Genomic DNA, 57,107 nt, shown 5'->3' on the forward strand with positions numbered 1-57,107 from the left:
CCCGAATCTCCGGCGGTCATCGACTGGCAGGAGGCGGGCCCAAAATAGTCAATCGAGCAGCTCAAGCACTCAAGCAGGCTGCATCCAATGCTCGTAATGACAAGGGTTTCATTGGTGCATCGCACCGAGCCAGGCTGACTCGAATGGATACCAGCTGCGCCATCAAAGCCACTGCCCACCAGTTGGCACGACTGGTGTACAACCTGCTAACCAAGAAACAGGCTTATGTCGAAAAAGGTCTTGAGGAATTCGAAGCCAGGAGCCAAGACCGACAGGTCCGGGCTTTGCTTCGCAAAGCCCGGAAACTGGGGTACCAACTGGTGGCTGCCTGAGTGCTTAAAAAACAGTGGGTTGCATTTTGTTTGATGAGAGCGGGCTTGCCCGCGAAGAGGCCCGCACAGGCGATCCATTAATCTCAGGTATGGCTGATATCCCGATCCTTGGTCTCTGGCATGAAGAAGATCCCCAGTACCGCCGTCATCACGGCAATCACGATCGGGTACCACAAGCCGTAATAGATATCCCCGGTCGCCGCCACCATGGCAAACGCAACCGTCGGCAGGAAGCCGCCGAACCAGCCGTTGCCGATGTGGTAAGGCAGCGACATCGAGGTGTAGCGGATACGCGCCGGGAACAGTTCCACCAGCCAGGCGGCAATCGGGCCGTAGACCATGGTCACGTAGATCACCAGAAGGGTCAGCAGCAACAGCACCATCGGGTAGTGGATCTTCGCCGGGTCAGCCTTTTCCGGGTAGCCCGCCTCTTTCAATGCACCACTCAAGGTTGCAGTAAACGCCTCGCTCTGCACCTTGAAGTCCGCTGCGGCCATGCTGCTGCCTTCAAAGCTCGGCAGTACCCGCTCACCAATACGGATCTGCGCCACGCTGCCAGGTTCGGCCGCTTCGTTGGTGTAGGGAATGGCGCGCTTGGCCAGCAGGCTCTTGGCGATGTCGCAGGAACTGGTGAATCTGGCCTTGCCCACCGGGTCGAACTGGAACGCGCACTGGCCAGGGTCAGCCACCACCACCACCGGGTTCTGCTCCTGGGCAACGAACACGTCCGGGTTGCCGTATTCGGTCAGCGCCTTGAAGATCGGGAAATAAGTCAGCGCAGCGATAATGCAGCCGGCCATGATGATCTTCTTGCGGCCAATGCGGTCAGACAAGCTGCCGAAAAAGATGAAGAACGGCGTGCCGATCAGCAGCGAGCCGGCAATCAGCAGGTTGGCCGTCTGTGGCTCGATCTTGAGCATCTGCAACAGGAAGAACAGCGCATAGAATTGCCCGGTGTACCACACCACGGCCTGGCCAGCAGTGCCGCCCAGCAACGCCATGATCACCACCTTCAGGTTGTCCCAACGGGCGAACGACTCCGTCAGAGGTGCCTTGGAGGCTTTGCCTTCGGCCTTCATCTTCATGAACACCGGTGACTCGTTGAGCTGCATGCGGATGTACACCGAAATCGCCAGCAGCAGGATCGACAGCAGGAATGGCACCCGCCAGCCCCAGGCCTCGAAGGCCTCGGTCCCCATGGCCGTGCGGCACGCCATGATCACCAGCAGCGACAGAAACAGCCCCAAGGTGGCCGTGGTCTGGATCCAGGCGGTGAAAAAGCCGCGCCGCCCCTTCGGTGCATGCTCGGCCACGTAGGTGGCCGCGCCGCCGTACTCGCCACCCAGTGCCAGGCCCTGCAGCAGGCGCAGGGTGATCAGGATGATCGGCGCGGCCACACCGATCGCGGCGTAGCCAGGTAGCAGGCCGACGATGGCGGTGGACAGGCCCATGATCACGATGGTAATGAGGAAGGTGTACTTACGCCCGATCATGTCGCCCAGGCGGCCGAACACAATGGCACCGAATGGCCGTACGGCGAACCCGGCGGCAAAGGCGAGCAAGGCGAAGATGAACGAGGTGGTTTCATTGACCCCGGCAAAGAAGTGCTTGGCGATGATCGCCGCCAGGGAACCGTACAGGTAGAAGTCGTACCATTCGAACACCGTGCCCAGGGAAGAGGCGAAGATGACCTTGCGCTCCTCCCGGGTGATACCGCGTTGGGGCGCGCTACTGCCCGTGGATGTGCTGTCGAGAACCGCCATGGGTTGCCTCCGTCATGTCATCATGCAGGCCGGAGCACCTCACAACCACTTCACCGTCGCACCCAGGCCTTGGGGCTTGCTTTGGTTGCGCGAAGCACGACGAGGCGGGCCGCCTCGGATCGCAGCAAGGTAACTGAAGCATAATCGGGTTTGGCGGGATATCCACCCGCCTGGCCGCACGCCAGAGGGCAGCATGAACGACACGGCTACACCGGGCTGGCTAGGCGATATCTGGTTGGCTGACGATCACTGTCTGCTGCTGTCTACACTCGGCAGGACCGACCGTCACGTGCACTACGCGCATCAGGTGCTCATTGGCCTCGGTGCCGATGTCGAGGTGCGCGTGGGCGAGCAGATCTGCAGCGGCCCGCAGGTGCTGATTGCCTCGCAGCAACCCCATGCCATCCTCAGTCATGGCATACCGTGCCTTACCCTGTTCGCCGAGCCGCTGGCATTCGACCTGGCAGACCTTGCCTTGGCCTGCGAGCACTCGGGCAACCGTGCAGAACACTTGGCAGAAAGCCTTGGGCATTGGCCGCGCCGCCGGCTCGACCCGCGCCTGGAAAAAGCGCTTCAGCGCATCCGCGCGCTCGACGAGCAAGCCTTGCCGGCCCGGGAACTGGCCAGTACCGCGACGCTGTCGATCAGCCAGCTGGAGCGCCTGTTCAGCGGTTCACTGAAGCTGTCGGTGCGGCGGCTGGTGTTGTGGCAGCGCTTGCGTGTGGCTATGCAAAGGGCGCTGAGCGGCGCCAGCCTGACCGAAGCGGCATTGGCGGCAGGGTTTGCCGACTCGGCGCACTTCACCCGCAGCGTTCGCCGGCAGTTCGGCCTCAGCCCCCGGGCCGCCTTGCGCGGATTGCGTCTACGTACGGTCGGCTAGCGCCTGGCACAACCCCGCTGGCAACACCGCAGGGGCATGAGCATCGCCGTTCACCCACGGCTCGCGCAATTGCGCCAGGTAGGCCTGCGGATAGTCGGGCCGATCACCGATGCCCATGTCGTCGTCCGCAAGCGCATAGCCTGGCAGGTACAGGACCGTGCCAAGCAGCCGGTCCCAGAGCGGAAAGAACAGCGCGAAGTTGACGTCGCCAGTGCTGCCGTACTTCAGGTGATGCAGGCGATGCACCGGCGCCCAGGCGAACACATGGCGCAAGCCGCCAATGCGCATGTCCACGTTGCTGTGTTGCAGCAACAGCTGGATAGACACACTGAACGCCAGCAGCGATGCCACCTCGACGGGCAAGCCAAGCAGCAACAACGGCAAGGTGCCGCCCAGGGTTTCGAGCAACTGGTGTAGAGGGTGCTTCATCAGGCCGTTGAAACCGTACAGGCGCGTGACACTGTGGTGCACCGCATGCAGCCGCCACAGCAGCGGGCTGCGGTGGCTGGCGTAATGCACCAGGGTGATGCCCAGGTCGGCCAGCGCAATGGCTAGCAGCAACTGCAGGGCCAACGGCCAGTGATCAGGCCAAAGCCCCGTACCCGGGAGCCAGTTGGCAAGCAGCGGAATGGTCGCCACGCTACAGAGGGTCAGGCATTCATTGACCAGCGCATGGCAAAGGTCACGTCGCCCCTCGCCTTGTACCTGATTCCAGACAACCTTGTAGGGTATGAGCCGTTCGCAGATAAATGACAGCAACACGGCACTGGCCAGCAAGGGCAGTAGCCACAACGGCTGGGCTGCCAATGACAGTGCGGCGGCAATGAAGCCGAAGAAAAACAGTGGGGCATACAGGGTGCGCATTGGGCGACTCCAGTCAGTCAGGAGCCGCCAGTGTTGGGCCTTAGGCCAGGTGAGCGCTTGAAAGAACGGCGCATGCACTGCTGTGGGAGCGGGCGCGCCCGCGAAGAATTCGACTCGGTGCATGGCACCGGCTGCGCCGGTGTTCGCGGGCACGCCCGCTCCCACAGGGCCTCTGCAATTCAGATAGTCATGGGTTGTTCTGTGAGCACTCGCGTCAACTGAAGACCTTTACCTTAGGAACTGCATCACCTCTGCCAGTACCTGTGCAGCCTGCTCGCGATGCGGCACATGCCCACACCCGTGCAACAGACGCATTACCGCCGGCCCGCTGGCCAGCGCCACCAACCGTTCGGGGTGTGCTGGCGAGCCGAACTCGTCGTTATCGCCATGCAGGCTCAACAGTGGGCAGCGGACCTGCGCCAACACGGCATCCAGGTTCCACTCGGCAAAATCCTCAGCCAGCCAATTGTCCACCCAGGCGCGCAGTACCCATTCGGCCTTGCTGCCGTGGTAGCGCTCCAGCCGTTGCAGTTGCCCGGGCTCGGCAAACTGCAGATCGGCTGCACGAATGCCTTGAAGGGTGCGCGCTTCGACAAACGCTTGCGCCGACTCGGTAATCAGCCCCACGCACTGGCTGGCGAAGGCCGCCGCACAGGCCACGGCCATGCCACCGCCAACGCTGTGGCCGAAGACAATGAAATCGGTAATGCCAAAGTACTCGCGCAGCGCCGTGAACCCTTGCTGCGCCTCGTTCTCGACAAAGCCCAGGCGCAACCTTCCCGGGTGTGCGTCGGACCGGCCAAAGCCCAGGCGGTCGTAGGCAATTACCCGGTGCCCGGTGGCGCGGGCCAACTGCACCGGAAAGTCGCGCCACAACGCCACACAACCCAGCGAATCATGCAGCAGGACAATGGGCGCCCCCTGCACCTGCAGGGGTACCCACTCCTGAGCGAACAGCTTGCCTTGGGCGGTGTCGATCCAATGCTCACGGCTGTGCAGTTCGCTCATACCGCCTCCGCCACCGGCCCCTTCAACTCGACCTGGTTGCCATCCGGGTCGTAACAGTACAGGGACAGCCCCTCGCCTTCGGCACCATAACGCTTCTCTGCGGGCTCAACCTTTACCCCGGCGGCTTCCAGGTAGGCCGTCAATGCCGCCTCGTCGAACGGCTCGATACGCAGGCAGAAATGGTGCAGGTTGCGCCCTTCCACCCCCGGTGCCGCCCCGCCTGGCTGGCCCAGTGGGCCGTCCAGGGTCACCAGGTCGATCATCGCCGTGCCCGTGGCTAGGTGCACCATGCCCAGGTCGTCGCGCACGCGGCTGACAGCGCAGCCCAGCAGCTCGGTGTAGAAGGCAACACTGCGCGGCAGGTCGCTGACCCGCAGAACAAGATGGTCTATGTGCTTGATAGCGAACGGTCGCATGCCGGGCTCCTTGTGCCGTGTGCGCGAATACGTTCGCCACCATAGCCCAGCTTCGCCCGGCGTGACCAGAATCAGCTACTCGTTAACCAACCGTTGCAGCACGCGCCCTTCATGCCGCGTCAGGATGCGCAACAGTTGGTCGACCAGCGCCCGGTCTGGGGTATCCAGGTGGAAGTGGTGCCCGCCCGGGTGCCACGAAATCTTCGCCTGACCAGGCAAGGCGGCCTCGCGCCGGGTAAAGGCTTCGCCGGTGAATGCCCCCTGGCGACCAAACAGCAGGTACAACGGGCAGCTGATCTGGTTGAGCAGCTCGCAGGCTTCGCGCTCGGTCAGCGGCATCGGTTCAGGCAGCACCAGCCGCGGGTCGTGGCGCCAGCAGTAGCCATCGCCCAGTTGCAGCAGGTCGCGCAGCGCCAGCAGCCGTGCGGCACCTTCCGACAGCTCGGTGTCCAGGCGTTCGCGGCGTTGCGCCAGGGCGGTGTCCAGGTCGTCGAAGCGGCCGGGGTCTGGCTCGGCAAACCCCGGCAGCTGGCTGCGCTGCACCATGCGCTTGAGCCGGTAGGCCCGCGCCAGGTGCTGCACGCGGTCATCCTCGGCCACCGTGAACGGTGCCCCCATGCCGTCGAGGAAGGTCATGCTGGCAATGCCGCTGGTCATGGCCGCCAGCAGCGATGCCACCCCGGTGCCCATGCCATGGGCCAGCACATGGAACTGCGCCAGGCCCAGGCTGTCGGTCACCGCCAGCATGTCTTCAGCATGCTCCCACAGGTAATAGCCACTGTCGTGTCGGCGATGGTCAGAGCGGCCATGGCCGACCAGGTCGGGGGCTACCACGAAACAACCGTCCAGCATCGGTGCCAGGCGTTCGAACGAGGCCGCGTTGTCCAGCCAGCCATGCAAGGCCAATACGGGAATACCGTCTTCGGCGCCCCAGGTGCGGACCGCTATTTCAATACCATCAAGGTCTAGCAGGTGGTCTTTCGGACTGCACAGCGAACGCATTGCAATTCTCCTTGGCTGAAGCCTGCGCCATGGCCTGCCTCCACCCTCTCGCAGATCTCCCCCTGCTGCTGGCCCCTCACCGACCCGCGCATGCGCAAGACCGACCGCTACCAACAACTATCTACCGCACCACGGCGCCTTGATGAGCGTGGACTATCCCCTCTACGCAAGAGGTCATGACCATGACAACCCCCACGCCGCTGCATAAAAACCAGATAACCCGCGCACTGCCCAAATGGAGCAAGGCGCTTCACCCCGCACACACGCAAAAAGTGGTGCAAAGCCTGCGCAGGGACTATCTGGCTGAAGATGGCACCCCTTACACATGGTATGCCACTGCCGATGCGCCCGCGCGCGAGCAGTTGCGCAACGCCATCAAGGCGCGAAACAAATGCCTGGCGCAACTCAAGGCAGCACTTGCGGGCTTCAAGGACATCATCACATTCAGCACGCCTCTGCTAACCAAGCGGTTGAATGTGAATGTGCCTGTAGACAGGGCGCAGTATGTCTTTCAGCCCTTTGAAGCCGATGCCGATATCTGGACCGGCGTTCCTGACCTGGAAGTGCCTTTGTTCCCTGACCGGAAGGTGGATGTGCTGGCCTCCCGCCCCGTGGGCGAGCCGCAAGCACGTAGCTTGCTGGAGGCGGCCCTGCACAACTTCGAGGGCCTGGATGAAGTAGGCGCCTACAGCAGGCTCACCTGTGCAGCAGGCAGCGAAACCCCTTTGCCAGGGCTGACGATGGCGGACTTCGTCAAGCATTGTCGGGCACTGGACCTCGGCCAGCGCTATCAAGATCACCTGCTGGCAACCCATGAGGGCGCCAACCGCGCTGAAGTCCAGCGCCTGTCGATTCAAGCCAGCCGTGAAGCTTTGAGGGTGCAGGTACTGATCGCAAAGCTCAAAGGCCTGCTGAGCGACCGCGGGGGCAATGCGCTCATTCAGTTATGCGATGGCAAGCCCCAGCCCACCTATGATGAACAGCCGTTGCACTGCTGGAATTTCAGCCTGTTCGGTATCCCCATCCACGAGATCCTGTTCATCGGGCCCGACGAGCCTGGCCAGATAAACCCGTGCATTGTTTACATCCCTGAAGACAACGAGCACCCGGTCCGGGAATTTGCCTCACGCCAGGCAGCAGGCAAACACCTGCGTAGCCGCTTGCTGCAAAGCACATTCCGTCGTGCCTTGGTCCATTTCGCCTACAGGGACAGGCAAAAGGAACTGGCCGACAAGCTGGAGAGCGCGTTGTTCGAGAAGGACGATGCAGGCATACGCAAACCCCGGCACAAGCCGGTACTCCATTTCACCCCCTCGCCCATCCGCACCGATCCCTGGGCCACCTTGTACAACGCGCACCTTGCGCGCATGAAGGCCGACGCGAAAACCATTGCTGTCCCCACTGCCGACGTAGACGCCAAGGCCCGCAACGAGCGCCTGAAGCACTGGTTCGACATGGGCATGAATGTGCTCAACGTGGCCGCGTTCTTCGTGCCCGGGCTGAACACGGTCATGCTTGGCGTTTTCGCCTACGACCTGATGAGCTCTGTTTTCACCGGGTTCGAGGCCTGGGAAGAAGGTGATAGGCAGCAAGCGCTGGTGCAACTGGAATCATTGGCCATCAATGCTACGGTCATCGCCGGTTTTGCGGTAGGCACCAAGATCGTTCAGGCATCAGGCTTCGTCGATGCGCTGACCAGTGTGTGGCACGAAGATCAGGAAGTGCTCTGGCACCCCGACATGAAGCCGTATGCAAGTACAGCGGCTATCCCTGAGGGAATTCAACCCGATTCGCTCGGCCATGTGCACGTCGATGGGAAGACCTACCTGAAGCTGGATGGGACGCTATACGAAGTCTTTCAGGACGCTGAGCAACAATGGCGCGTGCGCCACCCCGATGATGCGCAGGCCTATGCGCCCCGCTTGTTGCATCATGGTGACGCTCGCTGGCAACTCGACCATGAACAACCGCTGGAATGGGACCACCAGCAACTCATGAGCCGCCTGGGCAACTACACCACTGGCCTGGACGAAAGCGAACTGGACTACGCCATGCGCAGTACCGGTACCGATGAAGGTGTATTGCGCCGAAACCAGGCAACAGGCTCACGCCCACCCGCCCTGTTGATCGACACCTTGCAACGCCTGCAACTCGACAACGAGGCTCGACAGATCATCGATTGCGTACGCCATGGGCTGCCGTTGGCAGCGTACAAGAACTTTGCCTTACCTGAACTGCTGCGCCTGCCGGGGTGGCCTGAGGGGACTGTACTCAAGGTTTACAAAGGGCCAGAACCCTGGGGCGAGTCTGTGCGCTACGGCCCGCCCCATTCGACGGGGCAGGTAGAAATCGAAGTCACCCGCACCGACCTGGACAATGGCCAACTGAGCCAGACCGTGTTGGCTCAAATGGATGAAGAGGCCGCGCTGCAACTGCTGGGTGACACGCCGCCCGAGCAGCGATCTTCTGCCTTGAACAACACGCTCGCGACACACCTGGAAGCGCATCGCGAGGCGTTGTTCAGCAGCCTGCAACAAAGCCGCCAGCCCGTCCTTCCCCCAGCCGCCCACCCCCTCGCCCGACAGTTTCCCGGCTTGCCGGACAGTGCGCTTGAAGCGTTACTGGCCAACATCAGCAACGCCGAACGGCTAAGCCTGACAAACGGACGGGTGCCGCTTCGCATTGCCGAAGAAGCCCGCCGTCTGCAAGCCCGTGCGCGGCTAGACCGCGCCATCCTCGGCATGTTCAGGCGCAGCCTGGCTAACGATGACAGCCAACGCCTGAAACAGGCCCTGCAAGCCGAGCACCCACAGGTTGACTCGGCCCAGTTGCTGCAACTTGCCCTTGCCGATCGCCAGCACTGCGCCTCACTGCTGGGCCAACAGCCTATCAAGCCGAGCTTCCGCTCACCCTTGCGCATGGCCAACGGCCAACTTGGCTACCCTTTGAGTGGTCGGGGCCTGCCCGCCGCGCGCCGCCTCCGGGCACTCTACCCCGAACTCAGCAGCCCGCAAATCAGTGCGCTGCAAGCTGATCTTGCCCAAGGGGGCGACCTGGGTATTGCCATCAGTCGGCTGGAAGCAGAACAGCGTACCCTCAGCCGTGACCTCAACCGCTGGGCCAACGCTTCAGCTTCGCTGGAAGAGCGCTTTGATCGCCAACAGTGCACCGAGCGACTGATGAGTGCTTCCCGGCGTGAAGGCGGCGCGCAGCGTGAGGCGCTCGTGCTGGACCGCATGCAACTGCCAGCGCTGCCAACGTTCACTGCTCGCATGCCGCATATCCGGCAACTCACGCTTGATGGGTTACAGCTGCGGCGCCTGGACAGCGGCTTGCTGTCAAACTTCCCCAACCTGGAAAACCTGGAAATCCTCGGCAACCCCGACATGGACGCCGAAACACTGTTCGAGGCGCTCAAGTCTGCGCCACGGCTACGCGAGCTGGGCCTGACAAGCAATGGCTTGACTGCCCTTACAGCCACTGCCCAACAAGCCATCGAGGCGATGCCCGGCCTGAGAATACTTGGCCTCAGCCGTAACCGCCTGCAACTCGATGACGCCAGCTTGAGTTTCCTTGCGCGCTTGCCACTGGATGCACTAGGCCTGGGCAATAATCAGATCACACTCGATGAAACCCTCGCTGCCCGTTTTCAGGACATGATTCACCCCATGGTACTGCATATGCCTGGCAACCCATTGCAGCTGCCGCCCGACCTGCGCTTCATGGCTCGCCTCACCCACCTGGACCTCGAGCGTTGCGAACTGCAGCAATGGCCCGACAGCTTGACCACCCTCATGAGCCAGCCCCAGTACCAACTGCGCTATGTCAACCTCTCCTCCAACCGCATTCGCACACTGCCAGACCTGCCAGGGGTGCTGCGTACCCCCTTCGCCCGTGACGTCGCCGCCCGCCTGCCTGAGCGCCGCTGGCTGTTCAACTACAACACGCTGGAAGCCCAGACACGCGCACGCCTGGGCAGCAGTGGCGTCAACGTATTCGAACACGCAGAGGACGTGCCGCAGTGGCAAGGCATTTTCCGTGGCGAAGCGAGCAGCGCCGAAGAGCAACTGTGGAGCGATTTGTTCGACCAAGGTGAAAATGCGGCGTTGCTGGGGGTACTGGAGCGCCTCGCCCAGTCGGCAGAAGCGCAGCGTGATGCCGAGGCCCTGAGGGAGCGTGTGTGGGCGCTGCTGGAAAACGCTGCCCAAGACACCGAACTGCGCGAGCGCCTGGCCACCGTGGCTGGCGACTTCCCCCCAACTTGCGGGGACGCGGGGGCCGACGCTTTCAGTGCATTGGAAATAGAAGTGCTGGCCCATGAAGCTGCAGGCCTAGCCGGCAATCGAGTGACCGAGCTACTGAACCTGTACCGCAGGTTGTATCGGCGTCATCAGGTAAACCAGCTGGCCGACCGCATCAGCGGGAAAAGGTCGTTGCGCAAGGCGGCACTACAGGATGATGTGTTCGATGCAGACTTACCGCCCTATGATGAACTTGATGATCCCTCTGCCTTTCCGGACAGCGATCTGGAAACGGGGCTGGTGGACGATATCGAGTTGCGCCTGGCCTTGCGCCAGTCCTTGTCCTCTGCACTGGATTACCCTGAGCCGAGCCGAGGTATGCTGTACCGGAGCACGGCCCGAATCAACCAGACGATCATCGACAGGGTAAAAGCGGCGGTTCTTGCTCTGGATACGGACGCCACCGTTCGGGAGCAATGGTTGACCCAGCAGCCGAGCTGGGTCGAGTACCTGAAACGTGAGCATGCAGCACAGTTCAGCCTGATCACCGACTTTTGGCGGCCAGGTCTGGACTATCTGTACTATTGCCTGGATGAAACCGCCGACCCAGTCACCTCCCTGGACAGTTCTGTTCTACGAGCGCTGGCCGGCGTCATGCCTGAAAGCCCATTGAATGCTCAAGGAGTGCTGCGTCGCGTCTCGATCAACGAGCAGCAGTACCGCCAAGGGGTGGACGTACTGACTGCCGAACAGCGACAGGTTGAAACCGGTCTGCTGACCAGCCTCACTCGCCAGGCGCAAACCATCGGCGGCTAAGCGGCTCTCACTGCCCGCGCAGGTCTTCGAAGAAGGCCTGCCGGCCATCCACCTGGCTGGACGCCCGCGGGGCCGCCGCCGCTTCGCCATTGGCGGCCTCCACATGCCAGTAGCAATGCTGCACGGCGCGGGTCACCGCCACGTAGGCCAGGCGCTGCACTTCTTCCTTCTGCGCCGTATCGAACGCCTGGGCATCACCGGCCCTGCCCAGCCCGGCCTGGCGGTACACCTGGTTCTTGTAGGGCGAGCTGGTCAGGTACTGGCAGTCACCCAACATGAACACCGCATCGGCCTGCAACCCCTTGGCACTGTGGTAGGTGAGCTGACGCAGTCGGCGCTGCTCGGCCGGCAATGCCGCCTCGGCGTGCAGCACGCTCTGCAGGTGCTCGTTCATCAAGGCCCTGTCGCTGCCCTTGCGGTACAGCATCATCACCGTCTCGCCCCGCTGGTAGTGCTCCATCAGCGTTTCGCCCAAGGCGGCTTCGTCACGGTCGAACACCTTGACCGGCGACCCCGGCAGTTCGGCTGCGGGGCCACTGGCCCGGGCTTTCTTGCCGGCAATCGCCGGCGTTCCCTTGACCAGGTGCTCGGCCGCGTCGATCACCTGCTGCTGGCAGCGGTAGTTGTCGACCAGCATCACCCGGGTGTTGGCCGGCGACGGGAAGGCCTTGGTGAACTCCATGAAGTACTTGGGTGAACTGCCACGCCAGCCGTAGATCGACTGCCAGTCGTCCCCCACGCACAGCAGCGACGAATGCTGCGCGTGGCGCCCGGTGTGCATGGCCGGGCCGCGTCGGCGGATTTCGGCCAGGCAGGCACGCAGCCAGCTGACAATCTGCGGCGACACGTCCTGGAACTCGTCGATCATCAGGTGCGCCAGTGGCCGCAGCAGCGGGTCGGGCAGCAGGTAGAGGTTTTCCGGGTTGTTCTCGCCAAACAAGGCGAACATGCGGTTGTAGCTCATCACCGGTGGCGACTGGTCCAGCAAGTGCGCTTCCAGGGCTTTCCAGTACAGGGCCAGGGCCTCGAAGAACAAGGCATCGCTGTCGCCGGACGGGAAACTCATCGCCGCCACCGCGTTATTTACGTCCAGGCCAAGGTTCTCGATGAAATTGGCCGCGCCGACAAAGGCATCCAGCAACGGCGCCGGGGCCAGCTCACCCTTGACCTTGTACTCGAACCCCGGGCCAGCCACGGCATCACCCGCCAACGAGGCCGCCAGGCGCCGGGCCATGGCGTAGTTGTCCAGCCAGATCAGCGGCCGGTCGCAGAAGGCCTGCAACAAGGTGCGCTTGACCGCCCACTCGGCACGCACTGCCAGCTTGGCGCCGGGGCGCTGATACTGGGCACTTTCTGCGGGGTCGAAGCCCAGCACCACCCAAGGCCCCTGGCCTTCCAGCCGGCCATGCACATGGAAGCGGCTGCCACGGATGTCGACGGTTTCGCGGCAGGGTTCGATGCCCTTGATCGGCCAGGCACCAGCGGCGAACCACAGGTCCTCGATCACATCGCACAGCTCTTCGTCGCGCTGGGCCGCCAGCTGCGTTACCTGTGCGCGCTTCTGCACATCGGGGTTGTTCGGGTCCAGTGGTTTCAGTTGCAACGCTTCGCTGCGCAGCAGGCCGACCAGTTCGGCAAAACGCGGGCTCTCGCCCAGCAAGCTGCTGTAGCACTGGTTCAGTTGCTGGCGCTGGGCATCGTTAAGGCGCAGGTCGAACGGGTTGCTGTCGGCCTCGGCCTCATGCCCGGCGGGCATCTCGTTGCCCAGCGTCTCGAAGGCGCGCACCTGGTCGAAGCCCGGCAGGCTGCGCACCAGCGGCAGGATGCGCGAATGGAAGGTACGCACCAGTTCGCGGGCCTGGACCGGTTGCAGGTTGATCTGCCACAGGGCGAACACTTGAAGCAGGCGCTTGATGAAGTCCTTGCGCGACTCGCGGGTGAAGGTGACCACTGTCATCGCATCCAGCTCGTAGCCCAGGTAATGGCGCAGCAGCAAAATGCGCAGCACCAGCGACGTGGACTTGCCGGCACCGGCACCGGCCACCACGCAGGTGGACGGGGTGTCGCTGAAAATCAGCTTCCACTGTGCGGCACTGGGCTGGGCCTCGGCGGGCACACGTTGGGCGACATCGGCCTTGAAGCGCTTTTTCAGCTCGGCCGTCAACGGCAGGCGCCAGTCGTCGAACAGGTTATCGTCCCGGCCCGGCACGCCAGCAGTGTCTGGGCGGGAGTCGCGGATCACCAGCACCTGGCGCCCGGCCTCGTAGCCTTCCATCCGTCCACGCTCAAACCCTTCACGCTCAGCATCGGCATGACCACTGCGCTGGCCCTCGGCGTGACCCAGAAACCATGAGTCGCGGTGCTGAGCCTGCAGGCGGGTCAGGCCACGCCCCAGCAGGCGGGCGACCAGGCGGCGAAACCAGGGCAGTTGGGCGGGCGGGGTAAGGTCGGCGGGGGCCTGGGGTTGCTCGTGGGCCACGGTCACTCCGTTGAAAAACAAAATCAGCGGGCATGTTCGCTGCATCGAAGGAAAATCGCCAGCGAATGCTTGCAGATCAGTGGATTAGGCGATGAAGCGAAGAAAGGCCAACAGAAATAACATCTATTAAACTGATTATTTTAAGCCGATATTTACGCTTATTTTCGATGTTTCTTTCGCGCATCATGGCGTCATTCCACTGATTCAAGGAGCACCATCATGCTGCAACTGCGACCGTTTGATAGCCTCGGCCACGCCAACCATGGCTGGCTCGACGCCCACCACCATTTCTCGTTTGCCGAGTACTACGACCCGGCGCGCATGCACTGGGGCAACCTGCGGGTATGGAACGACGACCTGATCGCAGCCGGCAGCGGCTTCCCGCCGCACCCGCACCGCGACATGGAAATCATCACCTATGTGCGTGAAGGCGCGATCAGCCACCAGGACAGCCTGGGCAACAAGGGCCGCACCGAGGCCGGTGACGTGCAGGTGATGAGCGCCGGTACCGGCATCGTGCACAGCGAGTACAACCTGGAGGACGTCGATACCCGTATCTTCCAGATCTGGATCGTACCGGAGCGCACCGGAGAAGCACCGCAGTGGGGCACCCGGCCGTTCCCCAAAGGCGAACGTGGTGAAGGCTTCGTGACCCTGGCAAGCGGCCGCGTGGGCGATGAAGACAGCCTGCAGATTCGTACCGATGCGCGGTTGGTGGCTGCTACCTTGCGTGCTGGGGAAACCGCCGAGTACCGCTTCGATGCCGCACGCCGGGGTTACCTGGTGCCGGCCAAGGGGCTGGTGGAGGTGAACGGGTTGCGGGCCAAGGCGCGCGATGGCGTGGCGATCGAGCAGGAAGAAGTGTTGCGCGTGACCGCCATCGAAGACAGCGAGATCGTGCTGGTAGATGTGGCCTGATGAATCGGCCAGTACAGGCAGCCTTGTAATGCCTGTACTGGCCTCATCGCCGGCAAGCCAGCTCCCACAGAGACCGCGCAGGCTTTAGATTAATCTTCTGCCTGCGCGGTCTCTGTGGGAGCTGGCTTGCCGGCGATGGGCTGCGCAGCAGCCCCCTTTCAGAATGGCAAGGTCAGCTTCAACCAGTAGGCATCACCCTGGGCGCGGTTGCGCACTTCGGTTTCCTTCGACCACTTCGCCGTCACGAACCAGCCATCCTTGCCGCTGTACTTGATCGACGGGCCGATGGCAAAGCTGCGCCCCTTGTTGTCTTCGATACGCTCACCGTCCTGGCGGTCGTCAGTCGTCTGCCGGTAGTAATACCCCCCTACCCCCAGCACCCAGCCATTGCCAAGCCCCCATCCCACGGCATAGTCCACATGAAACTCCTGCCCCGAACGGTAATCGGTGGCCGGGTTGCGCCGGTTGAAGTCGTACATCACCTTGGCATCCAGGTTGAGCCCGGCCGGGTCGATATAGCTCATCGCATACACCGGCTCGAACACCCAGTAATTGCGCCCGGGGTTGGCCAGGTCGTTCTTGTCGTAGCGCCCGGTGGGGGCAATCATGTCGAAGGCCAGGATGCTGTGGAACTTGTCACTGTGGTGAAAGCCCAGCGCCGGGCCGAAGATCACGTCGCCCAGGCCGCTGTTATGCTGCGACTGGCCGTTGAGCGATACCTTCAGGTCTACCAACGGCACGATGGCATGCAACGCCAGGCTGCCACCCAGCACGGTGTAATCGCTTACCCAGATCAACCGCGGCACGATGGCGTTGGCGCGTACACGAAAGTCCACCGGCAGTTTGCGCCCGTCGTTGCCACGCAGGTTGTCGGCTTCGTAGTGGTTGACGAACAGCTGGCCATAAAAACCCGGTGGTGGCATGGCGCCAGACATGTAGTTTTCGGCACCGAGCGGGTAGGACGTGCCGCCGCCTTCGGTTGCATGGGACAGGTTGGCAGCGCCGAACAACGAGGCGCACACGGCAAGGCGCAGCAGGTTTGCAAGGGTCGGGGTCATCGGGTCAACCTTTTTTGTTGTTATCGGTCGGGTGCACGCCAGCCCCCTGTGGCCAGGGCGCCAGGCGTCAAAGGGTCAGATGCGTTTGAACAGGGCCGAACGCTGGCCTTCAGAGGCTCCATCAGCGGCGCTGTAGAACCGCTCCATGAAGATGTCGCGCTCGAACAGGCGGCCCTGCATCAGGCAGGTGATGGCCGCGTCGATCATCGGTGGCGGGCCGCACAGGTAGGCTTTGTGGCCGTTGAAGCGGCCCTCGAAATGCTGCCTGGCGGCGTCGTGCACGTAACCGCGCACACCCTGCCACTGCGCGTCTTCGGCAGCCTGGCTGAGGGCTGGCACATAGCTGAAGTTGGCATGGCGGGCAGCCAGCGCTTCGAACAGTTCGCGGTTGTACAGCTCGGCACGGGTACGGGCGCCCTGGAACAGGGTGATGCGGCGGGTATCGCCACGCGCCAGCAAGTCGAGAATCATCGATTGCGGGCTGGAAAGCCCCGAGCCGCCAGCGATGAAAATCAGGTCGCCCGGTTGGGAGCTGCGCACGAAAAACTGCCCGTAGGGGCCGGACAGCGCCAGCGCGTCGCCCACCTTGAGCTGCTGGTGAATGTACCCGGTGGCCACGCCGCCTTCCACCAGGCGCACATGCAGTTCCACCTCGTCCGCCTGCTGGGGCGGGTTGGCCAGTGAGAATGCGCGACTGCCTTCAATGCCAGGCAGTTGCAGGTTCACATACTGCCCGGCCTGGAAGGCCATCGGCCGGTCGAGCTTCAGGTGCACGCCGCGAATGGTCGGTGACAGTTCGACCAGCCGAGTGACTACGGCGTGGTAGTCCTGCACCGGCAGGCCGGCGAAGTCCGGGTCGACGTCGATGTCGGCCTCGATGACCAGGTCGCTCTGCGGGATGGCGCAACAAGCCAGCACCTTGCCCTCGTCGCGTTCCATGTCCATCAGGGCGAAGGACGAAGCGGCACCGAGGTCGACCTCGCCTTCCAGTACCTGGCACTTGCAGGTGGCGCAGGTGCCGTGGCCACAGGCAAACGGCAACCACACGCCTTGGCGCAAGGCGGCTTCGAGGATGGTCTGCCCCTCCTCCACTTCAATCTGTTCGCCGGTGGGTTCGATGGTGACTTGATAGCTCATGGCGGCATTCCTCAGTTGTGGCTGCCGCCCAGGCCTTCAAGGCCGGGGGTGTGCAGGTGCAGCAGGCTTTTGTGGGTGATGCCGTTGGCTGCCAGTCCTCGGGCCAGGTCGGGCGTGAAGGGCTGCTCATCCAGGCGCCACCGTGCAGTGGCGAAGTCCACCTGGGCAGCATCCGGGTGCAGGGCAATGGCCGGCTTGACCACCTGCTCGATGAAAGCGGCAAAGGGCAGCGCCGGGTCCACCGGCAGGGTGAACGGAGCGCAGAACAGCAGGTGGTTTTCCCAGCACAGGTACACCAGCTGGGCGCCGTGGAAGTTGGCCTGGCGGTCCAGGGGCTGGGCAGTGTAGGTGCCGATGGCGGTCACGGGCATGGCGTTGTTCCTCTTGTTCTTGTAGGGCCAGGGCGCGTCAACGGCGCCCTGGTGGTTCGGTGGCTCAGCCGGCCTTGCGCCCGGTGCCTTGCAAGGCCTGCCAGCGCTGCTGTTCGGGCGAACCCTGGTACTCGAAGTTGTCCTGCCCGGGGTCGATGTTGTAGTAGTCGCGCACCACCGCCTCGACATCGCCGCCACCGCAGTTGCCCTGCAGGATCTGATGCACCGGCAGCCAGGCCTGCACGTACTTGTCCGGCTCGAAGGCGAAGATGTCGCAGCAGCCATCGGAGCAGAAGTGGTAGCGCTCGCCCTCATGCACCAGGCTGCGGTGGCTCAGCTGCGTGGGCGCATCCGGCTCGGTGAAGGCCAGCGGGATCTGGCAGATCTGGCACAGCATCGGCAGCGTCGGGTTGTAAAAGCGCTCACCGCGCGCCTGCAGCTCGCGCCAATGCTCGTAGCGCGGCCGGTAGTAGCGGTCGAAGGTGTCCGGGTACTTGGCCGACAGCCAGTCCAGCTCCTCGTCGGTGGGGATCCAGGTGTGGAAGTTGGTGGCCTGGCTGTACTGGTAGAAGATCGACCAGGCCTGGTGGCTGATATGCTCCTTGCCGATGGTGGTCTGCTCGACGTACTTCGGCGGGCGGATGCCGTAGCGCTCCAGGTCCTTGAACAGCGCGCCACCGGCCTGCTCGAAGTACACCTCCCAGGCTTCGGCCCAGGACATCACCTTGTTGGGCAGCATGTAGTCCATCATCATCCCGACCAGGGTCAGCAGCCGGTAACCGCGCCAGAACCACTTGTCGATCCAGCGCTGGACGATGGGCACGTTGTCCTCGTGTTGCTCCAGCAGGAACTTGATCACCTCCAGGCCCAGGGTCATGTGCCGGGCTTCGTCGGACTGCGCCGAGAAGCCGAAGGTGACCGTGGCCATGTCGCCGTTGAACGCGGCACCCGACATGAACGGCACGAACAGCAAGTTGGTCAGCACATACTCGAACGAGAACGAGATGGCGGTGAGGAACTCGAACGGGCCGGCTGTGCGCGCATCCTCGAAGAACGACTTGGGCACCGACAGGAACCACACCCGGTCGTGCATGTGGGCGAAGTCATGCAGCCCGTTGAAGTGCTTGTTGTAGTGGCTCATGGCGTGCACCTGGGTCTGCACGTGGCGCAGTTCGTCGATGGCCTGCATCTGGCAGGCCACCCGTGCGCCGGCGCCACCAAAGTGCCGGCCGACACGGGCGAAGCCTTGGTAGGCCTGGTACTCCAGCGGGGTGACGCCGCTCAGGAACAGTTTCAGGGCGTTGACGTAGCGGGCGTCAGAAATGTTCTGGTGGCCGTTGTTCTGGGCGAAGGCATCGAAGATGGCGTACAGCTTCTTCTCTTTCTCGGCCTGGTACTTCCAGTAGGCGTCCATGGTCAGGCGGAACGGGTCTTCCCACTTGTCCCAGTCAGTGATCTTGATGCCCTCGAACCGCTCGTAGGGGTAGATGGCGTCTTTGCTCTGGTAGCTTGGTTCCCAGCCCAGGTCGCGGGTCAGGCAGCGGTACTTGTCTTTCTGGTTGAGGCGTTTGGCGGCCATGATGGTCTCCCTTGTTCTTGTCGTTGTGCGGTTCAGTTCCAGTGCAGGGCGAAGCAGTCTTCGTCTTCCTCGACGTTGCCGCCGAGGGTGATCACGTCGATCAGCATTTCCTGCACGTCCCATTCACGGTCGATCTTTTCTTCCACCGTGGCGCGGTGAATCTCCAGGCGCCCTTCAGCCTGCACACGGATCATCGCCGGCTGGTGCTGCACCTGGGCATGCGGGTTGTCCTGGGTGATGGCCTCGACGATGTAGCGGGCGCTGTCGTTGTCCTGAAAGGCGATGTACACGAGGGAAGTCATGCGGCATCTCCACTAAGGCCCAGTTTTTTCAGGCGAGCGCCGAAGGCGCTGTCACAAGCATCCAGCGCGTCACGGCCTGGGCCGGCCTCGGCCAGCGGCAGCAGCGCTTGCACGGCACGGCTGCGCCATTCACATACCCAGCCTTCGATCAACTCACGGTTGTATGGGCTTTCGGCTGCGGCGGTTTTGACCAGCGCATCGACCCAGCGCTGGCTTTCGGCAAACCACAGGCGCATGAACTCGGTGAGCATGCCCAGCTGCCCTGCCCCAATGGCCACCAGCTGCGCATCGAAGTGCTCGAACAACAGCGGATACAGCAGGCCGTCGCCGACCAGGTTCTGCGCCAGGCTCAGCTCGAACCAGTCACGCACCACCAGGCTGTCCTCTACGTAGCGGCGCAGCCCTTGCCAGGCCGGCTCATCCAGCCAGCGCTGCCTGGCCTCGGCCAACAGCGCAAGGCCGTCGTCTTCCAGCAGCAGCCCGATGCGTGACAGATACTGGGCAATGGCCAGCCGGTCCATGGCGTGGAACATGTGCATCTGGGTGACGCTGGTGCCGAAGGCGTCAGCAGCGATGCCGCTGTTGTTCATGTTGGCGCCCAGTTCGGCGTGACGCAGCGGCAGCAGCAGGCGCGCGACCAAAGCACGGGTTCCGGCCGGCAGGCTGGCCAGCAGCTCACGCTTTTCGCAGAAGGCAAAGCTGTGCTCGGCGTTTTCCTGCATGCGTGCCCGGGCTTGCACGTAGGCGCCGTAGTAGTACTGGCGCGGATCGCTGACGGCGTACCAGTCAGCCATCTGCACGGCGGTACGGCTGGGGTCGTTGAGCAGCTTGTCGGGCTGCCACAGCGGGCGGTAGTGGAAGTTGGTGGCGGCCTCGATGTCGAAGCTGGCTTCCTGGTAGCGGCTGGCCGGCTTGTCACCGAAACGGCGGCGGGTGTGGCTGAAGGTCTGGCGGATCGGCTCGACCGTGGCCGTCTTGATCTCGATACTCATGCAAGGCGTCCTGTACTTGTTGTTGTGGGAATGCAATGCGCCAGCAGGCGGCGCGCTACTCGTCCGCGTCGCGGCTTTCGCCATAGCGCCACTTGCGCATGTCGGCATCGACGGCAGCAGCCATCGCAGCGTCCATGTGGCGTACCCGGTTGCTGGCGCAGAAGCTGGCGAAGGCCGTGCGCGGCAGGACCAGTTCGACGAACAGGTCCGGGTAACCGATGGCAAAGTCGAACTCGACGAAGGCGGCGTCCGGCTCGCTACGTACGCGGACGTAGCGCGGCATTTGCTCGAAGGTGGTGGTGGTTTGAGTCATGCACGGGTGCTCCGGTTGGACGTGCCAAGGGCTAGAGCAACGGCTGTGCCAGGCGCTTTGAAAGCGCCAAAAATGAAACCCAACCAATTGTTTTTAAAAGATTTTATTTTTCTTAAGCGTTAGCTTGAGGCAGCGCTATGCGCACGTTGCAGGCTGCCCGTTTGATCATTTGCTCAATCGCACCTGCGCCGTTTGAGCAAATGGCAAACGTCACCGGCGATTGACTTTTGCGCCGCTTTCAGGCGGTTTAGAAAAGAGAACGACCCAGGCCTTGCCTGCAGACTGCGGTCGTCCCGGCGTGACCAGCAAACCCGCCTTGCCTGAGCGGGTGCACGCCGATTCCCCATACAACTACAAACAAGGGGCGCAAGCGAATGATTACCCAGTACAGGGCGCCGGAACCTGCGCCGGCGCTGAAAGACCTGACCGAACGGGTACGGTTTGAAGGCACCGAAGGCAAGATCTGGCTGGACGAGCAGCGCATGCTGCTGGTGCAGGCCGCGACCATGGCCAGCATGCGCCGCGAGCTGATCGAAATGCTCGGCGTAGAGCGGGCCAAGGGCTTCTTCCTGCGCCTGGGCTACCAGTCGGGGCTGAAGGACGCCGAGCTGGCGCGCAAGCTGCGGCCCAATGGCAACCCGGTGGACATGTTCTTCATCGGCCCGCAACTGCATTCGCTCAAAGGCATGGTCAAAGTGCGCCCGCTGCAGCTGGAAATCGACCTGGACAACGGCCATTTCTACGCCGACATCGAATGGCAGGACTCCTTCGAGGTGGAAAACTGCCAGTCCGAAGCCCTGCATTCCGAGCAACCGGTGTGCTGGATGCTGCTCGGTTACGCCATCAGCTACAGCTCGTTCTTCCTCGGCCGCCAGGTGCTGTACAAGGAGGTCAGTTGCCGTGGCTGCGGTGGCAGCGAATGCCGCATCATCGGCAAGCCGGTGGAGCAATGGGAGGATGCCGACACCTTCCTGCGCTACTTCCAGAGCGACCCGGTGATCGACGAGCTGCAGTCGCTGCAGGTGCAGGTGGCCAACCTGCGCCAGCGCCTGCAGTACGAGTCGGGGCAGTTCTACGGCATCGGCCAGTCGGCGGTATACCGGCGCTGCTGCGCGCTTACCGACAAAGTCGCCCCTGGCAAGGCATCGGTGCTGTTGCTGGGCGAAACCGGGGTTGGCAAGGAAGTGATCGCCCGCAGCCTGCACCTGCGCAGCGAGCGTGCTGGCGCCGCGTTCGTGGCGCTGAACTGCGCGACCATACCGCCGGACCTGATCGAAGCCGAGCTGTTCGGCGTCGAGAAAGGCGCCTACACCGGCGCCCTGCAGGCACGCATGGGCCGCTTCGAACGGGCCAACGGCGGCACGCTGTTCCTGGACGAGATCGTCGAACTCACCCCGCGCGCCCAGGCCAGCCTGTTGCGTGTGCTGCAGGAAGGCGAACTGGAGCGCGTGGGTGACAGCCGCACGCGGCCGGTGGATGTACGGGTGATCGCCGCCACCCACGAAAACCTCGAACAGGCCGTGAAGGATGGGCGATTCCGGGCCGACCTGTTCTACCGCCTGAACGTGTTTCCGGTGCACATCCCGGCACTGCGCGAGCGGCGCGAAGACATCCCGCTGCTGATCGAGCACTTCCTTGGCCGCCTGCACCACAGCTACGGCAAGAAAACCCGTGGGCTCAGCGACCGGGCGATGCAGGTATGCCTGCAATACGACTGGCCGGGCAACATCCGCGAACTGGAAAACCTCATGGAGCGCGGGGTGATCATCACCGATGAGAACCAGAGTATCGGCCTGGACGCGCTGTTTCCCCATTCGCCGCCGGCTACCGACAGCATTGGCTTGGGCAGCGATGGCCGGCTGGTGGCGGGCAGTGACCAGGCTTCGCCCGGCTGGGTGGCGCAGATTCTCGACAGCGGTACAGGCCTGGACGCCGTCGAGGCGGTACTGATGCAAGAGGCCATGCAGCGCTGTGGGCAGAACGTTTCCGAAGCCGCCCGCCTGCTCGGCATGACCCGCCCTGCCCTGGCCTACAGGCTGAAGAAGGGGTGAACCCACCGTAGCCATTTTTGCAGAGGCCCTGTGAGAGCGGTTCTAGCGGGTGCCATCCACTGCATCTTCTTCAGAGGGTGCAGTACGGGATTCGCGGTCTATGTCCGCTGGCCATTGAACCTTTGGCGCCAGGCAATGCATGTGGCTCAGGCCATCGTCATCGTTCCAGTCGCGGGGTGGGTGCACGAATTTGGGTAGGGCTTCAGGACCTTGCTGCATGAAGAGCCGGGCGATAGCCCAGTAGGCCTTGCCTTGATCCAAGGTATGCGTGAAGAAGACACGGTCAATGACTTCATTGGTTTCGGGATTACGGACTGACAGCATGACGTTTTCGATCAGGCCCCCGTGGCCGGGGGCGTAGACGCGGTAGACCTCGGCGGTGACGTCGTCCCAGTTATGGGCGACCGGCTGGAGGCCCCAGCGTTTGCGGCTGAACAGATAGATGTAATGGGATCTGTATTGATAGAAATAGATTTTTCGGCGTAGACGATTGAAGCGGATTGGTTCATCCCGTGGAAGCGTCAAGTCCAGTTTTACATAAAAAATACTGGCCCACAGCCCGATTGCAGACATCAACATCGCAAAAAGATCAAACACCCAGTCACGCGACAGTCCATCAACTAAATAAGTCCAGTACACGTATAAAACCAGAATGGCACATGGTATTAAAATCGGAATACTGAATAACGCCACTACACCCCGCAAGCCAAAACTAGACCGAGGCAGCTCCAAATAGATATTGTTAAAGTTATTGGGCGAAGGCTTAATGCTTTCCGTTCCGCATGGGAGCGTTGGAGTTTCATTAATTTGTGGTAGGTCGTGGCTCCAGCCTAGCGATCGCCCCCATAACACTCTAGCCTGAAATCTACTCACTCTCCCTCCTATTACATATCTCTACATATGCACTTTCAATTGACCTGTCCGGCCAGTACATCACAACCAGTGTGGCTGCCACTATACTGTGCGCGCCTATGGTTGGATTTAGTTCCACAACCCCTGCTATATCCAACCATTGAATTTCGCCACCCCCAAAAATTGACTTCTGCGCTTTCTTTACAACAGCAATATCTCTTTTATAATCAGGATGAGGCGGCGGAGCAAAAGTAGAGAATACGGCATGTTTAGAAAGTGGTTCTATGTGATGAGCATGGTAATCTTCAGAGATTAACGTCTCTCCACCAAAGTATTCTGGAAATTCCCCATCACGGCCACGATGAACGATCAGGCTCCATCGGTACGCCGAGACATCATGCCTGTGCTGTGGCAATATAACTTGAAATTTTAGTTTCTGTTCCCTCTCCAGGCTAACCAATCCACCAATCCTTGGTGCACCAGGTTTATTCAAGAGATTCGCCTCGAAATGAAGCCTTGCCTGAACACCAAGCGTAGCAGCGTTAAGCTCTGCGAATGAAAGATCTGCATACTCAGGAGCATTCCAACGTACAATCGGATTTTCATCACCCTTCCCAAAGCAACAGCGTCTCACCCAGCGCTCCAGCGCAGTTGATTCATTTTCTTCTGCTCGTTTGCTTAAAGCGTATGCGCTCAGCGTCAGTATTACAGCTATACCTAAAGGGCCTATGAATAATGGATTGAACACCGCCCCCGCAAAAGCTAATGTACCCAATCCGAGGAGCGCAACGGACCATCGATATTGCGATAACGCTAAACTGTCTCCCGCTGCAGAAGCTCGCTTGGCGGCAGATATCGCTTGTGCAGTATCAAAAATCCCGGCTATTGAACTGAATAGGGCGCCGAACTTAACCAGCGCCACTCCAACTGCTGCCGTGCCTTGGGACCAGGGCGCCTTTATGTAGGTGGCACTGGATCGCATTGCCAGTCCGGCCAACTCAATCTGCCCGCCCAATATCCCCAGCAGCGAACCTTGCAACGCCAGCTTGGCCTCATGCGCCTTGGGCCCAATCTCGGTTTCTGCTTTATCCTGGTTTCTGCTCAGGCTGTCGTGTTGCAAATACAATCCGCCTATCGCGAGCAATACTTCCCAACTGCCTGCCACCCCCCGCAAACCGCTAAAGCCAGTCCGCACCAACTGCGCCGCCTGCTGCGAAGTAATGCGCATACCCTGCAACACCTTGCGCGCATTCGCCTCCAGCGTCCCCGCCGCCACCGAGATATCCACCAAGGCAATCTGTGCCGCACTGCTCGCCTGGGTCACCTTCATGCTGGCTCCCTCAAGCAGCCGGCCACGCACCTCTTCAGCCGTACCCTCCACCCACACCGTCACGCTGATCATGGTGTGGGTAAACCGTGGGTCGAGCACGGCCAGGCTCATCAGCCCGTGCTGCATGATCGGCCGCACCTTGTTCCAGGCCTTGGTTGAATGGAGGTCGAAGTCATCGATATTGCGATGCATCCGGTCCCTGGCCTCGGCAATCGAGGCATTGGCCTTGTGCTGCAACTCGCGCAAGTGGGCACTTTGCAGGGCGTAGTACTCGCCCAGCTTCATCTTCACTTCCAGCTCGATCAGGTGCACGCCGTTGTACAGATACTGCGTCGCGCTGTTCAGGTGCCGCACGGCGTTCTGAATACCGGGCGACATGCAGGGTGCCAGGCGCTGGCTGGCGGCGTTAAGGGCACCCTGGGTTTCGGCAATGGCCTGCTTGAGGGTGTTGCGCATGCGCAGACCGGCGTCATCGCTGCCGATGACCTTGCTCAGCATGCCGTAGAATTTGTCGCTGTCATTCCAGTTGATCACGTCGGCGGCGGAAAAGCTGGGCAGCAGCCCGGCCAACAACACACGGTCGCGCATCAGCAACGCGCGGTAAGGTGGACTGTCAGGGTCCTGCAGCCATTTCAGCCAGAGCGTTTCGCTGGTGCCGGCTGCGGGAGACGCATCGGGTGCCACGGCTTCGGTAATACCACCGCCCAGGCACAGCGCCATGGTCTTGGCATACGCCACGCCAGACTCACGATGATCGCCATCGTAGTCGTACTGCTCGGCCACCTTGAACATGGGCGTGTCGAACAGCGCAACATAAGCACGCGCGTTCTTGTCGATGTAACCCTGAAACTCGATTTCCTGCTGGTCATACTCGGCCTGGAACGCTGCCCGTTTCGCTTCGTCGTAGCGTTCCTCAAGCCGCTCGTCACTCTCCAACTGTGCCCGCTCCACCAACCGTTGGCGCTCCACCGTCGGGTCGGTGAACACCGGTGGTCCGTCGCCGGTCACGGGCTCCAGCGACGGCACCTTCTGCGCCGCCCACTCCCGGTGCGTGGCGCGAATGACTTGCAGGATTTGCGAGGTCTGCAGCTGGTAGGCCCGCATGGGGGCTTCGCGCCAGACCTGGCGCTTCACCACCCAGCTCAGCCGCTGATGGTTGAACTCCTGAATCAAACCCACGGTATCGTCGAGCACCACCGCCAGCACGCCCTTCTCCAGCGTGTGCCGGTTCATCGCGTTGACCAGATACCCCTTCAGGGCAAACCTTCGCAGCCAGCGCGTGTGAAAGCCATGCGCACTGTCGAATGGCGAACACCCATGCTGCGCGTACTCAAACACGTCCTTGTCGACCCTCAAATTGTCCGGCGTCATGGCGATGCCCAGCAACTCGGGGTTGTGACGCGCCTGGGTCAGGTCTACCCCTTCGAAGCGATGGGCAGGCGCCTGGCCCTTCTTGTAGGCATTCAGCACACTCACCGGCCAAGGGTCGCTGGAGAAGGCCAGCCAGGCGCTGCCATAGCGGTCGGTGTCGATGTTCAGGAAGGACGAGGGAATGTCGTGGTTTTCATTCACGCATTTTTCGGGCAGCGATGCAGGCAGGCCCTCTGACGGCTCGTAGGGGTTGAAGCGGCGCAGATGGCCCTGCTCGCTCACTTCGTAGGCATGCCAGACCTGCTGGTCGAGCAGCACGTACAGGTAGCCCATGCGCAAGGTGCGCACGCCCAGCTTCGCCGAGACATGCAGGCTACCGGCCACGGTGGTGAGGCCCTGCGGGCGTGTGTCCGGCACCAGAGCACGGCGCAGGGGCAGGATCGGCAGGCCTTGCCTTTCGCAGGCCATGCACTGGTCAGACGGGAGCCCGGCTTCGGCTGTCGCAATGGCGATACGTTGACTGAGGGTCATAAGCGCCTCCCGATTTTTCGAAGGGAATCGATCAGGCAGCACCAGTGTGCTTCGAAATAGCGAGCAAGCAACAGAGGGGTATCGGTTGGGCCGGGCATGAAGGGGTCCTTGTCTTTCAGCGTGCTGAAGACAGAAACACTATCGGGGAATCAATTCTTCAAAGAGTCTGGCGCTTCCTAAACGGTTGTAGGATCCATCTCTTTGGCACGTTTCCAGACATTTCCTGGGCAATAACCCGCAGCTACAGGGGCGACAGAGCGCTCACACCAGATTGACCGTCAGGTATCCCGCAGCAAGTCATGAGTATCGAGCAACCGGAAGGCCACCTGCGGGTTACGCTCCAGCCCGCGCCGGATCGCCGCCGGGATCGATTGCCGGGTCCTGCGGCACAGCCCTGGCTGGTCATCCAGCTCGATGACAATGCCACGCATGGTGCGCACTTCGTTGAACCCGGGGGCGATGTGCACGCGGATGCCGAGATTGTCGTACATCCGTTGCTGCAGGCGCTGCAGGTCCTCCAGGTCCTTGAGGTTTTCCAGGCGTTCGAGCAGGCGTTTCTCTTCCTGACGGGTCAGTAGCAGGATGCGCTGTGCGGCCTGCGGATGCTCGCCCAGATGTTCGCGGCCGCAGTCGCAGGCACCAGGGGGGCATGGTTGGCGCAAGGGGGGTGGCGTAGTCATGGAGCAAGCATAGCCCTACAGAGCGCCCTCAAAAAACTTTCCTGCCAGGATAAAAAATTTCACAAACCCCTGGACCGCCACCCCTCACTTCGCCTATAAATCGCCTAAAGGAAATTTATATTCCTACCAAGAAACACTACTTCGCCTGCTCGCGAAGCTTCTTTTGCCCTTGTGCCCGACCTGCCCCACTCCATCACGAGGCCTACCCGACATGCACCCCGCTCCCGATCACTTCATCCTGCGCGTCAGTTGCCCGGCCGTGTCCGGCATCGTCGCTGCGGTGACCACTTACCTGGCCGAGCACGGTTGCTACATCAGCGAGATGGCGCAGTTCGACGACGAGGACAACGGGCGCTTTTTCATGCGCGCAGTGTTCCGCTACAACACCGGCACCACAGGGGACACACCGCAGCTGGAGGCGGGCTTTGCCGACGTGGCCCAGCGCTTCGACATGCAGTGGAGCCTGCACAGCAGCGCCCGGCCGATGCGCGTGCTGCTGATGGTGAGCAAGTTCGACCACTGCCTGTCCGACCTGCTGTACCGGCATGCCAAGGGCGAGCTCGACATGCAGATCACCGCCGTGGTGTCCAACCACCTGGACCTGCGCCCCATGGCCGAGCGCCAGGGCATCCGCTTCGTCTACCTGCCCGTTACCAAGGAAACCAAGGCCGAACAGGAAGCCGCACTGTTGCGCATTGTCGAAGACACCGGCACTGAACTGGTGGTGCTGGCGCGCTACATGCAAATTCTGTCCGACGACCTGTGCCGCCAACTGTCAGGCCGGGCGATCAACATCCATCACTCGTTCCTGCCAGGTTTCAAAGGCGCCAAGCCCTACCACCAGGCCTACCAGCGCGGGGTCAAGCTGATCGGCGCCACCGCCCACTACGTGACCAGCGACCTGGACGAAGGCCCGATCATCGAGCAGGAAGTGCAGCGCGTGGACCACGCCTACGCACCGGACGACCTGGTGGCCATCGGCCGTGACACCGAAACCATCGCCCTGTCCCGCGCCGTGAAATACCACCTTGAACACCGGGTATTCCTTAACCACGACCGCACGGTGATCTTCAAATGAACGCCATCCCCAGCGTCAAGCTGATCGACGGCAAGGCCACCGCAGCGCGGGTGCTGGCCGAGGTGCGCGAGCAGGTGCAGGAGCTGTGCCAGGGCGGCGTTCAACCAGGCCTGGCGGTGGTACTGGTAGGTGCCGACGCCGCCAGCCAGGTGTATGTGCGCAACAAGGTGCTGCGCGCCGACGAAGTAGGCATTCGTTCGCTGGAACATCGGCTGCCCGCCGACACCACCCTGGCCGAGCTGCTGACCCTGATCGACCGTCTCAACCGCGACAGCGCGGTAAACGGCATCCTCGTGCAACTGCCGCTGCCCGCGCACATCGACGCGCACCGCGTGTTGCAGGCCATCGACCCGCTGAAGGACGTGGACGGCTTTCACAGCGAAAACGTCGGTGGTTTGGCCCAGGGCCGCGATGTGCTTACCCCGTGCACGCCCAGTGGCTGCATGCGCCTGTTGCGCGACGCCTGTGGCGAGCTGCGCGGCAAGCATGCGGTGGTGGTGGGCCGCTCGAACATCGTCGGCAAACCCATGGCTGCCCTGCTGCTGCAGGCCGACTGCACGGTGACCGTGGTGCATTCGCGCAGCCAGGACCTGCCGGCGCTGTGCCGCCAGGCCGACATCCTCGTGGCCGCGGTAGGCAAACCGAAGCTGATCGGTGCCGACTGGCTGAAGCCCGGCGCGGTGGTGATCGACGTCGGCATCAACCGCATCGAAGAAGGCGGCCACAGCCGCCTGGTCGGCGATGTCGACTTCGCCGCCGCCCTGCCCCAGGTCGCCGGCATCACCCCAGTCCCAGGCGGCGTCGGCCCGATGACCATCGCCTATTTGATGAAAAACACCCTGCTCGCCCTCGACCTGCAGCAACAGGCCGCCCACCAGGAGCGCACCGCATGCCTTTCGCCCTGCTGAAATACGGCCTGAGCGCCGACTACCCGGTGGAGGTCGACCTGCCGCCACCGTGCGAACTCAAACCGCGCTATGACGTGGTGATCATCGGCGGCGGCGGCCACGGCCTGGCTATCGCCTACTACCTGGCCAGGTACCACGGCATCACCAATGTCGCCGTGCTGGAAAAGGCCTACCTGGGCGGCGGCAATACCGCACGCAACACGGCGGTGATCCGCTCCAACTACCTCACCAGCGAGGGCGTGCGCTTCTACGCAGAATCGGTGCGCATGTTCCAGAACCTGTCGAACGAGTTCGACTTCAACATCATGTATTCCGAGCGCGGCCAGCTCACGCTGGCGCATACCGACGCTACCGTGCGCGCCTTCCGCCAGCGCGCCGAGGTCAACAAGCACTTCGGCGGCCGTACCGAAATGATCGACCGCCAACAGATTCGTGAACTGGTACCCAGCCTCAACCTTGACCCCGGTCACCTCCCGGTACTGGCTGGCCTGTGGCACATCGACGGCGCCACTGCACGCCACGACGCGGTGGCCTGGGGCTACGCCAAGCAGGCGGCCAAGCGGGGTGTGGAAATCCACCAACTGACCGAAGTGCAGGACCTGCTGATACGCAATGGCCGCATCGAAGCGGTGAAGACCAACCGTGGCACCGTGCAATGCGGCTGCGTGGTCCAGGCCGTGGCCGGTGCCAGTTCGGTGCTGATGGCCAAGGCCGGGATCCGTGCGCCGATCCACACCTACCCGTTGCAAGCCATGGTCACCCAGCCGTTCAAACCGTTCCTCGACCCGCTGGTCAGTTCGTCGGCGCTGCATTGTTATGTACAGCAGACCAGCCGGGGCGAAATCGTCTTTGGCGGCGGCTCCGACCCTTATCCGCTGTACAACACCCGCTCCACCCTCGACCTCAAGGAAAGCCTGCTGGCCCACGCCATCGAGATGTTCCCGTTCATGGCCAACGCCAAGCTGATGCGCCAGTGGGCCGGGATGACCGACATGACCCCGGACTACAGCCCGATCATGGGCCTGTCGCCGGTCGACAACTACTACCTGGACGCTGGTTGGGGCACCTGGGGCTTCAAGGCCACGCCCATCTGCGGCAAGACCATGGCCGAGCTGGTCGCCAGCGGCGGCAAAGTACCCGAAATGATCGCGCCCTTCGCCCTGGAGCGCTTCAGCCGCTTCCAGCAAGTGAACGAAATGGGCGCCACTGCGGCCAGCCACTAGGAGCACACGACGATGAAGATCCTGACCTGCCCCTTGAACGGCCCGCGCAACATCAGCGAGTTCACCTACGGCGGCGAGTTCAAGCACATGCCCGACCCGGCCAGTTGCAGCGATGCCGAGTGGGCCGACTATGTGTTCAACAGCGACAACCTGGCCGGGGTGGTGACCGAGTGGTGGCTGCACAACGCCTCCAGCTACTGGTTCCTGGCCGAGCGTCACACGGTTAGCGACCAGGTGCTGCGCACCTTCGACCCGAAAGCACTGTTCGACCGCCGCGTCGACTTCACCCCCGCCGCCACCCCGGAGATTGCCGGATGAACAGCCACACTCGCCTCCCCGCACCCATGGGCCTGCTGATCGACCGCGAGCGGCCTGTGCGCTTCCAGTTCGACGGCCAGGCCTGCGAGGGTTTTGCCGGTGACACCATTGCCAGCGCCCTGCTTGGCAATGGCCGCTGGCTGCTGTCGCGCTCGTTCAAATACCATCGCCCACGCGGCCCGCTGAGCATGGCCGGGCAAGATGCCAACACCCTGGTGCAGTTGCCCGAAGAACCCAACGTGCTGGCCGACCTAGAGGCTGCCCGCGACGGCCAGGTGGTCGAAGGGCAGAACTTCAACGGCAGCCTGCAGCATGACCGCGACGCCTACCTGGGCAAGTTCTCGCGCTTCATGCCGGTGGGCTTCTACTACCGCTCGTTCTACAAGCCCAAGGGCATGTGGAAAGTGTGGGAGCCACTGATCCGCAAGAAAGCCGGCCTGGGTGTGCTCGACCTCAGCTTCAAGCCGCAGTATTACGACAAGGCCTATCTGTTCGTTGACGTGGCCGTTATCGGCGCCGGCCCGGCTGGCCTGCGTGCGGCCCTGGACGCAGCCAACGCCGGGGCCAAAGTGCTGCTGATCGAACAACAACCGGTGCTGGGCGGCTCGCTCACCTACGCCCGCTTCGACATCGCCGGCACCCGCGCCGCCAGCCTGCGCCAGGAACTGCTGGCCGCCGTCGAGGGCCACCCGAACATCCAGGTGTTGCTGGAGGCCACCTGCAACGGCTGGTTCACCGACAACTACCTGCCGGTAATCCAGCACAAGCGGCTATACAAGGTGCGCGCCACCCGTTGCCTGGTGGCAGCCGGCTCGTTCGACCAGCCGGTGGTGTTTCGCAACAACGACCTGCCGGGCGTGATGCTGACCAGCGCTGCCCAGCGGCTGATGAAGCTGTACGCAGTCAAACCGGGCCAGCGCGCGGTCATCCTCACCGGCCACGATGACGGCTACCTGGCCGCCCTCGACCTGCAGGAGCAAGGCGTGGCCGTAGCCGCCGTGGTCGACATGCGCGCCGCGCCGGCCGATGCCGCACTGGCTGCCGAGCTGAAGCGCCGCGATATCCCCGTGCACCTGGGCAGCACCGTGTATGAAGCCCTGCATGAAGCGGGCATGCGCCATGTCAGTGGCGTGGACATTCGCCCGATCACCGGCCAGGGCAAGGTCGGCCCGCACGGGCTGCGCCTGGCGTGCGACCTGCTGTGCATGTCGGCGGGCTACATGCCGGTGTACCAGTTGCTGTGCCAGGCCGGTGGCAAGCTGGCCTATGACGTCAACCGCGACGAATTCGCCATCAGCCATTTGCCGGCCGGGCTGGATATCGCAGGCTCGGTAAACGGCCGCCACGCGCTGGCCAACGTGCTGGCCGATGCCACGCGTGGGGCCGCCGACGCGGCAACTGCGCTGGGCCTGCAAGCGCCGGCGCAGTCGGTGTTCAGCGCCGAAGCCAAGGTCAATTTCCCTTGGCCGATTTTCCCCCACCCCAAAGGCAAGGATTTCGTCGACTTCGACGAAGACCTGCAAGTGCGCGACATCGTCAACGCTACCCGCAGCGGCTACCGTGACGTGCAACTGGTCAAACGTTTTTCCACGGTCGGCATGGGCCCGTCCCAAGGCCGCCACTCGGCGCTACCCACGGCGCGTCTGGTGGCCCAGGCCACCGGCCGCAGCATCAGCGAAACCGGAGTGACTACCGCCCGCCCACCGTTCCAGGCAGAAAAGCTGGCACATGTCGCCGGCCGCGCCTTTGACCCCTACCGGCAAACCCCCATGCACCGCCGCCACCTGCAAGCCGGGGCGAAGATGATGCCGACCGGTATCTGGCAGCGCCCGGCTTATTACGGCAAACCCGAAGACCGCGAGCGCTGCATGCAGGAAGAAGCCCGCCATGTGCGCGAGAAGGTCGGCCTGATCGACGTGTCTACCCTGGGTGGCCTGGACGTACGCGGCCCGGACGCCGCCGAACTGCTGGAACGCCTGTACACCTTCGGCTTTGCCAAACTGGCCATCGGCCGCACCCGCTACGCACTGATGACCAACGAACACGGTGTGGTGATCGACGATGGCGTTTGTGCGCGCCTGGGCGAGCAGCACTTCTATGTCACCGCCACCACCAGCGGCGTCGACCGCATCTACCAGCAGATGCTGAAGTGGAATGCGCAGTGGCGCCTGGACGTGGACATCACCAACGTCACCGCCGCCTTGGCTGCCGTCAACCTGGCCGGGCCGCTGTCGCGTCAGGTGCTGGCCAAGGTGTGTGACGATGTCGCGCTGTCGGCCGAGGCCTTCCCGTACCTGGGCGTACGGCAGGGCAAGGTGGCCGGCATCCCGGCGCGCATCCTGCGGGTCGGTTTCGTCGGTGAGCTGGGTTATGAAGTGCATGTGCCGGCGCGCCATGCCGAGCGCCTGTGGGACGCCCTGATGCAGGCCGGCGCGGGCCTGGGCATTCGCCCGTTCGGCGTCGAGACCCAACGCCTGCTGCGCCTGGAAAAAGGCCATGTGATCATCAGCCAGGACACCGACGGCATGACCCACCCCGCAGAGATCGACATGCAGTGGGCCATTGGCCGCAAGAAGCCGTTCTTCGTCGGCAAGCGCTCCATCGAAATCCTCGAAGCACAGCCGCTCAAGCGCAAGCTGGTCGGCTTCACCCTGCCCAAAGGCAGCCCACAGCCGCTGGAGGGGCACCTGGTGCTGGACGGGCCGGACATCAGCGGCAACGTCACCTCCTGCGAGTACTCGCAAACCCTGGGGCAGATCATCGGCCTGGCCTATGCCGGCGCCCACCAGGCCACCCCCGGCATGCACATCCCGATCCGCGTGGAGGGCGGCGCGATGGTGCATGCCAAGGTGGTGCAACTGCCGTTCCACGACCCCGACAACCTGCGCCAGGAGCTCTGAACCATGACCAGTTTGCAAGCCAAAGCGTTTATCCCTCGCAGCCCGCGGGCCGAGCTGTTGCACGCCTGCGCGTTGACCGACCTGACCGAGGTGGCGCGGGTCGGCTTTCGCGGCGTCGACAGCGCCGCCTACCTGCAGCAACGTGGCTACCGGTTGCCGCAGCAGCCGAACCAGGCCGTGCGCCAGGACGACGGCGGCTGGGTAGCGCGGTTGTCGCACACCGAATACCTGCTGCTGGGCAGCCTGGCTGACGAAGGCACGCGGGTGGCCGCCACAGAGGCCGAGTGGACGCAGGATGCCCAGCGTAACTACCTGCTGCCGCGCCAGGACAGCCATGCCTGGTTGCAGCTGTCGGGGGCGCATGGCAGCGCGGTAATGGCCAAGTTGTGCGGAGTCGACCTGCGTTTGCAGGCATTTCCCATCGGTGCCGTGGCGCAAACCTCTGCGGCGCGGATCAATGTGATCGTGGTGAATGTGGGGAGTGATGAGCAGCCGGCCTTGCAGTTGCTGTTCGATCGGGCGTCGTTGGCGTATTTCCGTGAGGCGGTGCTGGATGCGATGGATGAGTTCGATGGCGGGCTGATCGAGTTGGGCGCATTACCGGGTTGATAGCAGTCTGAACCTGTAGCCACCCGAAAAACTGTACAAAACATTTCTTTTGTATAGCTTTATACAGTGACCTGCACTATACCTTGTACAACAGTTTAGTTTTGTACAGGTATTGTGCATGTCCACCTACCTCCAGTACTTCGCCGAACGCTTTGCCACGCTCGATTCGCATAACCTCGACCTGCTGAACGACCTGTACAGCGAGGATGTCGCGTTCCGCGACCCACTGCACCAGCTCACAGGTCTTCGCGCACTGCGGGCCTATTTCGCCCAGTTGTACGCGAAGGTGCCTGACGTGCATTACCGGTTCGAAGGCACCGACGAACTGGCGCCGGGCCATGGCTACATCCGCTGGACCTTGCACTACCGCCACCCGCAACTCGCCCGCGGGCAACTGATCAGCCTGCAGGGTTGCAGCCACCTGCGCTGGCAGGAGCGGGTGCATTTTCACCAGGATTACTTCGATGCCGGCGCCCTGCTTTACGAGCATGTGCCCGTCATGGGCAGCGTGATTCGCTGGCTCAAAGGCAGGCTGGCATGAGCCGTTGCTGGCTGACCGGCGCCAGCAGCGGCATCGGCGCAGCCATGGCGTTGCAATTGCTGGAGCAAGGCCACCAGGTGGCGTTGGGGGCACGCCGGGCGGACAAGCTGGCCGCACTGGCCGCACAGTTTCCGGGCCAGGTATTGCTGACGGTGGGCGATGTCGACCAGCCAGGGGATGTGGCGCAGATGGCCGGGCAGATCGAGCAGGCCTGGGGCGCACTGGACCAGGTCATTCTCAATGCCGGCACCTGCGAATACCTGGAACCGGGGCACTTCGACCCGGCGCTGGTCGAGCGGGTAATGCGCACCAACCTGACCGGTACCAGCCTTTGCCTGGCCGCCGCCCTGCCCTTGCTGCGCCGTGGCCGGCAGCCGCACCTGGTGGTCATGGGCAGCTCGGTCAGCTGGCTGGCCTTGCCACGCGCAGGGGCCTATGGCGCGTCCAAGGCAGCCTTGCGCTACCTGGTCGAATCCCTGCGCATCGACCTGGCTGCCGAAGGCATCGACGTCACCCTGGTCAGCCCCGGTTTCGTCGACACGCCCCTGACACGCCGCAATGATTTCCCCATGCCCCAACTGTGGCGCGTCGAACGCGCCGCCGACCACATCATCACGCGCCTGCCGCGTCGCCCACTGGAGATTGCCTTCCCTGCCACCTTCACCCTGGTGCTGCGGTTGCTCGGCGCATTGCCGGCACGCCTGCGCCTCAGGCTGGGCCGCCATCTGGCGCGTCCCTCACAGGGCTGACCCATGCGCATCGCGATCATCGGCACCGGCATTGCCGGCCTCACCTGCGCCCACCTGCTGTCACGCCGAAACGAGGTCACGGTGTTCGAGGCAGCGCAGCGGGTTGGCGGGCATACCCATACCGTGGATGTGCAATGGCAGGGCCAACACTATGCCGTCGATACCGGCTTCATCGTGTTCAACGACTGGACCTACCCGCACTTCATCCGCCTGCTCACGCAACTGGGCGTCGCCTGGCGGCCGACGGAGATGAGTTTTTCGGTGCATGACCCGCGCACGGGGTTCGAGTACAACGGCCACGACCTGGACACCCTGTTCGCCCAACGGCGCAACCTGTTGTCTGCGGGGTTCTGGGGCATGCTGCGCGATGTGCTGCGCTTCAACCGGCAGGCGCCAGCCGACCTGGCTCAGCAGCGCATCGATGGCACCACCACCCTTGGCAACTATCTGCAAGCCCAAGGCTATGGCCGGCGTTTCATCGACCATTACATCGTGCCGATGGGGGCGGCTATCTGGTCGATGTCACCCACCGGCATGCTGGACTTCCCCTTGCAGTTCTTCGTGCGTTTCTGTCAAAACCACGGTTTGCTGTCGGTCAACCATCGCCCGCAATGGCAGGTGATCGAAGGTGGCTCGCGCGCCTACCTCACGCCCCTGTGCAAACCGTTTGCCGAGCGGATTCGCCTGGGCTGCCCGGTACAACAGGTAAAACGTGACGTAAGCGGCGTCACGGTTACCTGGCCAGGCAGCAGCGAACGCTTCGACAAAGTCGTGTTCGCCTGCCACAGCGACCAGGCCCTGGCCCTGCTGGCACCGCCCAGCGAAGCAGAACGCGCCATCCTGGGGGCCATCCGCTACGCCAGCAACGATGTGGTGCTGCACACCGACTCGCGCCTGCTGCCCCAACGGCGTAAAGCATGGGCCAGCTGGAACTACCGCCTGGGCGACAACGCGCAGGCGCCCGCCGCACTGACCTACAACATGAACATCCTCCAGGGCATCCGGGCACCGACCACGTTTTGCGTCAGCCTCAACCAGACGGCACTTGTGGACCCGACACAGGTACTCGCCCGCTTCGACTACGCGCACCCGCAATACAGCCTGGCCGCGCTGGCAGCACAGGCCCGCCAACACGAACTGCAAGGGCCATTGCACAGCTATTACTGCGGCGCTTACTGGGCCAACGGCTTTCACGAAGACGGTGTGCTGAGCGCGCTGAGCGTGGCCCGGCATTTTGGAGAACAGCTGTGAACAGCAGCCTGTGCCAAGGGTGGGTCAGCCACAAGCGCCTGAGCCCAAGGCCGCATGCGTTTCGCTATCGGGTTGGCATGTTCTACCTGGACCTGAACGAACAACAGCAGCTGCTGAGCCTGTGTCGCTGGCTTGGGCGCTCACGGCTGGCGCCCCTGTGCTGGCGCGAAACCGACTACCTGCCAGCGCTGACCCGCCAAGGTAAACCCTTGGCCGAAGCCGCCCGGCAACTGGTCGGCCAAGCCATTGGCCAGGTGCCCGAAGGCGCCGTGCACCTGCTTACCCAACCGCGCTGCTGGGGGTTGTCCTTCAACCCGGTGAGCACCTACTTCTGCCATGACCAACAGGGCCAGCTGATAGCCGTGCTGCTGGAGGTACGCAACACCCCATGGCGTGAACGCTTCCACTATGTGCTGCCGGTTGAGGGTGGCCTGGCGCAACCCTTTTCCGTGGCCAAGGCCTTTCATGTTTCGCCGTTCATGCCGCTGGACATGGAGTACCGCCTGCGCTTCGTCCTCGATGCACAGCGGGTGCGCATCCACATGGAAAACTGGCGCGCCGGGTACAAGGTGTTCGAAGCAGACCTGGCGCTGCTACGCCAGCCGCTGGACCGCGCCGGCTTGCAGCGGCACATCCTCACCTTCCCCTGGATGAGCCTGCGCACCCTCACCGGCATTTACTGGCAGGCACTGCGCCTGCTGCTCAAGCGCACGCCCGTGCACGACCACATTGCCAGCCAGCACGATCTGGCACTCGGCCAACCCACATGCGAGGAGCCCGACCATGCCCGAACCGACCTTGAGCGTTAGCAAATCGACCAGCATTTCCCCACTGCTCGGCAGCCTGGCCAAACATGCAGTGCTCGCACAATTGCGCCAGTTGCGCCATGGCAATTTGCGCCTGATCAGCCAAGGCCAGCAATGGACATTCGGCGACGTCGCCAGCCGGCTGTATGCAGAAGTCGAGGTCGTTGACGAGGCGGCTTGGGGCCTGGTCGCCGGCAATGGCTCGATTGGTGCCGGGGAAGGCTATATCCACGGTTACTGGCGCAGCCCGGACCTTGCCGCAGTCACCCGGCTGTTCGTGGCCAATCTGGATGTGCTGGATGCCATGGAGGGCGGCCTGGCACGCCTGGCGCGTCCGGCTCTGCGCCTGCTGCACCGCCTGAACCGCAACAGCCGGCGCGGCGCACGGCGCAATATCCTGGCGCACTACGACCTGGGCAACGACCTGTTCGAGCGCCTGCTCGACCCCACCATGATGTACTCTGCCGCGCAATTCGACAGCCCGGCGCAAACGCTGGAACAAGCCCAGACCAACAAGCTGCAGCGCATTTGCCAAAAGCTTGAACTCAAGCCCGAGGACCACTTGCTGGAAATCGGCAGCGGTTGGGGCAGCCTGGCCATCCACGCCGCCCGGCAGCATGGCTGCCGGGTCACCACCACCACCCTCTCGGCGGCGCAGCACGCCCACACCCTGCAGCGGGTAAAGGCCCTGGGCCTGGAGCAGCGCATCACCGTGCTGCACGAAGACTACCGCGACCTGCGCGGGCGTTTCGACAAGCTGGTGTCGATCGAGATGATCGAAGCCGTCGGCCACCGCTACCTGCCCACGTACTTTCGCCAGTGCGCTTCGCTGCTCAAGGACGACGGGCTGATGCTGGTGCAGGCCATTACCATCCGCGACCAGCGCTACGCCCAGGCCAGGCGTTCAGTGGATTTCATCCAGCGCTACATTTTCCCCGGCGGCGCCTTGCCCTCGCTGAGCGTGCTGCTGGATACCGCCAGCCGCCAGACCGCCCTGAACCTGGTGCACCTGGAAGACTTTGGCCAGGACTATGCGCGCACCCTGCGCCACTGGCGCGACAACCTGCGGTCGGCGCGTGCGGAGCTGATGGCGCTGGGGTATGACGATACCTTCCAGCGCTTGTGGGAGTTCTACCTGTGCTATTGCCAGGGCGGTTTCGAGGAGCGGACCATCGGCGTGGCCCAATTGCTCTGGGCCGCACCGCAGGCGCGTCGGGCACCGCTGCTGGACCGGTGCTGACGCAAGCCTACAGTTGCACCAGCCGCTCACGCAGAAAATCGACAAACCCCTTTACCGGCCGGGCCACCTGACGGTGTTGCGGATACACCGCCGATAGCTGCAATGCCGGTGGCGTCCAGTCTTCCAGCACACTCAACAGCCGCCCGGCCGCCAACGCCTGCCCCACGATGAAGGTCGGCAGATACGTCACCCCCATCCCGGCGATGGCTGCATCCCGAAGCAACTCACCGTTGTTCGCACGCATCCGCCCGGCCACCTGAATCGCCTGCGCTTTGCCGCCCTGGCGAAACTGCCACTGCACCTGACGCGAATGCCCATAAGGCAGGCAGTCGTGCCCTGCCAGTTCATCCGGTGCTGTCGGCACGCCCCGCGCTTGCAGGTAATCCGGGCTCGCACAGTACACCCGCTCGACACTGGCAATGCGCCGCGCAATCAGGCTGGAATCCTCCAGCGCGCCAATGCGCAGAGCCAGGTCGTAACCCTCGCCGATCAGGTCGACGGCCCGGTCACTCAGGTCTACCTCCACATCCACCTGAGGGTGCAATTGCAGGAACTCGGTCAGCAGGCAGCCCAGGTGAGCCATGGCGAACGACAGCGGCGCGCTCAGGCGCAAGGTGCCACGCAACGCCTGGGCCTGGCCGCTGATGTCGTGCTCCACCTGCTGCACTTCACTCAGCAGGCGCAGGGCCGACTGGTAGTAGTGCTGGCCCAGCGGCGTGGCGTCCAACCGCCGGGTAGAGCGGTTCAGCAGGCGCACGCCAAGACGCTCTTCAAGCTGCATCAGGCGCCGGCTGACCGATTGCTTGGACATCCCCAGGCGGTCGGCGGCGGCGGTGAAGCTACCGGCTTCCATGACCTGGGCAAAGATCCGCATGTCTTCGTAAGGGTTCATTGTCTCGCTCTTGGTGACAGTCAAACGCTTTATAGCGGCTTTTTCTCATCAGTGCATCTCCCTAATCTACGCACAGGTCGCAGCGATGGCCCAGCAGGCCAGGCAAGACGCCCATTACCAACACTTGCATAGAAAAGGATTCGCTCATGAACATTGTCCACAAAGCCCTCACCGCTTCGCTTCTGGCCCTGTCCGTCTCCAGCGCCTTTGCCGCTGGCAGCCCAGGTGTCGAGCAACACACCCAGGCCTTCCTCCAGGCCCTGGAACAAGGCGGCGGCAAGCCACTGGAGCAACTCAGCCCGAAAGACGCCCGCGCAGTGCTCACCGGCGCCCAGGCTTCGGTGAAAGTCGACCTCTCCGGTATCGAGGTAAAAGAGCGCACCATCCAGGCCAACGGCGAGTCGATCAAGCTGCAAGTGGTACGCCCGGCCAACGTCAAGGGCGACCTGCCGGTGTTCATGTTCTTCCACGGTGGCGGCTGGGTACTCGGTGACTTCCCGACCCACCAGCGACTGATCCGCGACCTGGTGGTCGGCTCCGGCGCGGTGGCGGTTTATGTGGACTACACCCCCTCGCCAGAGGCGCACTACCCGACGGCGATCAACCAGGCCTATGCCGCCACCCGCTGGGTGGCTGAGCATGGCAAGGAAATCGGCGTTGACGGCAAACGCCTGGCCGTAGCCGGCAACAGCGTGGGCGGCAACATGGCTGCGGTGGTAGCACTCAAGGCCAAAGAGGCCGGCACCCCTGCCCTGCGCTTCCAGCTGCTGCTGTGGCCGGTGACCGATGCCAGCTTCGAGACGGCATCGTACAAACAGTTTGCCGAAGGGCACTTCCTGACCACCGGGATGATGAAATGGTTCTGGGACAACTACACCACCGATGCCAACGCCCGGGCACAAATCTACGCTTCGCCGCTGCGGGCCAGCAGTGAACAGCTGAAGGGGTTGCCGCCAGCGCTGGTGCAGACCGCCGAATTCGATGTGCTGCGCGATGAGGGTGAAGCGTATGCCCGCAAGCTGAATGCGGCCGGCGTGACCGTGACTTCGGTGCGCTACAACGGGATGATTCATGACTATGGGCTGTTGAACCCGTTGAGCCAGGTGCCGGCGGTGAAGGCGGCGATGAGGCAAGCGGGCACCGAACTTAAAGTGCATCTGCAGTGAGTCGATAAGCAAAAGACCCGCCTAGGCGGGTCTTTTGCTTCTATTGCGGAAATGGCCCGCAGGCTTCAATGAATCTGCCATCGGTGCGGCTATCGATGGCACCGTCCGCCCCGATGTAAATATCGATCCTGGGCCACTTGGGTTTGGCCCGAATGCAGTGCCACTTTCCACGGTTGTTCCAATCGAGCTGCATGAAAAATTGGTCGTTCGGGAAGATGTGACCGGGGCCGCCGGTGGTTTCGCCTGGGTATATCTCACCTTTTGAAATGTCATCTTGAACATTCAAGATATATCCAAGACGCCCCTGGCCCTTGTCAGAAAAATGAAAACTTACCCAGGGTGTAGCGACATACCAAAAGACGATTGGGGCAAGCATTATCGCGACCACCCAGCGCCAGAAATGCCGTTCCTGGTGACTAGCAGACATAGTCACACAATCTCCTGAGACCTTAAAACCCAGAAGCTAGCATTAAAATGCCCCCCTCAAACCGCACACCGTTCAGTCGAGACCAATCCTACAACCGCTGAAAAAAAGACCGTAAGAGTCGTCCTACAATTGTCACTAAAAACAATACAGTAATACTTGTTCTAGCTAATTTTTATATCGCAATAGTGACAGTAAGATCCTCCCATCAACAGCACGGCAGCCCTCCCGGCCCCGGCTTTCAAGGAGAATCACCATGCTCACCCTACGCAACGCCCAAGACCGTGGCCTGGCCTTCCATGGCTGGTTGAAGTCCTTCCACACCTTCTCGTTCGGCCATTACCGCAACCCGGACGAGCAAGGTTTCTCCGACCTGCTGGTGATCAACGACGACCGCGTCATCGCTGGCAAGGGCTTTGGCCAACACCCTCACCGCGACATGGAAATTTTCAGCTACGTGCTGGAAGGCGCGTTGGAGCACAAGGACACGCTGGGTACCGGCTCGGTGATACGCCCGGGCGATGTGCAACTGATGAGCGCAGGCCACGGCGTGGCCCATAGCGAGTTCAACCACAGCCAGGCGCAGCCGGTGCACTTTCTGCAGATCTGGATCGTGCCGAACGTGCAAGGCGCAACACCGCGTTACCAGCAACAGCATTTCAGCGCCGAGGAAAAGCGCGGCAAGCTACGCCTGATCATCTCGCCGGACGGTGCCGAGGGGTCGTTGCAGGTCAGGCAGAATGCGCGGGTGTATGCCGGTTTGTTCGACGGTGACGAACGCGCCACGCTGACCTTGCCGGAAAACCGCCATGCCTATGTGCATGTGGCCCGGGGTAGCATCGAGCTCAATGGGCAACTGCTGAATGAAGGGGATGGCGTGCGGGTCAGGCAGGAACAAATGCTGGAACTGGGTAATGGGGTGGATGCCGAGGTGCTGGTGTTTGACCTGAGGCCGCATGAACTGCCAGGTATGCCATAAACAGGACCGGCCCTTTCGCGGGTAAACCCGCGAAAGGGCCATCAGCCCAAACTCAGGGTTCAAACCCTTCGACAATGATCACCTCTGCCTTCGCCACGCCCTGGCGATGGCTGCAGGCCTCCTGATACAGCTCAGACCGGTAGCACGCCACTGCCTGCTCGTACGAATCGAACTCGATCACCACGCTACGCTGAGGGGTAGGCCGCCCTTCCATCGCCTCGCTGCGCCCGCCACGGGCCAGGAAGCGGCCGCCGAACGCCTTGAAGGCAGCCGGGGCGCGCTGAGTGTACTGCTGGTATTGCTCGGGGTCGGTCACGTCAACATGGGCGATCCAATAGGCCTTCATGCGCTGCTCTCCTGTTACGGCGATATTTGTGTATGATGGTATACCATAAAAATCACCCCACCACAGTGAGCGTGCAACATGGCTTTCAACACCATCGAGGAACTTCTCGAGGACTACCGGCAAGGCAAGATGGTCCTGCTGGTGGATGACGAGGACCGGGAAAACGAAGGCGACCTGCTGATCGCCGCCGAGCGTTGCGACGCCCAGGCCATCAACTTCATGGCCCGTGAAGCACGTGGCCTGATCTGCCTGACCCTGACCGACGAACACTGCCAGCGCTTGGGCCTGGAGCAGATGGTGCCGGCCAATGGCAGCGTGTTCAGCACAGCGTTTACCGTGTCGATCGAAGCGGCCACTGGCGTCACTACCGGCATTTCCGCCGCCGACCGGGCACGCACCGTGGCCGCGGCCATGGCCCCTGACGCTCGCCCAGAAGACCTGGTGCAACCCGGCCACATTTTCCCCCTGCGCGCCCGCGAAGGCGGCGTGCTGACCCGTGCCGGCCACACCGAAGCCGGCTGCGACCTGGCCCGCCTGGCCGGCTTCAGCCCGGCCTCGGTGATTGTCGAAGTGCTCAACGACGACGGCACCATGGCCCGCCGCCCGGACCTTGAAGTGTTCGCCGCGCAGCATGGCATCAAGATCGGCACCATCGCCGACCTGATCCACTACCGCCTGAGCACCGAGCAGACCATCAAGCGCATCGGTGAACGCGAGCTGCCGACCGTGCATGGCACCTTCCGCCTGGTCACCTATGAAGACCGCATCGAAGGCGGCGTGCACATGGCCATGGTCATGGGTGATATCCGCCGCGAGCAGCCGACCTTGGTGCGGGTGCATGTGATCGACCCGCTGCGCGACCTGGTAGGTGCCGAATACGCCGGGCCAGCCAACTGGACGTTATGGGCGGCCTTGCAGAAGGTGGCCGAGGAAGGGGCTGGCGTAGTGGTGATCCTGGCCAACCATGAATCCTCCCAAGCCCTGCTGGAGCGCGTACCGCAGCTGACCCATCCGGTGCGCCCTTATCAGCGCGGGCAATCGAAGGTGTACTCCGAAGTGGGCACCGGAGCACAGATTCTGCAGGACCTGGGCGTGGGCAAGCTGCGCCATCTGGGGCCTCCGCTGAAGTATGCCGGGCTGGCGGGGTATGAACTGGAGGTGGTGCAGAGCATTCCGTTCGAGCCCGGGATGCTCGGCTGAAAACACATAAGCATCTGATTTGGCGGGGCCCTGCGGGGCCCCGCAGCGTTTCTGAACGGGCGGAGTGATGGCCGGTCGCCTCATACCTCTTGCCAAAAGTTTGGAATACCATAATATGATATCCCGTAGACCTTGAATCTGCAGGCCGGCACCTACAATTACAAACGGCCACCCAGACACTTTGTTTTAGCTGCTCCCCGAACACTGTTGGCGGGCGCATCACAAGCCCCGCCTCGAATAACAAAAGCAACGAGGGCGTAACCATGCTGTTGAGCAAACGTGTAACCGCAGTGCTGTCCGCCAGCCTGCTGACCCTGGCCTGTCAAGCCGCCGTGGCCGCTGACAGCCTGAATTTCGTCAGCTGGGGCGGTACCACCCAGGACGCCCAGAAAGAAGCGTGGGCCGTCCCCTTCACCAAAGCCACCGACATCAAAGTCGTCCAGGACGGCCCCACCGACTACGGCAAGCTCAAGGCCATGGTCGAAAGCGGCAACGTGCAGTGGGACGTGGTCGATGTCGAAGCCGACTTTGCCCTGCGTGCCGCCAGCGAAGGCCTGCTGGAACCCCTCGATTTCAACCAGATCAAACGTGACAAGATCGACCCGCGTTTCGTTTCCGACCACGGCGTTGGCTCGTTCTTCTTCTCCTTCGTGCTGGGCTACAACGAAGGCAAGCTCGGTGCCAACAAGCCTGTGGACTGGACCGCGCTGTTCGACACCAAGACCTACCCCGGCAAACGCGCCCTGTACAAATGGCCGAGCCCTGGCGTGCTGGAACTGGCCCTGCTGGCCGACGGCGTAGCGCCCGACAAGCTGTACCCGCTGGACCTGGACCGCGCCTTCAAGAAACTCGACACCATCAAGAAAGACATCGTCTGGTGGGGCGGCGGCGCCCAGTCGCAACAGCTGCTGGCCTCGGGTGAGGCTTCGCTCGGCCAGTTCTGGAACGGCCGCGTCTACGCCCTGCAGCAAGATGGCGCACCAGTGGGCGTGAGCTGGAAACAGAACCTGGTCATGGCCGACTTCCTGGTCATTCCCAAAGGCGCCAAGAACAAGGACGCGGCCATGAAGTTCCTGGCCAACGCCAGCAGCGCCGAAGGCCAGGCCGAGTTCGCCAACAAGACCGCCTACGCGCCAGTGAACGTCGACAGCGTGGCCAAGCTGAACAAAGACCTCGCACCGAACCTGCCCACTGCCTACGCCCAGGACCAGGTCACCCTGGACTTCGCCTACTGGGCCAAGAACGGCCAGGCCATCGCGGCCCGCTGGAATGAGTGGTTGGTCAAATGAAAGTCGCCATCAACGCCCTGCATAACGCGCAAGGTGCCCCCACGGGCACCGGCGCCTCGGGTACAACACCCCGCCGCGCCAGTCTGAGCCAGCGCTGGAAGGGCAGCCGCAACCTGCTGCCGGCCCTGCTGTTCCTTGGCCTGTTCTTCTTCGCCCCGCTGGTCGGCCTGTTGCTGCGCGGGGTGCTGGAGCCAACGCCGGGGCTGGGCAACTACGAGCAGTTGTTCGCCAACTCGGCCTACGCACGGGTGCTGTTCAACACCTTCTCGGTGGCCGGTGTGGTGACCCTGATCAGCGTGCTGCTGGGCTTTCCGCTGGCCTGGGCGATCACGCTGGTGCCAAAAGGCTGGGGCCGCTGGTTGCTGAACATCGTGCTGCTGTCGATGTGGACCAGCCTGCTGGCACGCACCTACTCGTGGCTGGTGCTGCTGCAAAGTTCGGGGGTGATCAACAAGGCGTTGATGGCCATGGGCATCATCGATGCCCCGCTGGAAATGGTGCACAACCTCACCGGCGTGGTGATCGGCATGAGCTACATCATGATCCCGTTCATCGTGCTGCCGCTGCAGGCGACCATGCACGCCATCGACCCGATGGTGCTGCAGGCCGGTTCCATCTGCGGCGCCAGCCCGTGGACCAACTTCTGGAAGGTGTTTCTGCCGCTGTGCCGTTCGGGGCTTTTCTCCGGGGCGCTGATGGTGTTCGTGATGTCGCTCGGTTACTACGTCACCCCGGCGCTGCTGGGCGGGGCGCAGAACATGATGCTGCCCGAATTCATCATCCAGCAGGTGCAATCGTTCCTCAATTGGGGCCTGGCCAGCGCCGCCGCCGCACTGCTGGTGGTGATCACCCTGGTGCTCTTCTACCTGTACCTGAAGCTGCAGCCGGAATCCCCGGTTGGCAATGCGAGGTAAACCGCCATGCTCCTGTCTCCCAATGCCATGGGCCGCCCGCTGCGCACGGGCCTGTACCTGACCACCGGGGTCATTGCGGCCTTCCTGCTGCTGCCGGTGGTGTTCATCGTGTTGCTGTCGTTCGGCTCGTCCCAGTGGCTGGTGTTCCCGCCACCGGGCTGGACCTTCAAGTGGTACGGCCAGTTCTTCTCCAACCCGGAGTGGATGGACGCCGCGCTGGCCAGCCTCAAGGTGGCCGTGCTCACCACCATTGCCGCCGTGCTGCTGGGCCTGCCCAGCGCATTCGCCCTGGTGCGTGGCCGCTTCCCGGGCCGCGAGCTGCTGTACGGGCTGTTCACCATGCCGATGATCGTGCCACTGGTGATCATCGCCGTGGCGGTGTACGCCCTGTTCCTCAAGCTCGGCTACACCGGCACGCTGTTCGCCTTCGTGGTCAGCCATGTGATCGTTGCCCTGCCCTTCACCATCATCTCGATCATCAACTCGCTGAAGCTGTTCGACCAGTCGATCGAGGATGCCGCGGTGATCTGCGGTGCTTCGCGCCTGCAGGCCATCTTCAAGGTCACCTTCCCGGCCATTCGCCCGGGGATGATCGCTGGCGGCCTGTTCGCCTTCCTGGTGTCGTGGGATGAAGTGGTGCTGAGCGTGATGATGGCCAGCCCCGACCTGCAGACCCTACCGGTGAAGATGTGGACCACCCTGCGCCAGGACCTGAGCCCGGTCATTGCCGTGGCCTCGACGCTGCTGATCGGCCTGTCGCTGTTTGTCATGTTCATTGCCGCCGCCTTGCGCCGGCGCACCGAAACAAACGCCTGAGCGCGCGGAGAAAACAACAATGAGTGCAGTGATCAAAGACAACGCGCCCGGCAAGACCCTGGTCAGCCTGCGCGGCCTGAACAAGCACTACGGCGACTTCACCGCCGTGGACAACCTCGACCTGGAAATCCAGGACGGCGAGTTCCTGACCTTCCTCGGCTCCAGCGGCTCGGGCAAATCCACCACCCTATCGATGCTGGCCGGCTTCGAAACGCCCAGCAGCGGCGAGATCCTGGTCGATGGCCAGTCGCTGGTGAACGTGCCGCCGCACAAGCGTGATATCGGCATGGTGTTCCAGCGCTACTCGCTGTTCCCGCACCTGAACGTGCGCGACAACATTGCCTTCCCGCTGGCCATTCGCAAGCTCAACGCTGCCGAAACCGCCAAGCGTGTCGATGCCATGCTCAAGCTGGTGCAACTGGAGAAGTTCGCCCACCGCAAGCCCTCGCAGATGTCCGGTGGCCAGCAACAGCGTGTGGCCATTGCCCGGGCGCTGGTGTACGAGCCACGCATCCTGTTGATGGACGAACCGCTCGGTGCGCTGGACAAAAAGCTGCGCGAAGACCTGCAGGACGAGCTGCGCCAGCTGCACCGCCGGCTGGGCATCACCATCGTCTACGTCACCCACGACCAGGAAGAGGCCATGCGCCTGTCCCAGCGCATCGCCATCTTCAGCCACGGCAAGATTGTCGGCCTGGGCACCGGTTACGACCTGTACCAGAACCCGCCGAATGCCTTTGTCGCGTCGTTCCTGGGCAACTCCAACTTCCTGCGTATCAAGGCCAGCAGCAACGGCGCGGGCAGTTTCGAGGGCCAGCCGGTGGCCATTCGCCTGACGCCGGGCCTTACCGCCTCGCAGGATGCCCTGATCATGGTGCGCCCGGAAAAAGCCCTGGCCTTGACCGCCGAACAGGCTGCGCGCGAGCCGCTGCCGGCGGGCTGGAACGAAGTCAGTGCCAAGGTTGGCGAAGTGCTGTTCCTGGGTGAGAGCCAGACCTGCCATGTGGTGACGGCGGGTGGCACGGAGTTGACGGTGAAAGCGCTGTCGGCTTCGGGTATGCCTATGCAACCGGGCGACAGCGTGAAAGTGCGCTGGGCGGTGGCGGATGCATGTATCTATACCGAGTGGGCCGAAAGTGATTTGAGCAAGTCGGCCGGGGCGCATTGAGATCGCGGGGGCCGTTTTGCGGCCCCTACTGACTGTCACATGATCATCACGCCACTGTCGTAATCTGCCGGCCAACTCTATGCCATAGGCCTCCCGGCATGCTGCGCCTGCTTGTCTTGCTGCTCACCCTGCTACCGCTAGCGACCCTGGCCGAGCCCGCTCACCTGCGTGTCCAAGGCTCCAACACCATCGGCGCCGCCTTGCTGCCGGCACTGGTGCAGGGGCAATTGCGTGCGCAGCAAGCCACCGCCATCCACCAGCAACCGGGCAACGTCGCCAACGAGACCGTAATCACCGCGCGGGACGATCATGGCCAGCCGGTACGCATCGATGTTGCCGCCCATGGTTCCAGCACCGGCTTCGTCGCCCTCGGCCGTGGCGACGCCGACCTGGCGGCCGCCTCGCGGCCGATCAACGACAGCGAAGTGCATCAGTTGCGCGCTCTGGGCGACCTGCGCGCTGCCAGCGCCGAACAAGTCATCGGCCTGGACGGTGTGGCGGTCATCGTCCACCCCGACAACCCGCTGCCACAATTGACCACCCAGCAACTGGCGCAGGTTTTTTCCGGGCAGATCCAGCGCTGGGAGCAATTGGGCATTGCTGGCGGCGCCATCCACCTCTATGCCCGTGACGACCGCTCCGGCACGTACGAGACGTTCAAGGCGCTTGTGCTGGAGCCCCTGCACGACGAACTATCAGCCAAGGCGCGGCGCTTCGAGTCCAGCGACGAGCTGGCTTCGCAAGTAGCCACCGACCGTCAGGCCATCGGCTTCAGCAGCCTGGCTGCGGTACACGGGGCCAAGGTGCTGGCGGTGGCCGAAGGCGACGCACCGGCCATGTTGCCAGAGCGCGCGCTGGTGGCCAGCGAAGATTACCCGCTGTCACGGCGCCTGTACTTCTACTTGCCAGCCAACCCCAAGCCACAGGCCAAGGCCTTGGCCGATTTCGCCCAAAGCCCGGCTGGCCAGGCGATCGTTGCCCAGCAGGGTTTCGTGTCGCAGCAGATCAAGGCCCAGCCTGTTCCGCCCTTGTCCGATATGCCGCCACGCTATCGCACCCTGGCCCAGCAAGCGCAGCGGCTGAGCGTGAACTTCCGCTTTCAGGAAGGCAGCGCCAGCCTCGACAACAAGGCCCTGCGCGATGTGCAGCGGGTGGTCGAATACCTGCGCCAGGCCGGCAAGTTGCAGAGCAAGGCCGTGCTGGTAGGGTTTGGCGACCCCAAGGAAACGCCCGGTCGCGCTGCCCTGCTCTCCCGCCTGCGCGCCCAGGCGGTGCGCCGCGAGCTGGCACGCGATGGTGTGGAGGTGCTTGAGGTAACGGGCATGGGCGATGAACTGCCAGTGGCCGGCAATGAACTGGAGCAAGGGCGCCTGCGTAACCGTCGGGTAGAGGTGTGGGTGTATTGAAGCCGTGATTACGGCCCTGGCAAAGAAATGTAACAGCTCCCCATTCGGCATCCATGGCAAACGGGTCTAGGCTCAAGCCCATGTGATACCGGGCCCCTCTGACGGCTGCCAAGCCGCCATGTCGGATCACTGTTGCCAAGCAACGTCGACATTCAAGGAGGGGCTCATGACAGCTCTGCACGCATTCCTCACCACCCCCGTTCTCGGTACCAGCGCCTGGTTGTGGCTGGTGTTCATGGCCATCGTCATCGGTTTGCTGGTGCTCGACCTGGGCGTGCTGCACCGGCACGACCGGGAAATCGAAATGCGCGAAAGCCTGCTGCTGTATTCGGGCTATTTCAGCGTCGGTGTACTGTTCGGCGCCGGGGTCTGGTATCAGCTGGGCGCCCAGTCGGCGCTGGAGTTCTACACCGGCTTCCTGGTCGAGCAGTCGCTGTCGATGGACAACGTGTTCGTCATGGCGATGATCTTCAGCTACTTCGCCATCCCCCGCCGCTACCAGCACCGCGTACTGTTCTGGGGCATCCTGGGGGTGGTGTTCCTGCGGGCGATCATGATCGGCGTGGGCGCGGCGCTGGTGCAGAACTTTGCCTGGGTCTTGTACCTCTTCGGCGCCTTCCTGCTGTTCACCGGGGTGAAGATGGCGCTGTCGAAAGAAGACAGCCACCCGGACCTGGCCAACAACCCGATCATCAAGTTCGTACGCCGGCACATGCGGGTCACCGACCAGATCCACGGCTCGCACTTCTTCATACGCCAGACCCCGCCCGGGCACAGCAAGGCCCTGCGCTATGCCACCCCGTTGTTTCTGGCGCTGGTGCTGATCGAACTGGCCGACCTGGTGTTCGCCGTCGACAGCGTGCCGGCGATCTTCGCCATTACCCAGGACCCGTTCATCGTTTACACCTCGAACATCTTCGCCATCCTTGGGCTGCGCTCGCTGTACTTCGCGCTGTCGGCGCTGATGCACCGGTTCGTTTACCTCAAGTACGCGCTGGCGTTGGTGTTGATCTTTATTGGCTGCAAGATTTTCTACCACGGCATGGTGGGCAAGGTGCCAGCGTTGCTGTCGTTGGGGGTGACATTCGGGTTGCTGCTGGGTGGGGTGGTGGTTTCGTTGGTCAAGACGCGCAAAAAAAACGAAGTTAATCGAGGCCAAATGGAAGGACCCTGATCGTGAATAGCTCACTAGAGCGCTCCCAGGTGACGTACGTCCGCCTGGAAGCCGCTCTAGGGTTCACTACGCTTTGGAGAGCTCGGCTACTGCAACTGCAATCGCAATCCAAACAAACCCGACAATTGACAGCCACACCGAAATCCCAAGCCTTCGTTTGAGCTTTGGAGGAAATGCTTTTAACTCATTAACATCCAACTTGCCATAACGCAACGCCAATCCAGGGAACGTGACAAGACCACCTATATTGCAAACCAGCAGCCATCGCCACTTCAAGCTTGAAGTCCCCCAAGCCACCTTCACTTGCTCTAGATAAGGGTTACTCGTAATCGCTGAGCAGGCAACGTGAAAGTCACGTGATAGCGTGATGTAAAGGTTAATGGAAGCACCTAGCAGGCCAATGACAAAAGGGGTAATCATAAACAGGAGTTTCATAACGAAAGGCCAGGTTTCAAAGCTCATCATTTGGAGCCTCATAGATGAGTTCCCCGATAGCCCCGCCGGCCATTTCTCCCAACTTTGCGCCCGTTAAACTACCCGTGCCTACGACCAAGATCCCACACACTGGAACTGCAAGCCCCCCAGTACCTACGCTAAAAACGGCACATAACGTGCCAGCCGCGGCGCCAGCCAATGCTGCCCCCGCCATCCCTCCGCCCACCCCCATGCTGAATGACCCGGTTTCAACATATCGAATTTTTGCACAGGCTTCTTCGCTTCCAGCGCGACACACTTCCTCAACTTTAAGAAAAGAAGAAGCCCCACCCAGTCCAATTGCAGCATGTCCACCGTAACTAAGGTATTTGCTGAACCGCGCCACCTTATCCAGATGCGTCGCGTACCCAGGAATCTGCCCTGGCCCGCCCGCTTTCGACCAATGATGCACAAGGCTCTTGGTGGAAATATTCAAGCTTTTCTTTAGTCGCTCATAGCTTCCTAGGTTCAGTTGTTTGTTAAGCAACGCTAACTTCAACTGACTATCCAGTTGTCGCAGAAGCCGCCGACGCTCGGCAAAGAAGCCTGGGCTTTTCAAGTGGCCATGACGCATGAACTCCCGTTGGTGCAACTGCTCGATACTGGTCAATGTGTGACTGACCTGTTTCAACCCTTGATCCAGCATGTCCTTACCCACGCCCATGGACAGGCTGGCATCGCTGAGCAAACCGGCGATTTCGGCCTGGTGCTTCATCATGAAATCCGCTTCGGCGAAGTCGAGCACTTCCAGCGCACGCCGCGCATGCTGCGCTGCGGCCATCAGTTCTCCCTCTTCGCGTGTGCAGGCGTCACCGTTGTCAGGATCACCGATGACGAAAATTTCCCCTGCTTTGAACCCTTGTTCAAACGTCGGATTGAGCCGCTGCAATCGGGAAATCGGTAACGTGGCATCATGCTCGGCCAAGTGCAGCAGCACCTCGGGGAACGACATGCGCCGGGGAACCACATAGAAGCCAGGCTCCAGCGTACCGGGCAGTGCACCTATTACAGGTTGGGAGAAACGCTCCGGGTAGACCGCGTTTGACGGCTCGGAAAAGTGAGCATTGGCAAGCCCTGCTAGGGGCTGCATGGGTGGCGGTGCTTGATACAGCGGTGCGACCACCCGATTGCTGCCCGGCGAACAGCCACAGACAACCAACGCACCATCCATGGCCACTCGCTGTCCATCGGAAATGAAGTGGTCCACACCTTCGGCGACCATTCCCACCTGCCCACAAAGAGGGCATGGCGTGGTCTGGTCGCCTTCACGGAGCACCATTCGGCCTTCGTCCAGATAGCCGGCCCCTGTCGCAATACAAACGGCTCCAGTTGTGGTGATATCGCCGTCAACTGCCTGACCTTTTCCCTCTAGACTGACGCGCATCTACAAGCTCCCTTTGCGTGGTTGAGGTTCGAAACCTAACACCCGCAAGGCGGTTTCAAGCGCTTGGAGCAGAGAATCAGAAGCGTCCTACAGGTTACCCGAGCTTTGCTTAAAGTCCCTGTTCACGAGCACGCCCGCGAACAGGTAAGTAGCCACTGACGAAGCCATTACCGCCCGCTACGCAACATCTCCACCGGCACATATTTGCCAATCTCATACTTGCCAATCGCCGCGCGGTGCACTTCATCCGGCCCGTCAGCCAGGCGCAGGGTGCGTTGCATGGCATACATGTAGGCCAGTGGGAAATCGCCGCTCACCCCTGCCCCGCCATGGATCTGGATAGCCCGGTCGATCACTTTCAAGGCCACGTTCGGCGCCACCACCTTGATCTGCGCGATCTCGCTACGGGCCACCTTGTTGCCGACAGTGTCCATCATGTAAGCCGCTTTCAGCGTCAGCAGCCGGGCCATGTCGATCTCCATACGCGAGTCGGCAATCTTGTCGACGTTGCCACCCAGCCGTGCCAGTGGCCGGCCAAAGGCGGTGCGTTCCACCGAGCGCTTGCACATCAGTTCCAACGCACGTTCGGCCATGCCGATCGAACGCATGCAGTGGTGGATACGGCCAGGGCCAAGGCGACCCTGGGCAATCTCGAAACCGCGGCCCTCACCGAGAATCACGTTTTCATACGGCACCCGCACGTTTTCGAAGAGCACTTCGGCGTGACCGTGGGGAGCATCGTCATAGCCGAACACCGGCAGCGGGCGGACGATCTTCACACCGGGCGCATCGGTGGGTACCAGTACCATCGAGTGCTGCTGGTGGCGCGGCCCCTCAGGGTCAGACAGGCCCATGAAGATCATCACCTTGCAACGCGGGTCGCAGGCGCCGGAGGTCCACCACTTGCGGCCGTTGATCACCCACTCGTCACCGTCACGCACGGCCGTGGCGGCCATGTTGGTGGCGTCCGAGGAGGCCACGTCCGGCTCGGTCATGGCGAACGCCGAGCGGATCTCGCCACGCAGCAGCGGCTCCAGCCACTGGCGCTTCTGTGCTTCGCTGCCATAGCGCACCAGCACTTCCATGTTGCCGGTATCTGGCGCCGAGCAGTTGAACGGCTCCGGGCCAAGCAACGAGCGGCCCATGATTTCCGCCAACGGGGCGTACTCCAGGTTGCTCAGGCCGGCGCCGTATTCCGATTCAGGCAAGAACAGGTTCCATAGCCCTTCGGCTCGGGCTTTGGCCTTGAGCTCTTCCATGATTGCAGTGGGCTGCCAGCGGTCGCCCTCGGCGACCTGGCGCTCGAACACCGCTTCGGCGGGGTAGACATAGGCGTCCATGAACGCAGTGACGCGCTCGCGCAGTGCCTGGACCTTGGGCGAATAGGCGAAATCCATCGGGGCTACCTTCACGGTTCGGAGTACATGGGCCAGAGCCTAGAGCAGCATGCGCCCATCCACCTAGTCTATTTTCCGCGTGTATAAACATTCATAACCGATATATGATCGGCCAATAACTCCAACAAAGAGCGGCGCCCATGAACCTCAGCAAGGTCGACCTCAACCTGTTCATCGTGTTCGATGCGATCTACACCGAAGCCAACCTGACCCGCGCCGGGCAGATTGTAGGTATCACGCAGCCAGCGGTGTCCAACGCCCTTTCGCGGTTGCGCGAAACCTTCAACGACCCGCTGTTCGTGCGCACCGCACAAGGCATGGTGCCCACGCCCATGGCGCAGAACATCATCGGCCCGGTGCGCAACGCCCTGGCACTGCTACGTACATCGGTGCAGGAAAGCCGCATCTTCAACCCGCAACAGGCCAACAAGACCTTCCGCATCAGCATGACCGACCTGACCGAAGCAGTCATCCTGCCGCCGCTGTTCCAGCGCTTGCGCCGCCTGGCGCCGGCGGTGCTGATCGAGAGTTTCCTGTGCAAGCGCCGCGAAACCACCAAGGAACTTGCCGCCGGCCGCCTGGACTTCGCCATCGACGCCCCGCTGAACACCGACCCGCAGGTACGCCACGTCAAGCTGATGCAAGACCGTTATGTCTGTGCCTTGCGCCAGGGCCACCCGCTGGCCGACAGCAAGCTGACCCTCGACAGTTACCTGGGCATGACCCACATCCATATCTCCAGCCGCCGTAACGGCCTGGGCTATGTCGACCTGGCGCTGGGCAAGATGGGCGTACAGCGCAAAGTGGCCTTGCGCTCACAGCACTACCTGATGGCTTCGCAGGTATTGCAGCAAACCGACATGGCGATGACCGTGCCCGAGCGCTTCGCCCGCCGCCATCAACTGCGCTATCACCCCCTTCCGGTGGAAGTACCCGCGCTCGAAACGCACCTGTACTGGCATGAAAGCACCGACCAGGACCCGGCCAACCGCTGGATGCGTGAGCAAATCACCGAACTGTGCGAACGTGTGGTGGCCGAGGAAGAAAGAGCGTCGGAGCCTGCCTGAAGATGCGCACGAGGGATCGCTCATAGCCGCCACGGAGGAAAAAATCCTACAAAGATACAAATAGATAGAAAATCTATGTGGCGGCACTCAAAGATCCACTGTGGGAAGTAAAAAAATTCTCTCAGGTGGCGGATACGCTTACGCCATCAATCGCCGATTTCACGGCGACAGACATGGACCTGCCTCAATGCCTAGCGCCCCGCTCTACTTTGATTACGCCGCCACCACTCCAGTCGACGACCGGGTCATCGAAACCATGCTCGCCAGTCTTGGCAGCCAAGCCAACTTCGGCAACCCGGCGTCCAGTGGTCATGCCTTCGGCCAGGCTGCCCGACAAGCCGTTGAGCACGCCCGCCAGCAAGTGGCCGAGCGCGTCGGCGCACACGTCGAGCGCCTGGTCTGGACTTCGGGCGCGACCGAGTCCAACAACCTGGCGCTAAAAGGCATTGCTCAAGGCGCCGGCCAGCCTGGGCACCTGATCACCAGCCAACTGGAACACAAAGCCGTGCTCGACACCGTGGCCGAACTGGAGCGCCAAGGCTGGGCCGTTACCCGCCTGGCCCCGGATGCCGCCGGCCTGATCCAGCCCGCCAGCGTACAGGCCGCACTGCGCCCCGATACCCGCCTGGTATCGTTGATGGCAGTCAACAATGAGCTGGGCACGGTCACCGACTTTGCCGCCATTGGTGAGCAGGTGCGTGCCCACGGTGCCTTGCTGCACGTGGACGCGGCGCAGGCCGTGGGCAAGCTGGCCATCGACCTGAACACGATGGCCGTGGACCTGATGTCGTTTTCGGCGCACAAGGTGTACGGGCCAAAAGGCATCGGCGCGCTGTACGTCGGGCCACGAGCACGTACGCTGATGCGTGCGCAGATGCACGGCGGCGGCCATGAACAGGGCCTGCGCTCCGGCACCCTGGCAACCCACCAGATCGCGGGCATGGGTAGCGCTTTTGCCTTGGCCGGCCAGCCCGGTGACAGTGAATACCAGCACCTGGAGCAACTGGCAAAGCGCCTGCGCGAAGGCCTGCTGGCTTTGCCCGGCGTCAGCCTGAACGGCTGCGCCAGCCAACGCATTCCGCATACCCTGAACCTGTGCATCGACAGCAAGGGCTTCAACAGTGCGGCGCTGGCCAGCGAGTTGGCGTTATCGACCACCTCGGCCTGCAACTCGGCCAGCCATGCAGCCTCACATGTGCTGCTGGCGCTGGGGCTGGACGAGCACCAGGCACGCAACAGTGTGCGCTTGAGCATCGGGCGCTTCAGCACCGAGGCCGAAGTGGACAAAGCGATCGACGTGTTTGCCCGGGTACTGACAGCAGCATCTGCAACGTTGTGGTAAGCCGCGCCCTGGCGCGGCCTGCCGCACGGCGTCACCGGGGCACCCAGCGCCCCGGTAACCTCACAGGAAAGTGAACACCTGCGACGCTGGCAAGCGCGACTTGTTCAGCCCGGCGTTAAAGTCCGTTTCAGCACGATAACCCAGGCTGAGGATCACCACGCTGGTGAAGCCACGTTCACGCAGCCCCAGCTCGGCATCCAGGACCTTGCTGTCGAAGCCCTCGATGGGCGTGGCGTCCAGGCCATGTGCCGCAGCCCCCAGCAATGCAGTACCCAATGCCAGATAGGTCTGTTTCTCCATCCAGTGCTGAACATCCTTCTGGTCATGACGGTGCAGGTCGACGTAGTGACGGCGGCTCTGGTTCTGCGCGGCTCGCGCCTGCTCATCGCGGAAACGGCCATCGGCAGCTTCCTGCTCGAGCACGGCATTGAGGTGCGCCTCGGGCATTTCGGTACGGGTGCAGAACACAATCACGTGCGAAGCATCGAGCAGCTTCGGCGTGTTGTAAGCAAAGCGCTCCGTGGTGCTCTTGGCCAGGCGGGCCTTGCCTTCGGCCGTGTCGGCGACGATGAAGTGCCAGGGTTGGGAGTTGACCGAGGACGGGCTGTGGCGCAGTTGCTCGAGCAGGGCGTCGACAGTGGCCTGGGGAATGCGGCGCGAGGCATCGTAGGCTTTGGTGGTGTAGCGGCGCTTGGCCAGCGAGACGGTATCCATGCAACAACTCCGGAATGTACTGGGGATTTGCCGGGCATCTTATCTT

The 57,107-nt window shown here is 62.5% G+C and carries 49 protein-coding genes and 1 pseudogene; 27 read left to right on the forward strand and 23 right to left on the reverse strand.

The features are described from left to right. Positions 1–332, forward strand: a pseudogene (locus A0O30_RS26685) (IS110 family transposase); the annotation flags it as partial. 83 nt (positions 333–415) lie between these two features. Here the strand turns inward: A0O30_RS26685 and A0O30_RS26690 are convergent. Further along, positions 416–2,095 (reverse strand): MFS transporter, encoded by a 1,680-nt coding sequence (locus A0O30_RS26690; protein ID WP_105948700.1) that lies wholly within the window; start codon positions 2,093–2,095, stop codon positions 416–418. Positions 2,096–2,288: 193 nt separating this feature from the next. Between A0O30_RS26690 and A0O30_RS26695 the strand changes: the two genes are divergently transcribed. Then, complete coding sequence (locus A0O30_RS26695) at positions 2,289–2,975, forward strand: helix-turn-helix domain-containing protein (RefSeq protein WP_105948701.1); 687 nt, start codon at positions 2,289–2,291, stop codon at positions 2,973–2,975. Here the strand turns inward: A0O30_RS26695 and A0O30_RS26700 are convergent. The 4 genes from A0O30_RS26700 to A0O30_RS26715 form a co-directional block, all read right to left on the reverse strand. Beyond that, complete coding sequence (locus A0O30_RS26700) at positions 2,958–3,839, reverse strand: sterol desaturase family protein (RefSeq protein ID WP_105948702.1); 882 nt, start codon at positions 3,837–3,839, stop codon at positions 2,958–2,960. The two genes, A0O30_RS26695 and A0O30_RS26700, sit on opposite strands and share 18 nt — an antisense overlap. A 228-nt stretch (positions 3,840–4,067) precedes the next feature. Continuing rightward, the gene (locus A0O30_RS26705) at positions 4,068–4,847 is read right to left on the reverse strand and encodes an alpha/beta fold hydrolase (RefSeq protein WP_105948703.1); all 780 of its coding nucleotides are present in this window, start codon (positions 4,845–4,847) and stop codon (positions 4,068–4,070) included. Next, a complete protein-coding gene (locus A0O30_RS26710; protein ID WP_105948704.1) occupies positions 4,844–5,263 on the reverse strand; it encodes a VOC family protein in 420 nt (139 codons plus the stop codon). The genes A0O30_RS26705 and A0O30_RS26710 overlap by 4 nt, the downstream gene beginning before the upstream one ends. Positions 5,264–5,338: 75 nt before the next feature. Beyond that, complete coding sequence (locus tag A0O30_RS26715; protein WP_105948705.1) at positions 5,339–6,265, reverse strand: alpha/beta fold hydrolase; 927 nt, start codon at positions 6,263–6,265, stop codon at positions 5,339–5,341. Between the two features lie 182 nt (positions 6,266–6,447). Between A0O30_RS26715 and A0O30_RS26720 the strand changes: the two genes are divergently transcribed. Continuing rightward, a complete protein-coding gene (locus A0O30_RS26720; protein ID WP_371921639.1) occupies positions 6,448–11,322 on the forward strand; it encodes an NEL-type E3 ubiquitin ligase domain-containing protein in 4,875 nt (1,624 codons plus the stop codon). Positions 11,323–11,329: 7 nt separating this feature from the next. On the opposite strand, the gene A0O30_RS26725 is transcribed toward A0O30_RS26720, so the two are convergent. Then, positions 11,330–13,846, reverse strand: coding sequence for a UvrD-helicase domain-containing protein (locus A0O30_RS26725; protein WP_105948706.1), 2,517 nt, complete (start codon positions 13,844–13,846; stop codon positions 11,330–11,332). 174 nt (positions 13,847–14,020) lie between these two features. Between A0O30_RS26725 and A0O30_RS26730 the strand changes: the two genes are divergently transcribed. Next, the gene (locus tag A0O30_RS26730) at positions 14,021–14,719 is read left to right on the forward strand and encodes a pirin family protein (protein WP_016714634.1); all 699 of its coding nucleotides are present in this window, start codon (positions 14,021–14,023) and stop codon (positions 14,717–14,719) included. 158 nt (positions 14,720–14,877) lie between these two features. Here the strand turns inward: A0O30_RS26730 and A0O30_RS26735 are convergent, their stop codons facing one another. The 7 genes from A0O30_RS26735 to A0O30_RS26765 form a co-directional block, all read right to left on the reverse strand. Continuing rightward, entirely contained in the window at positions 14,878–15,777 is a 900-nt protein-coding gene (locus A0O30_RS26735; RefSeq protein ID WP_177410319.1) for a transporter, read from the reverse strand. Positions 15,778–15,852: 75 nt separating this feature from the next. Next, positions 15,853–16,914 carry an NADH:ubiquinone reductase (Na(+)-transporting) subunit F gene (locus A0O30_RS26740; RefSeq protein ID WP_060497194.1) on the reverse strand — a complete coding sequence of 354 codons (1,062 nt, stop codon included), beginning with the start codon at positions 16,912–16,914 and terminating at the stop codon, positions 15,853–15,855. An 11-nt stretch (positions 16,915–16,925) separates the two neighbouring features. After that, the gene (locus A0O30_RS26745) at positions 16,926–17,285 is read right to left on the reverse strand and encodes a phenol hydroxylase subunit P4 (RefSeq protein WP_016714637.1); all 360 of its coding nucleotides are present in this window, start codon (positions 17,283–17,285) and stop codon (positions 16,926–16,928) included. A 64-nt stretch (positions 17,286–17,349) separates the two neighbouring features. Beyond that, positions 17,350–18,864 carry an aromatic/alkene/methane monooxygenase hydroxylase/oxygenase subunit alpha gene (locus A0O30_RS26750; RefSeq protein ID WP_104834531.1) on the reverse strand — a complete coding sequence of 505 codons (1,515 nt, stop codon included), beginning with the start codon at positions 18,862–18,864 and terminating at the stop codon, positions 17,350–17,352. A gap of 32 nt (positions 18,865–18,896) precedes the next feature. Next, positions 18,897–19,166 carry an MmoB/DmpM family protein gene (locus tag A0O30_RS26755; RefSeq protein ID WP_105948707.1) on the reverse strand — a complete coding sequence of 90 codons (270 nt, stop codon included), beginning with the start codon at positions 19,164–19,166 and terminating at the stop codon, positions 18,897–18,899. Continuing rightward, positions 19,163–20,158 carry an aromatic/alkene monooxygenase hydroxylase subunit beta gene (locus A0O30_RS26760; protein WP_105948708.1) on the reverse strand — a complete coding sequence of 332 codons (996 nt, stop codon included), beginning with the start codon at positions 20,156–20,158 and terminating at the stop codon, positions 19,163–19,165. The genes A0O30_RS26755 and A0O30_RS26760 overlap by 4 nt, the downstream gene beginning before the upstream one ends. 55 nt (positions 20,159–20,213) lie before the next feature. After that, a complete protein-coding gene (locus A0O30_RS26765) occupies positions 20,214–20,471 on the reverse strand; it encodes a phenol hydroxylase subunit (RefSeq protein WP_105948709.1) in 258 nt (85 codons plus the stop codon). A 374-nt stretch (positions 20,472–20,845) separates the two neighbouring features. Between A0O30_RS26765 and A0O30_RS26770 the strand changes: the two genes are divergently transcribed. Continuing rightward, the gene (locus tag A0O30_RS26770) at positions 20,846–22,522 is read left to right on the forward strand and encodes a sigma-54-dependent Fis family transcriptional regulator (RefSeq protein ID WP_105948710.1); all 1,677 of its coding nucleotides are present in this window, start codon (positions 20,846–20,848) and stop codon (positions 22,520–22,522) included. Between the two features lie 42 nt (positions 22,523–22,564). On the opposite strand, the gene A0O30_RS26775 is transcribed toward A0O30_RS26770, so the two are convergent. The 3 genes from A0O30_RS26775 to A0O30_RS26785 form a co-directional block, all read right to left on the reverse strand. Continuing rightward, positions 22,565–23,161: a DUF6708 domain-containing protein gene (locus tag A0O30_RS26775; RefSeq protein WP_256589827.1), complete on the reverse strand. Its 597-nt coding sequence runs from the start codon at positions 23,159–23,161 to the stop codon at positions 22,565–22,567. A gap of 226 nt (positions 23,162–23,387) precedes the next feature. Then, positions 23,388–26,606 carry a T6SS effector BTH_I2691 family protein gene (locus tag A0O30_RS26780; protein WP_105948711.1) on the reverse strand — a complete coding sequence of 1,073 codons (3,219 nt, stop codon included), beginning with the start codon at positions 26,604–26,606 and terminating at the stop codon, positions 23,388–23,390. 278 nt (positions 26,607–26,884) lie between these two features. After that, complete coding sequence (locus A0O30_RS26785) at positions 26,885–27,286, reverse strand: hypothetical protein (RefSeq protein WP_105948712.1); 402 nt, start codon at positions 27,284–27,286, stop codon at positions 26,885–26,887. Positions 27,287–27,497: 211 nt separating this feature from the next. Here A0O30_RS26785 and purU point away from each other — a divergent pair, with 211 nt between their 5' ends. From purU to A0O30_RS26840, 11 genes are all read left to right on the forward strand, one after another. Further along, entirely contained in the window at positions 27,498–28,364 is an 867-nt protein-coding gene (gene purU, locus A0O30_RS26790) for a formyltetrahydrofolate deformylase (protein WP_016711159.1), read from the forward strand. Continuing rightward, on the forward strand, positions 28,361–29,272 hold the full coding sequence (gene folD, locus A0O30_RS26795; RefSeq protein ID WP_105948713.1) for a bifunctional methylenetetrahydrofolate dehydrogenase/methenyltetrahydrofolate cyclohydrolase FolD: 912 nt from the start codon (positions 28,361–28,363) through the stop codon (positions 29,270–29,272). Before purU ends, folD begins: the two co-directional genes overlap by 4 nt. Next, on the forward strand, positions 29,254–30,495 hold the full coding sequence (locus A0O30_RS26800) for an FAD-dependent oxidoreductase (protein ID WP_105948714.1): 1,242 nt from the start codon (positions 29,254–29,256) through the stop codon (positions 30,493–30,495). The genes folD and A0O30_RS26800 overlap by 19 nt, the downstream gene beginning before the upstream one ends. A 12-nt stretch (positions 30,496–30,507) precedes the next feature. Continuing rightward, entirely contained in the window at positions 30,508–30,813 is a 306-nt protein-coding gene (locus tag A0O30_RS26805) for a sarcosine oxidase subunit delta (protein ID WP_028613225.1), read from the forward strand. Beyond that, positions 30,810–33,713 (forward strand): 2Fe-2S iron-sulfur cluster-binding protein, encoded by a 2,904-nt coding sequence (locus A0O30_RS26810; RefSeq protein WP_105948715.1) that lies wholly within the window; start codon positions 30,810–30,812, stop codon positions 33,711–33,713. Before A0O30_RS26805 ends, A0O30_RS26810 begins: the two co-directional genes overlap by 4 nt. 3 nt (positions 33,714–33,716) lie before the next feature. Beyond that, a complete protein-coding gene (locus A0O30_RS26815; protein ID WP_105948716.1) occupies positions 33,717–34,322 on the forward strand; it encodes a sarcosine oxidase in 606 nt (201 codons plus the stop codon). A 118-nt stretch (positions 34,323–34,440) separates the two neighbouring features. After that, positions 34,441–34,863, forward strand: coding sequence for a nuclear transport factor 2 family protein (locus A0O30_RS26820; protein WP_105948717.1), 423 nt, complete (start codon positions 34,441–34,443; stop codon positions 34,861–34,863). Continuing rightward, positions 34,860–35,612 carry an SDR family oxidoreductase gene (locus A0O30_RS26825; RefSeq protein ID WP_105948718.1) on the forward strand — a complete coding sequence of 251 codons (753 nt, stop codon included), beginning with the start codon at positions 34,860–34,862 and terminating at the stop codon, positions 35,610–35,612. The genes A0O30_RS26820 and A0O30_RS26825 overlap by 4 nt, the downstream gene beginning before the upstream one ends. A gap of 3 nt (positions 35,613–35,615) precedes the next feature. Then, positions 35,616–36,863 carry an NAD(P)/FAD-dependent oxidoreductase gene (locus tag A0O30_RS26830; RefSeq protein ID WP_105948719.1) on the forward strand — a complete coding sequence of 416 codons (1,248 nt, stop codon included), beginning with the start codon at positions 35,616–35,618 and terminating at the stop codon, positions 36,861–36,863. After that, on the forward strand, positions 36,860–37,672 hold the full coding sequence (locus tag A0O30_RS26835) for a DUF1365 domain-containing protein (protein ID WP_105948720.1): 813 nt from the start codon (positions 36,860–36,862) through the stop codon (positions 37,670–37,672). The genes A0O30_RS26830 and A0O30_RS26835 overlap by 4 nt, the downstream gene beginning before the upstream one ends. Next, a complete protein-coding gene (locus tag A0O30_RS26840) occupies positions 37,647–38,909 on the forward strand; it encodes a cyclopropane-fatty-acyl-phospholipid synthase family protein (RefSeq protein WP_105948721.1) in 1,263 nt (420 codons plus the stop codon). The genes A0O30_RS26835 and A0O30_RS26840 overlap by 26 nt, the downstream gene beginning before the upstream one ends. A 7-nt stretch (positions 38,910–38,916) precedes the next feature. Here A0O30_RS26840 and A0O30_RS26845 read toward each other — a convergent pair whose 3' ends face one another. Further along, positions 38,917–39,801, reverse strand: a complete 885-nt coding sequence (locus A0O30_RS26845; RefSeq protein ID WP_105948722.1) for a LysR family transcriptional regulator — start codon at positions 39,799–39,801, stop codon at positions 38,917–38,919. 146 nt (positions 39,802–39,947) lie between these two features. Here A0O30_RS26845 and A0O30_RS26850 point away from each other — a divergent pair, with 146 nt between their 5' ends. Beyond that, positions 39,948–40,967, forward strand: a complete 1,020-nt coding sequence (locus A0O30_RS26850) for an alpha/beta hydrolase (protein ID WP_105948723.1) — start codon at positions 39,948–39,950, stop codon at positions 40,965–40,967. 40 nt (positions 40,968–41,007) lie between these two features. On the opposite strand, the gene A0O30_RS26855 is transcribed toward A0O30_RS26850, so the two are convergent. Further along, the gene (locus A0O30_RS26855; RefSeq protein WP_232888342.1) at positions 41,008–41,394 is read right to left on the reverse strand and encodes a hypothetical protein; all 387 of its coding nucleotides are present in this window, start codon (positions 41,392–41,394) and stop codon (positions 41,008–41,010) included. Between the two features lie 253 nt (positions 41,395–41,647). Here A0O30_RS26855 and A0O30_RS26860 point away from each other — a divergent pair, with 253 nt between their 5' ends. Further along, positions 41,648–42,370, forward strand: a complete 723-nt coding sequence (locus tag A0O30_RS26860; protein WP_105948724.1) for a pirin family protein — start codon at positions 41,648–41,650, stop codon at positions 42,368–42,370. Between the two features lie 52 nt (positions 42,371–42,422). Here A0O30_RS26860 and A0O30_RS26865 read toward each other — a convergent pair whose 3' ends face one another. Beyond that, positions 42,423–42,716: a DUF1330 domain-containing protein gene (locus A0O30_RS26865; RefSeq protein ID WP_105948725.1), complete on the reverse strand. Its 294-nt coding sequence runs from the start codon at positions 42,714–42,716 to the stop codon at positions 42,423–42,425. A 78-nt stretch (positions 42,717–42,794) separates the two neighbouring features. On the opposite strand from A0O30_RS26865, the gene ribBA reads away from it, so the two are divergent. From ribBA to A0O30_RS26900, 7 genes are all read left to right on the forward strand, one after another. After that, a complete protein-coding gene (ribBA, locus tag A0O30_RS26870) occupies positions 42,795–43,916 on the forward strand; it encodes a bifunctional 3,4-dihydroxy-2-butanone-4-phosphate synthase/GTP cyclohydrolase II (protein WP_105948726.1) in 1,122 nt (373 codons plus the stop codon). A gap of 263 nt (positions 43,917–44,179) precedes the next feature. Beyond that, a complete protein-coding gene (locus A0O30_RS26875) occupies positions 44,180–45,205 on the forward strand; it encodes an ABC transporter substrate-binding protein (protein WP_060497215.1) in 1,026 nt (341 codons plus the stop codon). Continuing rightward, a complete protein-coding gene (locus A0O30_RS26880; RefSeq protein ID WP_105948727.1) occupies positions 45,202–46,119 on the forward strand; it encodes an ABC transporter permease in 918 nt (305 codons plus the stop codon). The genes A0O30_RS26875 and A0O30_RS26880 overlap by 4 nt, the downstream gene beginning before the upstream one ends. A gap of 6 nt (positions 46,120–46,125) precedes the next feature. Beyond that, on the forward strand, positions 46,126–46,935 hold the full coding sequence (locus A0O30_RS26885) for an ABC transporter permease (protein WP_105948728.1): 810 nt from the start codon (positions 46,126–46,128) through the stop codon (positions 46,933–46,935). A 19-nt stretch (positions 46,936–46,954) separates the two neighbouring features. Next, positions 46,955–48,103: an ABC transporter ATP-binding protein gene (locus A0O30_RS26890; protein ID WP_105948729.1), complete on the forward strand. Its 1,149-nt coding sequence runs from the start codon at positions 46,955–46,957 to the stop codon at positions 48,101–48,103. Between the two features lie 98 nt (positions 48,104–48,201). After that, positions 48,202–49,509 (forward strand): substrate-binding domain-containing protein, encoded by a 1,308-nt coding sequence (locus tag A0O30_RS26895; protein WP_105948730.1) that lies wholly within the window; start codon positions 48,202–48,204, stop codon positions 49,507–49,509. Between the two features lie 166 nt (positions 49,510–49,675). After that, positions 49,676–50,683 (forward strand): TerC family protein, encoded by a 1,008-nt coding sequence (locus tag A0O30_RS26900; protein ID WP_105948731.1) that lies wholly within the window; start codon positions 49,676–49,678, stop codon positions 50,681–50,683. 66 nt (positions 50,684–50,749) lie between these two features. Here the strand turns inward: A0O30_RS26900 and A0O30_RS26905 are convergent, their stop codons facing one another. From A0O30_RS26905 to A0O30_RS26915, 3 genes are all read right to left on the reverse strand, one after another. Further along, on the reverse strand, positions 50,750–51,148 hold the full coding sequence (locus A0O30_RS26905; RefSeq protein WP_177410320.1) for a hypothetical protein: 399 nt from the start codon (positions 51,146–51,148) through the stop codon (positions 50,750–50,752). After that, positions 51,135–52,541 (reverse strand): PAAR domain-containing protein, encoded by a 1,407-nt coding sequence (locus A0O30_RS26910; RefSeq protein WP_105948732.1) that lies wholly within the window; start codon positions 52,539–52,541, stop codon positions 51,135–51,137. Before A0O30_RS26910 ends, A0O30_RS26905 begins: the two co-directional genes overlap by 14 nt. A 167-nt stretch (positions 52,542–52,708) precedes the next feature. Further along, the gene (locus A0O30_RS26915) at positions 52,709–53,938 is read right to left on the reverse strand and encodes an acyl-CoA dehydrogenase (RefSeq protein ID WP_105948733.1); all 1,230 of its coding nucleotides are present in this window, start codon (positions 53,936–53,938) and stop codon (positions 52,709–52,711) included. Positions 53,939–54,078: 140 nt separating this feature from the next. Here A0O30_RS26915 and A0O30_RS26920 point away from each other — a divergent pair, with 140 nt between their 5' ends. Together A0O30_RS26920 and A0O30_RS26925 are read left to right on the forward strand one after the other, a co-directional pair. Then, entirely contained in the window at positions 54,079–55,005 is a 927-nt protein-coding gene (locus A0O30_RS26920; protein ID WP_105948734.1) for a LysR family transcriptional regulator, read from the forward strand. 187 nt (positions 55,006–55,192) lie between these two features. After that, complete coding sequence (locus A0O30_RS26925) at positions 55,193–56,347, forward strand: cysteine desulfurase family protein (protein WP_105948735.1); 1,155 nt, start codon at positions 55,193–55,195, stop codon at positions 56,345–56,347. Positions 56,348–56,407: 60 nt separating this feature from the next. Here the strand turns inward: A0O30_RS26925 and nfsB are convergent, their stop codons facing one another. Further along, positions 56,408–57,061, reverse strand: coding sequence for an oxygen-insensitive NAD(P)H nitroreductase (gene nfsB, locus A0O30_RS26930; protein ID WP_060497226.1), 654 nt, complete (start codon positions 57,059–57,061; stop codon positions 56,408–56,410). Between the last annotated feature and the right edge of the window lie 46 nt (positions 57,062–57,107).

It is taken from the genome of Pseudomonas sp. LLC-1 (assembly GCF_002992185.1).
GTDB classification, from domain to species: Bacteria; Pseudomonadota; Gammaproteobacteria; order Pseudomonadales; family Pseudomonadaceae; genus Aquipseudomonas; species Aquipseudomonas monteilii.

Coding starts and splice junctions, on each gene's coding strand:
- A0O30_RS26690 (WP_105948700.1), bottom strand. CDS start 2,095: ATGGCGGTTCTCGACAGCACATCCACGGGCAGTAGCGCGCCCCAACGC.
- A0O30_RS26695 (WP_105948701.1), top strand. CDS start 2,289: ATGAACGACACGGCTACACCGGGCTGGCTAGGCGATATCTGGTTGGCT.
- A0O30_RS26700 (WP_105948702.1), bottom strand. CDS start 3,839: ATGCGCACCCTGTATGCCCCACTGTTTTTCTTCGGCTTCATTGCCGCC.
- A0O30_RS26705 (WP_105948703.1), bottom strand. CDS start 4,847: ATGAGCGAACTGCACAGCCGTGAGCATTGGATCGACACCGCCCAAGGC.
- A0O30_RS26710 (WP_105948704.1), bottom strand. CDS start 5,263: ATGCGACCGTTCGCTATCAAGCACATAGACCATCTTGTTCTGCGGGTC.
- A0O30_RS26715 (WP_105948705.1), bottom strand. CDS start 6,265: ATGCGTTCGCTGTGCAGTCCGAAAGACCACCTGCTAGACCTTGATGGT.
- A0O30_RS26720 (WP_371921639.1), top strand. CDS start 6,448: ATGACAACCCCCACGCCGCTGCATAAAAACCAGATAACCCGCGCACTG.
- A0O30_RS26725 (WP_105948706.1), bottom strand. CDS start 13,846: ATGCAGCGAACATGCCCGCTGATTTTGTTTTTCAACGGAGTGACCGTG.
- A0O30_RS26730 (WP_016714634.1), top strand. CDS start 14,021: ATGCTGCAACTGCGACCGTTTGATAGCCTCGGCCACGCCAACCATGGC.
- A0O30_RS26735 (WP_177410319.1), bottom strand. CDS start 15,777: ATGACCCCGACCCTTGCAAACCTGCTGCGCCTTGCCGTGTGCGCCTCG.
- A0O30_RS26740 (WP_060497194.1), bottom strand. CDS start 16,914: ATGAGCTATCAAGTCACCATCGAACCCACCGGCGAACAGATTGAAGTG.
- A0O30_RS26745 (WP_016714637.1), bottom strand. CDS start 17,285: ATGCCCGTGACCGCCATCGGCACCTACACTGCCCAGCCCCTGGACCGC.
- A0O30_RS26750 (WP_104834531.1), bottom strand. CDS start 18,864: ATGGCCGCCAAACGCCTCAACCAGAAAGACAAGTACCGCTGCCTGACC.
- A0O30_RS26755 (WP_105948707.1), bottom strand. CDS start 19,166: ATGACTTCCCTCGTGTACATCGCCTTTCAGGACAACGACAGCGCCCGC.
- A0O30_RS26760 (WP_105948708.1), bottom strand. CDS start 20,158: ATGAGTATCGAGATCAAGACGGCCACGGTCGAGCCGATCCGCCAGACC.
- A0O30_RS26765 (WP_105948709.1), bottom strand. CDS start 20,471: ATGACTCAAACCACCACCACCTTCGAGCAAATGCCGCGCTACGTCCGC.
- A0O30_RS26770 (WP_105948710.1), top strand. CDS start 20,846: ATGATTACCCAGTACAGGGCGCCGGAACCTGCGCCGGCGCTGAAAGAC.
- A0O30_RS26780 (WP_105948711.1), bottom strand. CDS start 26,606: ATGACCCTCAGTCAACGTATCGCCATTGCGACAGCCGAAGCCGGGCTC.
- A0O30_RS26785 (WP_105948712.1), bottom strand. CDS start 27,286: ATGACTACGCCACCCCCCTTGCGCCAACCATGCCCCCCTGGTGCCTGC.
- purU (WP_016711159.1), top strand. CDS start 27,498: ATGCACCCCGCTCCCGATCACTTCATCCTGCGCGTCAGTTGCCCGGCC.
- folD (WP_105948713.1), top strand. CDS start 28,361: ATGAACGCCATCCCCAGCGTCAAGCTGATCGACGGCAAGGCCACCGCA.
- A0O30_RS26800 (WP_105948714.1), top strand. CDS start 29,254: ATGCCTTTCGCCCTGCTGAAATACGGCCTGAGCGCCGACTACCCGGTG.
- A0O30_RS26805 (WP_028613225.1), top strand. CDS start 30,508: ATGAAGATCCTGACCTGCCCCTTGAACGGCCCGCGCAACATCAGCGAG.
- A0O30_RS26810 (WP_105948715.1), top strand. CDS start 30,810: ATGAACAGCCACACTCGCCTCCCCGCACCCATGGGCCTGCTGATCGAC.
- A0O30_RS26815 (WP_105948716.1), top strand. CDS start 33,717: ATGACCAGTTTGCAAGCCAAAGCGTTTATCCCTCGCAGCCCGCGGGCC.
- A0O30_RS26820 (WP_105948717.1), top strand. CDS start 34,441: ATGTCCACCTACCTCCAGTACTTCGCCGAACGCTTTGCCACGCTCGAT.
- A0O30_RS26825 (WP_105948718.1), top strand. CDS start 34,860: ATGAGCCGTTGCTGGCTGACCGGCGCCAGCAGCGGCATCGGCGCAGCC.
- A0O30_RS26830 (WP_105948719.1), top strand. CDS start 35,616: ATGCGCATCGCGATCATCGGCACCGGCATTGCCGGCCTCACCTGCGCC.
- A0O30_RS26840 (WP_105948721.1), top strand. CDS start 37,647: ATGCCCGAACCGACCTTGAGCGTTAGCAAATCGACCAGCATTTCCCCA.
- A0O30_RS26845 (WP_105948722.1), bottom strand. CDS start 39,801: ATGAACCCTTACGAAGACATGCGGATCTTTGCCCAGGTCATGGAAGCC.
- A0O30_RS26850 (WP_105948723.1), top strand. CDS start 39,948: ATGAACATTGTCCACAAAGCCCTCACCGCTTCGCTTCTGGCCCTGTCC.
- A0O30_RS26855 (WP_232888342.1), bottom strand. CDS start 41,394: ATGTCTGCTAGTCACCAGGAACGGCATTTCTGGCGCTGGGTGGTCGCG.
- A0O30_RS26860 (WP_105948724.1), top strand. CDS start 41,648: ATGCTCACCCTACGCAACGCCCAAGACCGTGGCCTGGCCTTCCATGGC.
- A0O30_RS26865 (WP_105948725.1), bottom strand. CDS start 42,716: ATGAAGGCCTATTGGATCGCCCATGTTGACGTGACCGACCCCGAGCAA.
- ribBA (WP_105948726.1), top strand. CDS start 42,795: ATGGCTTTCAACACCATCGAGGAACTTCTCGAGGACTACCGGCAAGGC.
- A0O30_RS26875 (WP_060497215.1), top strand. CDS start 44,180: ATGCTGTTGAGCAAACGTGTAACCGCAGTGCTGTCCGCCAGCCTGCTG.
- A0O30_RS26880 (WP_105948727.1), top strand. CDS start 45,202: ATGAAAGTCGCCATCAACGCCCTGCATAACGCGCAAGGTGCCCCCACG.
- A0O30_RS26885 (WP_105948728.1), top strand. CDS start 46,126: ATGCTCCTGTCTCCCAATGCCATGGGCCGCCCGCTGCGCACGGGCCTG.
- A0O30_RS26890 (WP_105948729.1), top strand. CDS start 46,955: ATGAGTGCAGTGATCAAAGACAACGCGCCCGGCAAGACCCTGGTCAGC.
- A0O30_RS26895 (WP_105948730.1), top strand. CDS start 48,202: ATGCTGCGCCTGCTTGTCTTGCTGCTCACCCTGCTACCGCTAGCGACC.
- A0O30_RS26900 (WP_105948731.1), top strand. CDS start 49,676: ATGACAGCTCTGCACGCATTCCTCACCACCCCCGTTCTCGGTACCAGC.
- A0O30_RS26905 (WP_177410320.1), bottom strand. CDS start 51,148: ATGATGAGCTTTGAAACCTGGCCTTTCGTTATGAAACTCCTGTTTATG.
- A0O30_RS26910 (WP_105948732.1), bottom strand. CDS start 52,541: ATGCGCGTCAGTCTAGAGGGAAAAGGTCAGGCAGTTGACGGCGATATC.
- A0O30_RS26915 (WP_105948733.1), bottom strand. CDS start 53,938: ATGGATTTCGCCTATTCGCCCAAGGTCCAGGCACTGCGCGAGCGCGTC.
- A0O30_RS26920 (WP_105948734.1), top strand. CDS start 54,079: ATGAACCTCAGCAAGGTCGACCTCAACCTGTTCATCGTGTTCGATGCG.
- A0O30_RS26925 (WP_105948735.1), top strand. CDS start 55,193: ATGCCTAGCGCCCCGCTCTACTTTGATTACGCCGCCACCACTCCAGTC.
- nfsB (WP_060497226.1), bottom strand. CDS start 57,061: ATGGATACCGTCTCGCTGGCCAAGCGCCGCTACACCACCAAAGCCTAC.